Raw genomic sequence first — 55,320 nt, 5'->3', positions numbered from 1 at the left:
CATCTCCGGCCCGTTCATCCGCCGCCCGATCGGCACCGCGCTGCTGGCCATCGGCCTGTTCGTGGTCGGGTTGATGTGCTACCTGAAGCTGGGGGTGTCGGCGCTGCCGAACATCCAGATCCCGGTGATCTTCGTGCACGCCAGCCAGTCCGGCGCAGACGCCACCACCATGGCCTCCACGGTCACCGCGCCGCTGGAGCGCCACCTGGGCCAGCTGCCCGGCGTGGACCAGATGCGCTCGTCCAGCTCCGAAGGCAGCTCGCTGGTCTTCATGATCTTCCAGAGCGGGGTCGACATCGATTCGGCCGCGCTGGACGTGCAGACCGCGATCAACTCGGCCCAGGCCGACCTGCCCTCCGGGCTGGGTTCGCCGATGTTCCAGAAGGCCAACCCGAACGACGATCCGGTGATCGCCATTGCGTTGACCTCGCAGACGCAGTCGGCCGATGAGCTGTACAACGTGGCCGATTCGCTGCTGGCCCAGCGCATCCGCCAGATCAGCGGGGTGTCGTCGGTGGACATCGCCGGCGCCTCCACCCCGGCGGTGCGGGTGGACGTCAACCTGCGCCTGCTCAATGCGCTCAACCTCACCCCGGATGACCTGCGCAATGCGGTGCGCGCCGCCAATGTGACCTCGCCCACCGGCTTCCTGACCGACGGCAACACCACCACCGCGATCATCGCCAACGATTCGGTGGCGCGCGCGGCCGACTTCGCCAACCTGGTGATCAAGACCCAGGACGACGGCCGGGTGATCCGCCTGAAGGACGTGGCCAACGTCTACGACGGCCAGCAGGATGCCTACCAGGCGGCGTGGTTCGACCACAAACCGGCGGTGGTGATGTACGTGTTCACCCGCGCCGGGGCCAACATCGTGGAAACGGTGGACCGGGTCAAGGCGCAGATCCCGATGCTGCGCGACTACCTGCAGCCGGGCACCACGCTCACCCCATACTTCGACCGCACCCCGACCATCCGCTCGTCGCTGCACGAAGTGCAGATCACCCTGCTGATCAGCCTGGCGATGGTGATCCTGACCATGGCGCTGTTCCTGCGCCGGCTGGCACCGACCCTGATCGCGGCGATCACCGTGCCGCTGTCGCTGGCCGGTGCGGCACTGGTGATGTACGTGTTCGGGTTCACCCTGAACAACCTGAGCCTGCTGGCGCTGGTGATCGCGATCGGCTTCGTGGTCGATGACGCGATCGTGGTGATCGAAAACATCATGCGCCACCTCGACGAAGGCATGCCGCGCATGCAGGCGGCCCTGACCGGCGCCCGCGAGATCGGCTTCACCATCGTCTCCATCACCGCCTCGCTGGTGGCGGTGTTCATTCCGCTGCTGTTTGCCAGCGGCATGGTCGGTGCGTTCTTCCGCGAGTTCACCGTGACCCTGGTGGCCGCCATCGTGGTCTCGATGATCGTCTCGCTCACGCTCACCCCGGCGCTGTGCAGCCGCTTCCTCAGCGCCCACACGGAGCCGGACAAGCCCTCGCGGATCGGCCGCTTCCTGGATGCCACCCACGACCGCATGCTGCGCGTGTACACCGTCTGCCTGGACTTCTCGCTGCGCCACGCGCTGCTGCTGTCGCTGACCCCGATCCTGCTGATCGTGGCCACGGTGATGCTGGCGGGCGCGGTCAAGAAGGGCTCGTTCCCGCCGCAGGACACCGGCCTGATCTGGGGCCGCGCCAACTCCAGCGCGACGGTATCCTTCGAAGACATGGTCAACCGCCAGCGCCGCATCACCGACATGCTGATGGCCGACCCGGCGGTGAAAACCGTGGGCGTGCGCCTGGGTAGTGGCCGCCAGGGTTCCAGCGCGCAGTTCAACATCGAGCTGAAGACCCGCAAGGAAGGCCGCCGCGAAACCACCGCGCAGGCGCTGGCACGGCTGAGCGCCAAGGCCGACCGCTACCCCGACCTGGAGCTGCGCCTGCGCGCGATCCAGGATCTTCCCAGCGACGGGGGCGGCGGCAACAGCCAGGGCGCGCAGTACCGCGTGTCGCTGCAGGGCAACGACCTGGCCCAGCTGCAGGAATGGCTGCCCAAGGTGCAGGCCGCACTGAAGAAGAACCCCATGCTGCGCGACGTCGGCACCGACGTGGACACCGCCGGGCTGCGCCAGAACATCGAGATCGACCGGGCCAAGGCCGCGCGCCTGGGCGTGTCGGTCGGCGCGATCGATGGCGCGCTGTACGGCGCGTTCGGCCAGCGGCAGATTTCGACGATCTACTCGGACATCAACCAGTACAGCGTGGTGGTCAACGCGCTGCCGGAGCAGACCGCCACCCCGCGCGCGCTGGATGAGATCCACGTGCGCGCGGGCAACGGCGAGATGATCCCGATCACCGCCGTGGCGCGCCAGGTCCCCGGGCTGGCCCCGCCGCAGATCACCCACCAGAACCAGTACACCACGATGGACCTGAGCTACAACCTGGCACCAGGCGTGAGCACCGGCGAAGGCGAGGCGATCATCAAGGCCACCGTGGACGGGCTGCGCCTGCCCGGCGACATCCGCATCAGCGATGGCGGCGGCTTCAACGTGCAGCTCAACCCCAATTCGATGCTGATCCTGGTGCTGGCCGCCATCATCACCGTGTACCTGGTGCTGGGCATGCTGTACGAAAGCCTGGTGCACCCGGTGACGATCCTGTCCACCCTGCCGGCGGCGGGCGTGGGCGCGCTGCTGGCGCTGTTCGTGACCAATACCGAGTTGTCGGTGATCTCGATGATTGCGCTGGTGCTGCTGATCGGCATCGTCAAGAAGAACGCGATCATGATGATCGACTTCGCCGTGGTGGCCCAGCGTGAGCACGGCAAGAGCCCGCTGGAAGCGGTGCGCGAAGCCAGCATCGTGCGCTTCCGCCCGATCATGATGACCACCATGGTGGCAATCCTGGCGGCGGTGCCGCTGGCGATCGGCCTGGGCGAAGGGTCCGAGCTGCGTCGCCCGCTGGGCATCGCGATGATCGGCGGGTTGCTGTTCTCGCAGAGCCTGACCCTGCTGAGCACCCCGGCGCTGTATGTGATCTTCTCGTGCCTGCAGCAGCACTGGCGCGGCTGGCGCGCGCGCCGGCGCGAGAAGGCCTTGGTAAGGCGGGCAGCGCGCGCGTGACGCCCGTCGCTGCGCGGCGCCGCACGACCAACGGTCGTGCGCTACCGCGTTCATGACGATCATTTGACGCGCGGCACTCAAAAGAGAACAATCCGCATCAGCCACGGTCCTGCCGCGCCTCGCGCACCGCGCTGACTCCGCCTTCGCGGGCAGTGCCCCGACTCAGCCACGCCCTCTTCTTCCGCTTTCAACTGATCGCGGACGGTGTGCTGCTGTCCGCAGAGGACCCCCACTCGATGCCTGCTTCCGTACTTCCGCGCCACGCCCTGCGCCCGGCCCTGCTCGCCCTGTCGTTGTCCCTGGCCTGCGCGGCCCACGGCCAATCCCGCTCGGCCACCGAGCTGGACGCGGTGAAAGTCACCGCCGAACGCACCCACACCGAGACCGGCGCCCTGGGCGACCGCCCGGTACGCGATACCCCGTTCGCGATCTCCGTCATCGGCCGCGAGGACATCGAGAAGCGCCAGGTGGTCTCGCTGGGCGAGGCGTTCCTGACCGACCCGTCGGTGGTCACCCAGGTCAGCGCCTACGCCAGTGGCTGGAGCTCGCCGATCCGCAACCGCGGCATCGATCTCAGCTACGACAGCTACCGCGTCAACGGCCTGCAGGTGTCCTCGTGGGGTACCGAGTGGCCGCTGGAAGTGATGGAACAGGTGGAACTGCTCAAGGGCCCGGGCGGCTTCATGTACGGCTTCGGCCAGCCCGGCGGCATCATCAACTACGTCACGAAGAAGCCCACCGATGCCCCCACCTTCTCCGCGCAGCTCGGCTGGCGGGAACAGGGCATCGTCAGCGGCCAGGTCGATGTCGGCGGCCGCTTCGGCAACGAAGACATGTTCGGCTACCGCTTCAACGCCTACCAGGAGAAGGGCGAAACCTTCAACGGTGGCGAAGTGAACCGCAAGGTCGGTGCGCTGTCGCTGGATGCACGCCTGGGCGATGCGCTCACCTGGACCTTCGATGGCGTGTTCCAGGAGCGCGATCTCAGCGAGGAATCGCCGCAGTACTACTTCATCGGCCTGACCGAACTGCCGCGCCCGATCGCCGGCGATGTCAACAACGCCATTCCGGGCACCTTCTACGACACCCGCTCCAGCCTGCTCTCCACTGCACTGAACTGGCAGATCAACGACGACTGGAAGGCCAGCCTGAGCTATGGCTACACCTCGTCGTGGAACGACGTGAACAAGATCTTCGCCTACATCGACGATGTCAATGGCGACTACGACGTCAACGTCTACGAGCTCGGCGGCAAGAGCGAGTGGAAGCTGGCCCAGGCCATCGTGCAGGGCCGCTTCCAGACCGGCCCGCTGTCGCACCAGGTCGTCGCCGGCGTCTCGCACCAGACCGGGCTGGGCTGGGACCGCCCATACGAATGGAACACCATCGGCCGTGGCAACCTCTACCAGCGCCCCACCCTGCGCCATGACGCCGTCGGTTCGCAGGAGCTCACCCGCGGCAGCGAAACCGTACAGCAGGCGGTGTTCGTCAGCGATACGGTGGATTTCGGCCACGGCTGGTCGGTGCTGGCCGGTGCGCGCTACAACGACTTCGAGACCAAGGGCGCCTACCACACCTACCCGGTCACCCCGACCTACGCGGTGATGTTCAAGCCGGCCGATGCAGTCACGCTCTACACCAGCTACGTCGAATCGCTGGAAGCGGGCAGCCGGGTGGGCAGCGACTACATCAACGCCGGCGACGTGCTCGACCCGACCATCAGCAAGCAGTTCGAGATCGGCGCCAAGATCGAGTACCCACGCTGGAACGCCAACGCGGCTGCGTTCCGCCTGGAGCGCGGTGCCAACATCGACCGCCTGACCAGCGGCGGCAAACTGCTGGTGCAGGACGGCATCACCCTGTACGAAGGCGTGGAAGTCAGCGGCGACGTCCGCCTGACCGATGCCTTCACCCTCGGCGGCGGCGTGACCTGGCTGGACCCGACCTACGACAAGCTCTCGCCCGACAGCAGCACCCAGGAAGGCAACCGCACCGCCGGCGCAGCGCGCTGGAACGGCGTGGTGCACGCCGACTACAGCGTGCCGCAGGTGGAAGGCCTGGGCCTGTACGCGCTGGCCCGCTACTACGGCGACGTGTACTACGACGCCGACAATACCCTCAAGCTGCCCGACTACACCCTGGTCAACGCCGGCATCGGCTACCGCATGCAGGCCAACGGCCACCCGGTCACCTGGCGCGCCAGCGTCGAAAACCTCACCAACAGGAAGTACTGGTCCAACGCCGGCATCGGCCTGCCGCGCACGTTCACGGTCAGCGTCAGGTTTGATCTGTAAGCGAAGGGCGTAGCAGCCCGTCATTTCATTCGTTGCGAGCGGTGAGGCCGGCGGGGGTGGGTACCTACCAACCGGCTATGTCGGCTTCACCGCGATGACGCAATAATGAGGTGCCACCGCCCGACGAGTCCGCATGTCCGCCCGAGAATCCCGCCTGAGTCGCCTGTGGGCGCATGAGAAGGCCAGCTACGGGCTGCGGGTGTTCATTGCGTTGTCCGTGGCCATGGGCGTGTGCTGGCACCTGGACCAGCTGCCTGCGCTGCCCGGCGTATTCCTCGGCATCATCGCCAGCGCCATTGCCGAAACCGATGACAACTGGTGGGGCCGCACCAAATCCGTCGCCCTCTCCCTGCTGTGCTTCGTGGTGGCCGCCGCCGCCGTGGTCGAGCTGTTCGCCTGGCCGTGGCTGTTCATTGCGGCCCTGGCCCTGTCCACCTTCAGCCTGACCCTGCTCGGCGCGCTTGGCGAACGCTATGCCTCCATCGCCCAGGCCACGGTCACCCTGGCCATCTACACCATGATCGGCCTCGAACAGCACGGCGCCGACGACCGCGCCCAGGCCATCAGCGCCGTCAGCCACCTGCTGGCCGGCGCCCTCTGGTACGGCCTGCTGTCCATCCTGTGGACCGCCCTGTTCGCCAACCGCCCCGTGCGCGAACGCCTCGCCCGCCTCTACCTTGAACTCGGCCGTTACCTTCAGCTCAAGGCCGACCTGTTCGAACCGGTGCGCGATGCCGACGTGCAGAAGCGCCAGCTGGCCCTGGCCGAACAGAACCGCCGCGTCGTCGAAGCGCTCAACATCGCCAAGACCGCCATCCTGGCCCGGTTCGGCCGCTCCGGCCGCCCGGGCGTGCAATCCGGCCTGTACCTGCGCCTGTACTACATGGCCCAGGACTTCCACGAACGCGCCAGTTCCTCGCACTACCCCTATGGCGCGCTCACCGACGCCTTCTTCCACAGCGACGTGCTCTACCGCTGCCAGCGCCTGCTCGCCCTGCAGGGCGAAGCGTGTGCCAACCTGGGCACCGCCATCCGCATGCGCCGGCCGTTCCAGTACGGCGACCGGACCCGCCAGGCCACCGCCGACCTCACCGATTCCCTCGCCTGGCTGCGCGCCCAGCACAACCCCCAGTGGCAGCGCCTGCTCTCTTCGCTCGAACTGCTCGGCAACAACCTGCAGAGCATCGAACGCCGCCTGTCCGAAGCGGCCCAGTCCGAATCCACCCTGGACAACGTCGACACCCGCCTGCGCGACACCAACCCGCATACCCTGCGTGAGATGGGGGTGCGCATCCGCCAGCAGCTCACTCCCGGCTCGCTGCTGTTCCGCCACGGCCTACGCATGGCGCTGGCGCTGATCGTGGGCTTTGCCGCCATCCGCCTGTTCAATGCCCAGAACGGCTCCTGGGTGCTGCTCACCATCGTGTTCGTGTGCCGCCCCAACTTCGGCGCCACCCGCCAGCGGCTGGCCCAGCGCGTCGCCGGCACCCTGATCGGGCTGGTGCTCACCTGGGCGCTGATGCAGCTGTTCCAGGACCTGCGCATCGAATTGTTGATCGCCCTGCTTTCCGCGCTGCTGTTCTTCTTTACCCGCAGCGACCGCTACCTGGTCGCCTCGGCCGCGATCACCGTGATGGCACTGACCTGCTTCAACCTCATCGGCGATGGCTTCCTGCTGATCTGGCCGCGGCTGGTCGATACCCTGCTGGGCTGCGCGATCGCCGCCGCCGCCGCGTTCCTGATCCTGCCAGACTGGCAGGGCCGCCGCCTCGACCTTGTCATGGCGCGCGTGCTTGAACGCTGCGCCGGCTACCTGCAGGCGGTGCTGGGCCAGTACGGCAGCGGCATGCAGGACGACCTGGCCTACCGCATCGCCCGCCGCGACATGCACAACGCCGATGTCGCCCTGTCCACCGCGCTGTCCAACATGCTGCGCGAACCGGGCCACGTGCGCGGCAACCTGGACGCCGGCTTCCGCTTCCTGGCGCTGTCCAACACCCTGCTTGGCCACCTGTCCGCGCTCGGCGCCCACCGCGCGCAGCTGGACAGCTATGCGCAGGACCCCCTGGCCCGTTCCAGCGGCGAACGCGTGCAGCAGGCCATGCAGCAGATCGCCGGTGCGCTGGAACGGCGCGAACCGGTGGACGAGGCCGCCAACGAGGGCGACCGGGCCCTGGCCGAGCAGCTGGAGCAGCTCAATGATGAGATGCCGCCGAAGCTGCAGCTGATCCGCACCCAGATCGGCCTGATGCTGCGCCTGCTGCCCAAGCTGCGCGCCGCCGCGAACGAAATAGGGACCGGGACCGCGTGATAGGCTGCGCCGGTTCGCAAGGAGATTCCATGTCCGGCCACAGTCAGTTCGCCCTGCTCCGCCAGCGCCGCTTCCTGCCCTTCTTCATCGTGCAGTCGCTGGGGGCGTTCAACGACAACGTATACCGCCAGGCCATCATCGGCCTGCTGTTCTACCTCGGCGTGAGCCAGGCCGAGCAGTCGCTGTACACCACGCTGGCGCCGGCCATCTTCATCCTGCCCTACTTCCTGTTCTCCGCCCTGGCCGGGCAGATCGCCGAGAAGCTGGAGAAATCGCGGCTGATCGTGATCACCACCACGATGGAGATCGGGATCATGACCCTGGCCGCGGTCGGCTTCCTCACCCAGAGCATGCCGATCCTGCTCGTCGCCCTGTTCTGCACCGGCCTGCAGTCCACGCTGTTCGGCCCGGTGAAGTACTCGGTGCTGCCCTCGGTGCTCAAGCCCGAAGAGCTCACCGGCGGCAACGGCCTGGTCGAGATGGGCACCTCCATGTCGATCCTGACCGGCATGATCAGCGGCGGCATCATCTTCACCCTGGCCGGCAGTTTCGGCCCGATCGTGGCGGCAACGGCAGTGATCGCGCTGGCCATTGCCGGCAACATCACCGCGCGCATGATCCCGAAGGTCGATGCCGGCGCGCCCGACCTGAAGATCAACTGGAACCCCATCCCGGAATCGCTGGCAGTGCTGCGCCTGGCCAAGAAACAGAAGGCCGTGGCCAATGCCATCCTCGGCGTGTCGTGGTTCTGGTTCGTCGGCACCATGCTCACCTCGCAGCTGCCCACCTATGCGGTGGTCAACCTGGGCGGCGAACCGACCCTGTACATCTTCGCGCTGGCGCTGTTTTCGATCGGCACCGGCGTGGGCTCGCTGCTGTGCGAAAAGCTGTCCGGCCGCACCGTGGAAATCGGCCTGGTGCCGTTGGGCGCCTTCGGCATGACCGCCTTCATGCTGGACCTGTACTTCGCGCGCGCCGGCACCGCCACCACGGCGGGCCTGGGCGTGGCCGCCTTCGTGGCCGCGCCGGGCAGCGTGCGCATCATCGTCGACCTGGTAGGCATCGGTCTGTTTACCGGCTTCTTCGTGGTGCCGTTGTTCGCGTTGATCCAGAGCCGCACGCCCAAGTCGGAAATGTCGCGCGTGTTCGCCGCACTCAACATCCAGAATTCCGGCTTCATCGTCGCCGCGGCGATGATTGCGCTGGCCACGCAGAAATTCCTGCACTGGACGATCCCGCAGCTGTTCCTGGCGCTGGCGATCGCCAATGCGGTGGTGGCGGTCTACATCTTCACCATCGTGCCCGAATTCCTGATGCGGTTCCTCAGCTGGGTGATGGTGCGCTTCCTGTACCGCCTGCGCCTGCATGGCATTGAAGCCAACGTGCCGGATGAAGGCGCCGCGCTGATCGTCTGCAACCATGTCAGCTACATGGACGCGCTGATCCTCTCGGCGACGATCCCGCGCCCGGTGCGCTTCGTCATGTATTACAAGATCTTCAACATCCCGGTGATGCGCTGGATCTTCCGCACCGCCAAGGCCATTCCGATTGCCGGCGCGCGCGAGGACCCGGCGCTGATGCAGGCCGCGTTCGATGAGGTGGACAAGGCGCTGGCCGAAGGCGAGCTGGTCTGCATCTTCCCCGAAGGCGCGCTGACCCGCGATGGCGAAATGGCCGCCTTCAAATCCGGCGTGGAGAAGATCCTCGAGCGCCGGCCGGTGCCGGTGGTGCCGATGGCACTGCGCGGCATGTGGGCCAGCATGTGGAGCCGGCGCGATACGCGCCTGGGGCGCATGCGGGTGCCGCGCCGCCTGCGCGCCCACGTCGAGGTCATGGCCGGCCCGCCAGTCGACGGCGCAGCGGCTACCGCCGAGGGGCTGGAAGCGCAGGTCAGAACACTGCGCGGCGATCAAGGCTGAAAGCGACCAGATCAGGGTATTCCGCAAAGAAATCCATTGCGGCGCTCATGTAAACGCATACATCGGCGGGAACATCGGGTAGATTACCGCCCATAGGGGGTGTCACTTGGCGTTGGGAGATGCCAAGGGACAACCAATGGAATGGAGTCGTACTTGAATCATCTGCCGCCACCGACCCCGTCGGGCGTTGTCGTCCCCAACCATCTGGTCTGGGCGATCCTGACAACGTTGTTCTGCTGCCTGCCGTTGGGCGTGGTGTCGATCGTGTACGCGGCCCAGGTCGATGGCCGCCGCGCGGCCGGCGACCTGGCCGGTGCCTACGACGCATCGCGCAAGGCCGGTGGATGGGCATTGGCATCGGCGCTGGCCCTGCCGGTACTGCTGCTGTTGTGGTTTGGCCTGTTTGGCGGCATGGCCGCGCTGGGCGCTCTTTCCGACCTGTGAAACACCCTTCGTTCAACCCACCCAAGAAAATGGAGCTTCACTGATGAACGCCACTGCCCCGCAAGTCCCCAACCACCTGGTCTGGGCCATCCTGACCACCCTGTTCTGCTGCCTGCCGGCCGGCATCGTCTCGATCGTGTATGCCGCCCAGGTCAATGGCAAGCTGGCCTCGGGTGACATCGCCGGCGCGCAGGAATCGTCGAACAACGCCAAGAAGTGGGCCATGTGGTCGGCCATCATCGGCGTCGTGGCCATCGTGCTCTACATCATCCTGGTGGTGGTGATGGGCGTTGGCGGCGCAATGAGCGGCGGCAACTACTGATCGCCCCCTGGACGGCCCGGTCCGGCGCCCGCGCAGGGTGCCCGGCTCGGGCCGTTCTGCCGTCATGAGCCTGCCTTCCCGTTCCACCCTGTCGCGTTGGGCGCCGCTGGCCGTCACGGCCGGGCTGGCCGTGGGCGCGACGGCGGTGCTGCGTCATGTCAGCCCGTATGCCGGCAACAGTCCGCTGCCGGGTTGCCCGCTGTATGCGTTGACCGGGTTGTACTGTCCCGGCTGTGGTAGCACCCGCTGCCTGTATTCGCTGGTCCACTTCGACTGGTCCGGCGCGATGGCGATGAATCCACTGCTGGTGACCTCGCTGCCATTCCTGCTGTTGATGCTGCTCAACAACGCAGGCGTGCGCATGCGCGCACTGGACCCGCTGATGCGGGTGCTGGCCAATCCCACCTTCTGGCTGGTGCTGCTGGTCGGCTATGCAGTGCTGCGCAACCTGCCATGGATGCCGTTCGCGCTGTTGGCGCCCTAGGTCACCCAACCGGCGATGACCAGCAACGCAAGCGCTGCCATCCACAACAACAGCATGCGCCAGACCAGGCTCATCGCATCGCGCAGCTCCGGCAGGCGGCGCCACACCGGCACCATGCCCGCGTCGCTGTAATCGTGCGCGTCTTCGCGCAGTTCGGCACTGACACTGGCACGCGCCACGGCGCCCAGAAAATCGGTGGACGCGGCCCAACTATTGCCGTGCGCCTCGCGCCAGGCCTTGAAGGCCGTGTCGAAGTTGCCCACCAGCGCCATCGACAGCGACATCAGCTGCGCCACCGGCCACTCCAGCCACGACAGCACCTGGCGTGCGCCTACCACCGTCTCCACGTCGGCCAACGAGCGCATCGGCCCCACCGCCAGCAGCGCGAGCAGGCGGTACGCCAGCGCGCCTACAGGGCCCAGCAGCAGGAACCAGAACAGCACCGCGAACCAGCGCCGCAGTGCGTTGAGTACGGTGGCTTCCACCAGCGAGGGCACGTCCTCGTGCAGGCTGCCGCCGGCGGACTGCAGCTGGCCGATAGCCGAATGCCGGGCGTGCGCGTCATCGGCGTCGATCACCGCTTCCACGTCACGGTCCAGGTCGCGCGGACCCCAGCACATCACCAGCGTGGCGATGCCCAGCAGCAGCGACGGCAACCCGAACAGACGGTCATGCAGCGCCCATTGCAGCAGGGCCAGCACCAGCACGAACGGAACCAACGCCACCAGCCAGCCGTGGCGCCCACGCCAGAAGCCGGTTTCGGCCGCGTGAGCGTCCAGCCACTGCAGCCAGCGCCGGTACCAGCCGAATCGACGCAGCGCCACGGCCGCGGCAGGCGCGACATGACCCAGGGCCAAGGCGACCAGTACTGCGACCAGGGTGGTGAACATGGCGGCCTCCGTTCGGTTTCTGGGCGCTACTATGCCTTGGGACCCGGCAATTCCCCGGGTCACAGGTAATGTATGCCGCCCCGTGTTCAGGCAGCGGCAACGTGGTGCCCGGCTCAGCTCACCTGGCTGCGGTACCAGTGCTCGATCAGGCTGCGTGAAATCGAGATCGGCGGCGACAGGCGGATGCCCACCCCATCGTCCTCGATGTCACGGGCCAGCGCCGCGCCCACTTCTTCGGCAGTGAACCAGCGCGCGTCTTCCAGCTCGCCATCCACGGTGGGCACGTCGTCTTCGGCCGTAGCGCTGAAGCCGAGCATCAGCGCGCCCGGGAACGGCCACGGCTGGGTACCGAGGTAGCGACAGCTGCGCACCCGTACCTTGCTTTCCTCAAAGACCTCGCGGACCACGGTCTGTTCCAGCGATTCGCCGGGCTCCACGAACCCGGCCAGCACCGAATAACGGCGCGGGGCCCAGTTGGCCTGGCGGCCGAGCAGCAGGCGCCCGTTGCTTTCCACCGCCACGATCACCGCCGGGTCCACGCGCGGGTAGTGTTCGGTGCTGCACGCGACGCAGCGGCCGATGAAGCCCCCCCGGGTGAAGGCCACGGCGCCGCCGCACACGCCGCAGAAGCGGGTGCGGGACTGCCAGTACGACATGCCGCGGGCATAACAGAAGGCGCTGGCATCGGCGGCCGACCAGGTGGTGGCCGATTCGCGCAGGTCCACGCGCTGGGGCGCCGCGATATCGACGGCGGCCGATTCGACCGAGAACCACGCCTGCTCGCCGCGCAGGCCGAGGAAGATGGCCGTGCCGGGGCCGCCCCCGACCTGGGCGCCGGTCAGCGCCAGCGGCTGGCCGTCGTTACCGGCCAGCGCGCGGCCATCGGGATCCAGCACCAGCACGTGCGCCTGCGGCCACAGCCGCAACAACGCATCGGCGTCGTCGCGCAGGGTATCGGCGCGTTCAAGGGGGTCGGTGGTGAAAGCAAAACCGGCAAGCGGCAAAGAGACATTGGACATCCCTGAAGCCTGCCGCGATTCAACCGGAACAGCAAGCGGTGCCGTGCGGCACCGCGGTGGCGATCACATGCTGAAACTGCTGCCGCAGCCGCAGGTGGTCTTCGCATTCGGATTGCGGATCACGAACTGCGCGCCGGTCAGGCTTTCGGTGTAATCCACTTCGGCGCCCATCAGGTACTGCAGGCTGAGCGGATCGACCAGCAGGGTGACGCCGTTGGTGTCCACGGCCAGGTCATCCTCGGCGCGGTTCTCGTCGAACTCGAAGCCGTACTGGAAACCGGAACAGCCGCCGCCCTGGATGTAGACGCGCAGGGCCAATGCATCGCTGGCCTCGTCCTGGATCAGTTCCTTGACCTTGGCCGCAGCGGCTTCGGTGAAGTTCAGGGGACGGTCCAGCGACTGGTAATTCGGCGCAGCGGCGGGGGTGGGGGCGCCGGGCAGGGAAACTAGCGTGCTCATGCCCCCAGCATGGGGGTGCATGGGCACGCTTTCAAGCACCGGCCGTTCAGGCCATGGCTTCGGCCAGCTTCCTGCGCGCGTTGCCGTCCTTGCCGTCCTTGCGGTCGGCACTGTCGTCGGCCGGCGGCGGCAGAGCCATCTGGGCGCCACCATGGATGAGACGCCCGGTGAGCTGGGCACCTGCGTTCATTTCCACCACCTGGTAGTGGACATTGCCGGTGACCCGGGCGCTGGGGGTCAGCTCGACCCGCTCGCTGGCATGCACGTCGCCATCCAGGCGGCCACTGAGCACCACCACGTGGGCGCGGATCTCGCCTTCGATGCTGCCCTGCTCGGCCAGCGTGAGGGTGGCCGTGGTCGCGCCTTCCTGGGCGATCACCTTGCCCAGGATGGTGCCTTCCACATACAGGCCACCGCTGAATTCCACGTCTCCCCGGATCACCACCTGCGCGCCGATCAGCGCGTCCACGACCAGATGCCCGTCGCGGTTGGATTTGTTGCTGCCAAACATGGGCTTACTCCCCTTCTTTTGCCGTTGCTGCAGCCGGTGCTCCGGACTGCTTCCAGTCGAATACCTGGGTGGCGCCCCCTGCGCCGCTTCCCAGCGTGACCCGCACACGTTGCGGGGTGAAGTCCTTGGGCAACATGACGCTGCCGGTGAGCTGCTGGAAGTACCGGAAGGAATACTCCTGGCCCGGCACCTTGGTGCGCTGGTGCAGCTCGTCCCAGCTGACCGAGGTCAACTTGCCGTCCTTGACGCCTTCAACCGTAAACCGCATCTGGCCCTGGCTGATCGCGCCACGGTTGAGGTTCTGGGTCAGCACTACGGCGTACTGCCAGGTGCCCGCCGTTTCCGGCGAAAATTCAATGGAATGGGTGTTCAGGCCCTTGCGCTGGCTGGTGGACCCGACCAGGCGTTCGTAGAAGGCCACGTCGGCACGCAGGCCGGCGATTTCCTCGTCGCGCTCGCCCAGCGAGGTCTGCACCTCGTTGTTGGCCGCGCGGCTGATCCGGTCCGACGCCTGCAGGGTGGCCTGGGTCTGCTGCAGTTCCACCACCTGCTTCTGCAGCGTTTCGGCACGCGCTTGGGCGGCGTCCAGCTGGCGGCCGGCGTCACCGCCGGGGCCGGCGGTCCAGCGCCCCAGCAGCGCGGCCAGGACCAGGCTGGCCAGCCAGATGCCGGCCAGGATCAGCAGCCGGCGGCGATCGGGCGCCACCGGGGTTCCGGGGCGGCGGATCTGGATGCGGGAAGGTGTCGGGTTGTTCATGGCGAATACGGCGGCACCGCAGCTTGGGCGATACCGACACGGCCCCTGTCGGGAAGAGCGACTGCTTAGTGTAAGTCAGGGTTGGCACATTTTTCGCCCCTGACCCCCTGCGGGGCAGTAGCGTTCAGGGACGTCATCCCCGATAGTGTGGGCCTGTGCACACTTTCGCCGGAGCGCCTGCCATGACCGAGGCCCATCTGTTCGTGATCGGCATCCTGCTGGCCTGGCTGGCCGGCATCCGCGTGTACCTCACGGTGTTCGGGGTGGGCCTGGCCGGCATGCTGGGCTGGGTCGAGCTGCCGCCGGCGCTGCAGGCGACCGAGTCCTGGTGGGTGCTGGGCACCTCGGCCGCGCTGGCCATCACCGAATTCTTCGCCGACAAGATCCCCGGGGTGGACTCGGCCTGGGACCTGGTCCAGACCCTGGCCCGGGTACCGGCGGGTGCCTTCCTGGCTGCAGCCACGCTCTCGCCCACGGGCGAACTCAGCACCACGGCGCTGGCCGCAGGTGCCGGCGTGGCCCTGGCCAGCCATGGCCTGAAATCGGGTACCCGCGCCCTGCTCAATACCTCGCCCGAACCGGCCAGCAACTGGGTCGCCTCGGCCGCGGAAGACACGGTGGTGGTGGGCGGCCTGGCGTTGGCGCTGGCGCACCCGTGGCTGGCATTGATCGTCGTGGTGGCCTGCAGCCTGGTGGGCGCGCTGGTGGTCTGGCTGGTCTGGCGCACCCTCTGGAAGGGCATGCGCTGGCTGCTGCGGCAACCGGCGGGCAAGCCCGGGGCACTGGCCGACCGCGATGCCGCATAATCGCGCCGCAGACTGGGAGTACTGATGGCCGTCCAAGACAACGCTGTTGCATCCACCCGCGCCACCCGCGCCGAAACCCCGCCCGCCGATCATTGGCAGCGCTGGGCCAGCGCCGACGCGCCCGCCGTGGCGCCCGCGCCCAGCAACGTGGTGCCGCTCAACGCTGCCGCCGCCGCTGCCGTGTCCACCCCGCCGGTGCTGCCGCCATCGCAGTGGCAGCAGGACGATGCCACTACGCCGCCGCTGGGCAGCGAGGCGCCCTACCGTGTGCTGATCGTCGAAGACGACCGCTCGCAGGCCCTGTTCGCACAGAGCGTGCTGCATGGCGCCGGCATGGAAGCGATCGTGCACAGCGACGCCGAAGGCGTGCAGCAGGTGATCAACGAACAGCGCCCGGACCTGATCCTGATGGACCTGCACCTGCCGGGCCTGGATGGCATGCGCCTGACCGCGCTGATCCGCCAGCAGCCCGGCCAGCAGCTGCTGCCGATCGTATTCCTCAGCGGCGACCCGGACCCGGAGCGCCAGTTCGAAGTGCTCGACAGCGGCGCCGACGATTTCCTCAGCAAGCCGATCCGACCGCGCCACCTGATTGCCGCCGTCTCCAACCGCATCCGCCGCGCCCGCGCGCAGGCGGCGCTGCAGCCGGGTGCGCAGGGCGCGCCGGCCATGAACAACCCGGAGACCGGCCTGCCGACCCGCCACCACGTGATGCATCAGCTCGGCGCGGCGCTGGCGCACGGCGAGCATGGCGGCCTGTTCTTCATCGAAGTAGCCAGTGCCCTGGGCCTGCGCGAGCGCTATGGCTATGCCGCGTTCGAACGATTGATGGTGCAGGCCGCGCAGCGGCTGGCCGACAACGCGCACCCGCACCTGCTGGCGCGCCTGAACGACAACAGCTTCCTGGTCGTGGCGCGTGGCCTGGACGAAGAATCACTGGACGCGATGGCGCACCAGCTGCGCGATGAACTGTCCGCGCGCTCGTTCGTGATCCGCGATGAGGAATCGGTGCATCTGCGCGGCGTGGTCGGGCATGCCCAGCTCTCCGGTGGCTTTGGCGATGCCGGCACGGCGCTGGAAGCGGTGGAGCGCACCACGCTGCAGGCGCGGCTGCTGCCCTCCGGCGTGGCCGCGCACGTGCGCCGCGAGGACGTCGCCGCGCAGGAACACCTGGCCATGCTCGAAGGCCAGCTCGAACCAGCCTACCAGCCGATCGTGGCGGTGGCCGGTGGCAATACCGCCCAGTACCAGGTGCTGCTGCGCCTGCGCCAGGCCGATGGCAGCGTACTCAACGCGGGCCAGGTGATCCCCGCTGCGGAAGCGGCCGGGCGCATCGCCGACCTCGACCAGCAGGTGCTGGACCATGCGCTGGGCCTGCTCGATCTGTACCGGCACGCCACCCAGCCGCTGAGCCTGTTCGTGTCGCAGTCGCTGCGCACCCTGGCCCGCGATGCTTTCGCCGACTGGTTGCTGGAAACGCTGCAGCAGCGTGGGCTGCCCGGCAGCGCGCTGGTCATTGACGTGCGCCTGCCCGACGCACTGATCCACACCGTCACCCTGCAGCAGTTCTGCTCGCGCATGAGCGCGGCCGGGGTGCGCTTCTGCCTGAGCCAGTTCGAGCCCAGCGGTGAAGCCAATGCCCTGCTTGGCCAGCTGCCGCTGGCATTCGTGCGCATGGCCGCCCGTTTCTCCAGCAGCCATGCCAACCAGCAGACCCGCGATGAACTGCGTGGCGCGATCGACGCCGCGCACCGTGCCGGGGCACAGATCATCGGCCAGCAGATCGAAGACCCGCAGGCCGCAGCGGCGATGTGGATGGGCGGGGTCGATTTCATCCAGGGCAACATGGTGCAGTCGGCCGGGAGCGAGCTGAACTTCGACTTCCACACCGCGGTGCTCTGACCATGACGGCCCAAGGACGGGTTCCCTTCGCACTGTGGCTGGCGGCGATCGCGGCCGCCCTTGCCGCTACCGCCAGCGGCATGGCCGCCGCCGGCGCCAACGGCCCATGGCCGGTCATTGCCGCTGCCACCGCCGCAGTGGCGCTGATCGCCGCGCTGGTCGGCGTGAGCCGCTGGCGCGAGGTGCAGGCGCAGCTGGCCCTGGGGCAGCGCCGCCACGAGGCGCTGGCCGTTGAGCGCGACCACCTGCAGCGCGCCATGCAGCAGCAGGACATGCTGGAACAGGAGCTGCTGCAGGCCAAGCAGGCGGCCGAGGCCGCCGCGCTGGCCAAGGGCGAGTTCCTGGCCACCATGAGCCACGAGATCCGCACGCCGCTCAACGGCATCCTGCCGATGCTGGACCTGATCGCGCGCGGCCAGCTGGGCACCGACCAGCGGCAGATGCTGCAGACCGCCACGGTCAGTTCGCAGCAGCTGCTGCGCATCGTCGATGACATCCTGGATTACTCCCGGCTGGAGGCCAAAGGCCTGGACCTGGAGATCACCACGTTCAACCTGCGCGAGCTGCTGGAAGGCATCGTCCAGCTCATGCAGCGCAGCGCTGAAGCCAAGGGCCTGGCGGTGTCGCTGGAACTGGACCCCGCCGTGCGCCTGTCGGTGCGCGGCGACCCGGTGCGGCTGCGCCAGGTGCTGGGCAACCTGATGGTGAACGCCATCAAGTTCACCGAGCGCGGCCAGATCCGCCTGCGCGTGACCCGCCAGGGCGAGACCACCAGCCAGCACCAGCTGCGCTTCGAAGTCATCGACACCGGCATCGGCATCGACGGCACCCTGCAGGCGCGCCTGTTCCAGTCCTTCAGCCAGGCCGATGCCTCCACCACGCGCATCTACGGCGGCACCGGCCTGGGCCTGGCCATCTGCAAGCGCATCATCGACCTCATGCACGGCAACATCGGGGTGAGTTCGACCCCGCGCCACGGCGCCACGTTCTGGTTCGAGATTCCGCTGCTGAAGGTCGTCGGCGACCTGCCGGCCGCGCCGCTCACCACGCGCGCCCTGCTGGTCAGCGAAGACCCGCTGCTGGTGCAGCGCCTGCAGCGCGTGCTGCAGCACCACGACATCCGCCTGCACACGGTAGACAGCGCATCCGCCGCGCTGGACATCCTGCGCGCGCCGGTACGCCCGGGGATCGAGCCGGACCTTGCCTGGGTGATCGCCGACACCCATGCACTACGCCACGGCGCCACCGCCCTGCACCGCGCGGTGCTGCACGATGCCCGCACGCCCACTCCGCGCCTGCTCTGGCTGCAGGGCGACGAGCAGCTGGCCGCGCTGCTGCGCGAGAACACCTGCGTGTTACCGCGCGAGGCCGGTGACGTGGACCTGCATGCGGTGCTGCGCCCGGCAGTGGCCAGTGCGCGCCCGGCCCCCCTGCTGGCCAGCGTGGAGCCCTACAGCGGTCCGGTGGACGCGCCGCAGCTGGGCCTGCGCCTGCTGCTGGTGGAAGACAACAGCGTCAACCTGCTGGTCGCCCAGCGCCTGCTGCAGGTGCTGGGCTGCACCGTCACCACCGCCACCGATGGCGAACAGGGCCTGCTGCAGCTGCAGACCCGCGCCTTCGACCTGGTGCTGATGGACTGCCAGATGCCGGTCCTGGATGGCTACAGCGCCACCCGGCGCTGGCGTGAGCAGGAAGCGGCGGAAGGCCGCACCCGGCTGCCGATCGTGGCGATGACCGCCAACGCGATGGCCGGCGACCGCGAGCGCTGCCTGCAGGCGGGCATGGACGATTACCTGTCCAAGCCGGTCAACCGCGAGTCGCTGCAGGCCTGCCTGCTGCGCTGGCAGTTGACGATGGAAGACAACGCCGCCGACGCGCGCAATACCCCCGCGCCGGCGCGGGCTCCGGCACCCACCCCATTGCCCCCGCCGCTGCCGCCGCTGGTCGCAGACAACGGCAATGACGACGTCTCGCCCGGGGTGCTCGACACCGGTGTGCTGGATGAGCTGCAGGAGGTGATTGGTGCGGAGACCGCCACCATCATCGCCGTGTTCCTGGAAGACACCCCGCCCTTGATCCGGCAGCTGCAGGACGCGTCGGTGGCCGCCGACCTGGAAACGCTGCGCGCGCTGGCGCACAGCCTGAAGTCGGCCAGTGCGAACGTCGGGGCGATGGCGTTGTCGGTGGCGGCACGTCGGATTGAACACGACGCCCGCGCCGGCACGCTGGAGCGCCCGGCCGTGGCCGTGGCGCTGCTGATTGCCGAATACGCGCGTGCACGGCTGGCGCTGGCCGGCTACCAGGCCAGCATCCCCGCCACGGCCGCGCGCTGAATCAGTCTTCCAGTTTGGTGAGCAGGTAGTTCGGCTCGCCGATGCGCTCGATCAGTTCCAGCTGGGTTTCCAGCCAGTCGATATGCTCTTCCTCGTTGTCGAGGATCTTCACGAACAGCTGGCGGCTGACGTAATCGCCGACCGAATCGGCATAAGCCACTGCTTCGCGCAGGGTGACGGTGCCTTCGCGCTCCAGCGCCAGGTCGCACTGCAGGATCTCGGTGGGGTTCTCGCCGATGCGCAGCTTGCCCAGCGCCTGGAAGTTCGGCAGGCCTTCAAGGAACAGGATGCGATCGGAGAGCACGTCGGCGTGCTTCATCTCCTCGATCGATTCCTTGTATTCGTGGTCGGCCAGTTCCTTCAGACCCCAGTTCTTCAGCATCTTGGCATGCAGGAAGTACTGGTTGATCGCGGTCAGCTCGTTATAGAGGACCTTGTTGAGGAATTCGATGACCTTCGTGTCGCCTTTCATGACCGTGCTCCTGCAGCGTGAAAACGCCGGCACTGTAGCGCGTCCCTGCAGGCAATGAGGGAACGCGAATCATGATCGATCGGTTTACGCGACCTGCGCCAACCCCAGGACAGGCAACGGCAGGTCGTGGGTGTTGCGGGCCTTGGCCAGCAGGTCGGCCGCCATGTCCAGGCAGGAACCGCAGGTAGCGCCGCAGCCGGTGCGCATGGTCAGCTCGGACACGCTGGCGACACCGCTCTGGGCGGCTTCGCGGATCTGGTGGTCGGTTACCCCGTTACAGATGCAGACGTACACGTGCGGACTCGGCAGGCAGGCCCGGATCGGCCTGTGCGTATTCCAATCGAAACGAGAATGGTTGTCAATTTCGTAACTGAATCATTCTCGATACGGTTCAGCGTGCCCGTTCAGCCGGCCCGGCGCGGAGCAAAAAAAAAGACCGATCTTTCAATCGGTCTCTTTCGTATTTGGCTGCCCCGGATGGATTCGAACCACCGAATGCCTGAGTCAGAGTCAGGTGCCTTACCGCTTGGCGACGGGGCAAAACGTGCGTGCAATTGTTGCACTTTCTCACTGGAAAACCAAGCGGACTTGGTGGCTATGGGTGGACTCGAACCACCGACCCCAGCATTATGAGTGCTGTGCTCTAACCGGCTGAGCTACATAGCCTTAGTGAGCCGGCAATTCTGGACATGTAAACGGAATCTGTCAACACCTTTTCACCGCGCTTGTGAGTGGGCAGCGGGCGTGTCACAGTCCTGACCAGTAGATTTTTCTAGGAGTCCGCATCGTGATCGATCCGGACGGCTATCGACCGAACGTCGGCATCGTGCTGATGCGGCAGGACGGGCAGGTGTTCTGGGCACGACGTGTGCGCCGGGATGGCTGGCAGTTCCCGCAGGGTGGCATGAACACCGACGAGACGCCTGTCGAAGCCATGTATCGCGAGTTGCATGAAGAAACCGGGCTGTTGCCAGAGCACGTCGAAGTGCTGGGTGCGACACCGGGCTGGCTGCGCTATCGCCTGCCCGCCCGTGCCATCCGTCGCAACGAGAAGCAGGTCTGCATCGGACAGAAGCAGGTCTGGTTCCTGCTGCGCCTGTCGGGCGACGAATCGCACGTGAAGCTGGACCATACCGACAGCCCCGAGTTCGACCAGTGGCGCTGGGTGGATTTCTGGTATCCGGTCGAGCACGTGGTGATGTTCAAGCGCGGGGTCTATGCGCGGGCGCTGCGTCACTTGGCGCCGTTGGCCCGGGGCGTGGCCGGCACCGGCGTGGAGTCGATGCCCAAGTCCGCCCAGGAGGCCTGGATGCCGGGGCACGCGGCGGGCCATGACCGCCCGCGCAAGCGCGCGCCGGCACCCAAGCGCGGCGGCGGGTACTGGCCGCGCAGCAAGGCCAAGGGTGAGCCGGGGGCGGTGTAACCGTAACCTGCCCCGCTGAAACGACAAAAGCCCGGCCAAAGCCGGGCTTTTGCTTTCCTCCCAGCGGGATCCCGAAGGATCCCACGCCAGGCGCGATGGATCAGCGCTTGGAGAACTGGGTGGCGCGACGTGCCTTGTGCAGGCCGACCTTCTTACGCTCGACTTCACGGGCGTCACGGGTCATGAAGCCAGCCTTGCGCAGCTCGGACTTCAGGGTTTCGTCGTACTCGACCAGCGCGCGGGCGATGCCCAGGCGGATCGCACCGGCCTGGCCGGTGGTGCCGCCGCCAGCGGCGGTGACCATGATGTCGAACGATTCGGTGTTCTTGGTCAGTTCCAGCGGCTGACGCACGATCATGCGTGCGGTTTCACGGCCAAAGAACTCGTCCAGCGGACGGCCATTGACGGTGATGTTGCCGGCGCCCTTGCGCAGGAACACGCGGGCGGTGGAGGACTTGCGGCGGCCGGTGCCGTAGTTTTGAGTGATAGCCATGATTAGATATCCAGAACCTGGGGCTGCTGAGCGGCGTGCGGGTGCTCGGAACCCGAGTACACCTTGAGCTTGCGGTACATGGCGCGGCCCAGCGGGCCCTTCGGCAGCATGCCCTTGACGGCGGTTTCGATGACGCGCTCCGGGTGGCGCTCCAGCGCCTGGGCCAGAGTTTCGGTCTTCAGGTTGCCGATGTAGCCAGTGAAGCGGTGGTACAGCTTGTCCTGCAGCTTGTTGCCGGTGACGGCAATCTTTTCTGCATTGATGACAACCAGGTAATCACCGGTATCAACGTGAGGGGTGTAGACCGGCTTGTGCTTGCCGCGCAGACGGCGGGCCAGCTCGGTGGACAGACGGCCCAGCGTCTTGCCGGAGGCGTCGACGAGATACCAGTCGCGCTGGACGGTCTCGGACTTTGCAGTGAAAGTGCTCATGAAAGAACTCAGGTAGGTCGGGCTCATTGCGGCCATGGAGCGGCCGGAACTCTGCCACGCGTTGTGAAGAGGCGGGATTGTACTGGCCATTTGGCCCACATGCAAATCGACCGGCGGCATGGCTTGGCAGACCGGCGCTGGGGGGCGAGAATCGATGATCCCACGCCGCGATGCCCGACCGCATGACCGCGCTCCGCCAGATCACCCCGCTCGACCACCTGCTGACCGAGGCCCAGCGCGCCCTGGACACGGTGTTTGGCAACCCGCCGGCCAGCCGCCCGTACCCGGCCGAGGCGACCCCGGACGCACCGATGCCCGCCCCGGCCCGCCGCCACGCGGCCGGCCTGATGCGGATCAACCACGTCGGCGAGGTCTGCGCGCAGGGCCTGTACTTCGGCCAGGCCGCAGTGGCACGCGAACCGGAAACCCGCGCCCACCTGCTCGAGGCGGCCCAGGAAGAGACCGACCACCTGGCCTGGTGCGCCCAGCGCCTGCGCGAGCTGGACAGCCGGCCCAGCCTGTTCAACCCGATCTGGTACGCCGGCAGCTATACCATCGGCACCCTGGCCGGGCTGCGCGGGGATGGCTGGAACCTGGGCTTCGTGGTGGAAACCGAGCGCCAGGTGGAAGCCCACCTGGACGAGCACCTGGACACCCTGCCCCCGACCGACCAGCGCAGCCGCGAGATCCTCAAGGTGATGAAGATCGACGAGGCCCGCCACGCCGACCACGCCGAGCATGCCGGCGCGCGGAAGCTTCCGCCGCCAATTCCGGGCGTGATGGCGCTGGCCTCCAAGGTCATGAAGACCATCGCCTACCGGCTTTAAGGTCAGCCCGAAACGAGTTTGAGGCCGATCACCCCGGCCACGATCAGCCCGATGCAGGCCAGGCGCGGCGCCGAAGCGCTGTCGCCGAACAGGAAGATGCCCAGCGTGGCCACGCCCAGCGCGCCGATGCCGGTCCAGATCGCGTAGGCGGTGCCCACCGGGATGGATTTCATCGCCTGGCTCATCAGGTACAGGCTGACCAGTGCCGCGCCGACCGTGGCGAGCGTGGGCAGCGGCTTGCTGAAGCCGTCCGAATATTTCATTCCGATCGCAAAGCCGATTTCAAAGATGCCGGCCAGCAGCAGGTAGATCCAGGGCATGGGTGCCTCCTAAACAAAAACAAAACGGCCCGGTGTCTTCACACCGGACCGTCGTCGGTAGCTTGCCGTGGAACATTACTTCTGCGCAAAACAGATGTTCCACAGGGCGGGGCGTCCCGCCTTGTGCAGCACCACCCGGGCCATGGCCCGGGCGGGTGTTGCGTGGTGTTACTCGGACAGGTTGCGGCCGTGGAACAGCTCTTCGATCTCGCGCTTGAGCAGCGCTTCGATCTTCATGCGTTCCTTGAACGAGATGTTCTTGGCCTTTTCCTCGAACAGGTACTGGTCCAGGTCGAAGTCCTTCAGGTGCATCTTCGTGTGGAAGATGTTTTCCTGGTAGACGTTGACGTCGAACATCTCGTAACGCGACTTGATGTTCTTGGCCAGGAAGTTCTGGATCGAGTTGATCTTGTGATCGATGTAGTGCTTCTTGCCCTTCACGTCACGGGTGAAGCCACGGACGCGGTAGTCCATGATCACGATGTCCGATTCCAGGCTCTCGATCAGGTAGTTCAGCGCCTTCAGCGGCGAAATCACGCCACAGGTAGCCACATCGATGTCCGCGCGGAACGTCGCGATGCCTTCCTGCGGGTGGGTCTCGGGGTAGGTATGGACGGTGATGTGGCTCTTGTCCATGTGCGCTACCACGGCATCGGAGATCAACTCCTTGCCCGCCAGCTTCTTGTCGATCACCGGCTCTTCGGAGATCAGGATCGTCACCGACGCGCCCTGCGGATCGTAATCCTGGCGCGCGACATTGAGGATGTTGGCGCCGATGATCTCGGCGACATCGGTCAAGATTTGAGTCAGCCTATCGGCGTTGTACTCTTCATCAATGTATTCAATGTAACGCTGACGCTCCTCTTCGGTGCGGGCGTAACACACGTCATAGATGTTGAAGCTCAGCGCCTTGGTGAGGTTGTTGAAACCCTGCAACCTCAGGCGAGGCAACGGCTTGACCACGGCGGTCGATCCTGTGTGTGGTGGGAAAGGATCAATTATGGGGCAAAGTGATCGGGGGCGAAACTTGCATTGAAACAAGTTGCTGTGTTGGGGTTTGCCCTTCACAACCCTGATCGTTAAGCTCGCGGCACATAGCCGTGAATTGTTCATGAGCAAAGGGAGCGCCTCAACGTGTCATCTGTGCGCCTTGCCACAAGTCCATTGGCCCTGGACATCGCCACCATTGACCGCTTTCTGGCCCACAGCCACCGACGCCGCTACCCGGCCCGCACGGACGTTTTCCGCCCCGGTGACCCCGCCGGCACCCTGTATTACGTGATCAGCGGCTCCGTTTCCATAATTGCTGAAGAAGAAGACGACCGTGAACTGGTCCTGGGCTACTTCGGCTCCGGGGAGTTCGTCGGCGAGATGGGCCTGTTCGTGGAAACCGACCGCCGCGAGGTGATCCTGCGCACCCGGACCCCCTGCGAGCTGGCCGAGATCAGCTACGAGCGGCTGCACCAGCTGTTCCTGGGCCCGCTGTCCACCGATGCCCCGCGCCTGCTGTACGCACTGGGCCAGCAGGTCTCCAAGCGCCTGCTCGATACCAGCCGCAAGGCCAGCCGCCTGGCGTTCCTGGATGTCACCGACCGCATCGTGCGCACCCTGCATGACCTGTCCCGCGAACCGGAGGCCATGAGCCACCCGCAGGGCACCCAGCTGCGCGTGTCGCGCCAGGAGCTGGCCCGCCTGGTCGGCTGCTCGCGTGAAATGGCCGGCCGCGTGCTGAAGAAGCTGCAGAGCGATGGGCTGCTGCATGCGCGGGGCAAGACGGTCGTCCTGTACGGCACCCGATGACGCCGGATGCCGGCCACCGGCCGGCGCCAACGTCGGCATGACAGCGCCTTTCACGCGCTGCCGCTAGGCTGACGGCATGGCACCTGGCAGCGAATTCTACTGGTTCATCCTGATCGGGCTTGGCGCGCAGCTGGTGGACGGCGCGCTCGGCATGGCCTTCGGGCTCGTCTCATCGTCGGTCATGCTCAGCATGGGCCTGCCGCCGGCGGCGGTCAGCGCAAGCGTGCACACCGCAGAGGTGTTCACGACAGGCGCCTCGGGTGTTTCGCACCTGGTGGCCGGCAACGTGGACAAGCGGTTGTTCCTGCGCCTGGCCCTGCCGGGCGCGGTCGGCGGCGTGCTGGGCGCCTATGTGCTGACCCAGCTGCCCGGTGATGCGATCCGTCCCTTCATCTACGGCTACCTGCTGATCCTGGCGGTCTTCATCCTGCTGCGCGCAGCCGGAAAGCTGGTGCCGCGCCAGGAAGTGAAGCGGGTGCCGGTGCTGGGCTTCGTCGCCGGGCTTCTGGACGCCAGCGGCGGCGGCGGCTGGGGTCCGGTGGCCACCTCCACCCTGCTCGCCCGGGGCGGCCAGGCCCGGACCACCATCGGCACGGTCAACGCGGCCGAGTTCGTGGTGACCCTGGCAGTGTCGATCACCTTCCTGCTCTCGATGGGCCTGCAGTACCTGAACATCGTGGCCGGCCTGCTGATCGGCGGCATGATGGCCGCCCCGCTGGCCGCAGTGCTGGTGAAGCGGGTCAAGGAGCGCTGGGTGCTGGTGGCCGTCGGCGTGCTGGTGCTGTCGATCAGCATGTTCCAGATCAGCGGCGCGGTGCGCGGCTGGCTGGCGGGGTGAAGCGCGGCGCTGTGCGCCGCCGCCCTACCAACGGTAGGGCGCTACCGGCGTGTGGCGCGCCAACGGTAGGTATCGACCGTTGGTCGATACGCCTCAGCGGTCGCCGCCGCGATCCACGCAACCCCAGTTGAGGATCCGCGTGCCGGGCTTCAGCACCTGCCGGAAATACGCGACCTTGGACACCTTCGGGTTCACCACCACCGGCTCCTTGGCTGCCAGCAGCAACGGCAGGTCCGCGGTGCTGTCCGAATAGGCCACATCGATGTCGCCATAGCCGCGCTCGCGCAGCATGCGCATCTTTTCTTCGTTGTGGCAGTGGCGGGTTGCGCCCACCGCACCGAAGCGCGGGCCCACTTCACTGCCGATCACCGGCACGCCCTGATGGGCGACAAACGCCAGGATGGCGCGGGCCAGCTCCGGCGGCGCGCCGGTCGCCACCACTACCCGGTCGCCCTGCGCCCGGTGCGCGGCGAATACCGCCAGCGCCTCCGGCAGCAGCTTGGCGCGCAGTTGCGGCTCGTGCTTGATCACGTAGGCATCGATCACGCGGTTGAACTCGCGCGCGCGGTGCAACCCGAACGTGGCGATCCAGACATAGACCGAAATACCGGTACGCCGGGTCGGCAACATCGCCACCAGTGGCCCCGCTACCGGCGTCACCAGCAGCGCGGCCAGCAGCCGCAGCGGGTTGCGCTTGATCAGCGAGGCAAACAGGTGGCTGCCGGAATCGCCGTCATAAAGGGTGTGGTCGAAGTCGAAGACCACCAGCGGCGCGTCGTCACGCGGAGTCGGGTAGATCGCAGTCATGCGCTGAAGAATAGCTGACGCAGGCCCTCGCCGGGCTCTTCGACCCGCATGAAGGCCTCGCCCACCAGGAACGCATGCACGCCGGCGTTGCGCATCAGGCTCACGTCGTCAGCGCCCAGGATGCCGCTCTCGGTCACCAGCAGGCGGTCGCGCGGCACGGCCTGGCGCATGTCCAGGGTGGTCTGCAGCGACACCTCGAAGGTGCGCAGGTTGCGGTTGTTGATGCCGATCAGCGGCACCGGCACCTGGATGGCGCGTTCGAGTTCATCGATGTCGTGCACTTCCACCAGCACGTCCATGCCCAGCTGCATGGCCAGGTCGGACAGCTCGGCCAGCTGGCGGTCTTCCAGCGCGGCCACGATCAGCAGGATGCAGTCGGCACCCAGCACGCGGGCCTCGTAGACCTGGTACGCATCGATCACGAAGTCCTTGCGCAGCACCGGCAGCGTGCAGGCGTCGCGGGCCTGCTGCAGGTAGGCATCGTCGCCCTGGAAGAAATCCACGTCGGTCAGCACCGACAGGCAGCTCGCCCCCCCGAACTCGTAGCTCACCGCGATATCGGCCGGGTGGAAGTCCGGGCGGATCACGCCCTTGGACGGGCTGGCCTTCTTCACCTCGGCGATCACCGCCGGGTTGCCGGCGGCAATCGAGGCGCGCAGTGCATCGGCGAAGCCGCGCACCGGCGGGGCGCCGGCCAGGCGTGCCTGCAGCGCTTCCAGGGGGACCCGTGCACGGCGCTCGGCCACTTCAACGGCCTTGCGGGCCAGGATGGTCTCGAGGATGTCGCTCTTGTCGCTCATGTCGTTCAGGGTCCTTCAGGCCGGCCATTATCGGCCAGCCCACAGCAAAGCGTGAAATCGGGCTCAGCCCGCGCGGCGGATGCGCTGGGTCGCATCCACGTAATCCTGCATGCGCTGGCGTGCGCTGCCGTCGGCGATGGCCGCGCGGGCACGGGCCAGGCCGTCGGCGATGCTGCTGGCCACGCCGGCCACGTACAGCGCCGCGCCGGCATTGAGCGCCACGATGTCCAGCGCCGGCCCGGGCTGGTCATCGAGCACCCCACGCAGCATCGCGATGGATTCTTCCGGCCCGCTCACCTTGAGGTTGCGGCTGGCCGACATGGCAATGCCGAAGTCTTCGGGGTGGATCTCGTATTCGCGCACCTTGCCGTCGCGCAGCTCGCCGACCAGGGTACCGGCGCCGAGCGAGATCTCGTCCATGTTGTCGCGGCCCCACACCACCATGGCGCGCTCGGCGCCCAGCTCGCGCAGCACGCGTGCCTGGATGCCGACCAGGTCGGGATGGAACACGCCCATCAGCACGTTGGTGGCGCCCACCGGGTTGGTCAGCGGGCCAAGGATGTTGAAGATGGTGCGCACGCCCATTTCGCGCCGCACCGGGGCCACCACCTTCATGGCGGGGTGGTGCATCGGGGCGAACATGAAGCCGATGCCGGTTTCACTGATCGCGCGGGCCACCTCCTCCGGACGCAGCTCGATGATCGCGCCCAGCGCTTCGACCGCATCGGCACTGCCGGACTTGGACGAGACGCTGCGGTTGCCATGCTTGGCGACCTTCGCGCCCGCCGCCGCCACCACGAACATCGCGCAGGTGGAGATGTTGAAGGTATGCGAGCCGTCGCCCCCGGTACCGACGATGTCGATCAGGTGCGTGCGGTCTTCGACCGGCACGGACAGCGCCAACTCGCGCATCACCGTGGCCGCACCGGCGATCTCGCCCACGGTTTCCTTCTTGACCCGCAGGCCGGTGAGGATCGCAGCGGTCATCACCGGCGAGACTTCACCGCGCATCACCTGGCGCATCAGGTCGACCATCTCGTCGAAGAAGATTTCGCGGTGCTCGATGGTGCGTTGCAGGGCTTCCTGGGGGGAGAAGGTCATGCGGGGTTCCTTTGCAGGAAATTCTTCAGCAGGGCGTGGCCGTGCTCGGTGAGGATCGATTCGGGGTGGAACTGCACGCCTTCCACCGGGTGTTCGCGGTGGCGCAGGCCCATGATCTCTTCCATGGTGCCGTCCTCGTTCTCGGTCCAGGCGGTCACTTCCAGGCAGTCGGGCAGCGTGGTCTTGTCCACCACCAGCGAGTGGTAGCGGGTGGCCTGGTAGCGGTCCGGCAGGCCGGCGAACACGCCCTTGCCCAGGTGGCGGATCGGCGAGGTCTTGCCGTGCATGATGGTACCGGCGCGGATGACATCGCCGCCGTACACCTGGCCGATGCCCTGGTGGCCCAGGCACACGCCCAGGATCGGCGTGGTCGGCCCCAGCCGCCGGATCAGCTCCAGCGACACGCCCGCTTCGTTGGGCGTGCACGGGCCGGGTGAGATCACGATGCGCTCGGGCGCGAGCGCGGCGATCTCGTCAACGCTCAGGGCGTCGTTGCGCACCACCTTTACATCGGCACCCAGCGTCTGCAGGTACTGCACGAGGTTGTAGGTGAAGCTGTCGTAGTTGTCGAGCATCAACAACATGGCAAATTCCTGGAATCAAGGATGCAATACGGAATCGGTAGCGCCGGCCGTTGGCCGGCAACCGGGTGACTTACAGGCCCTTGGCGGCCTGGGCGACGGCGCGGAACAGCGCGCGACCTTTGTTCATGGTCTCGTCCCATTCCTTGCCCGGGTCCGAGTCGTAGACGATGCCCGCGCCGGCCTGCACGTGCAGGCGGCCGTCCTTGATCACCGCGGTGCGGATCGCAATGGCGGTGTCGGCATCGCCGTGCCAGCCGATGTAACCGATGCTGCCGGCGTAGACATTCCGCTTGATCGGCTCCAGCTCGCGGATCACTTCCAGCGCGCGGATCTTCGGCGCGCCGCTGACCGTGCCGGCCGGGAACGTGGCGCGCAGCACATCGGCGTAGCTCAGGCCCGGCTGCAGCTGCCCGGTCACTTCGCTGACAATGTGCATGACGTGGCTGTAGCGTTCGATCACGAACTGCTCGCCCACTTCCACCGTGCCGGCCTTGGAAACGCGGCCGGCGTCGTTGCGGCCCAGGTCGATCAGCATCAGGTGCTCGGCGCGTTCCTTCGGATCGGCCAGCAGTTCGGCTTCCAGTGCGTTGTCCTCTTCCACCGTGGCGCCGCGCGGGCGGGTACCGGCGATCGGGCGCACGGTCACTTCCCCGTCCTGCAGGCGCACCAGGATTTCCGGCGAGGAGCCGACCACCTGCACATCGCCGGTGTCGAGGAAGTACATGTACGGCGACGGATTCAGCGCGCGCAGCGCACGGTACACATCCACCGGGCGCGCCTTGAACGGCACGCTCAGGCGCTGGCTGAGCACCACCTGGAAGATGTCGCCGGCGCGGATGTATTCCTTGGATTTGTCCACGGCGGCAATGAAGCCTTCGCGGGTGAAGCCGGAAACGAAGTCGTTCTCGTCCAGCACGTCGCGGGTGATCGGCACCGGGTAGCCCGCGCCGGGGGCGCGCAGCTTGGCCACCAGGCCGTCCAGCCGCGCCTGCGCCTCGTCCCACGCACCGGGCTGGCCGGGGTCGGCGTGCACGATCAGGTACAGGCGGCCCTTGAGGTTGTCGAACACCGCCAGTTCTTCGGAGTGCAGCAGCAGGATGTCCGGGGTGCCGAGCTCGTCGCGGCCGCGCGGCGGGGCCAGGCGCGGTTCGATGTAGCCGATGCACTCGAACCCGAACCAGCCCACCAGGCCGCCGGTGAAGCCCGGCAGGCCGGCCAGCTTGGGCACCGAATGGGCGCTGCGCAGCGCCTCCACTTCGGTGAACGGGTCGGCCACCTCACGGGTTTCCACCACCTGGCCAGCTTCGCTGACGGTCAGGGTATGGCCGTGGAAGGCGTACACGCGGCGGGCCGGCAGGCCGATGATGGAATAGCGCCCGAAGCGCTCGCCGCCTTCGACCGATTCGAACAGGTAGGTATGCGGGCCGTCGGCGAGCTTCAGATAGACCGAAAGCGGCGTGTCCAGGTCGGACAGCACTTCACGGACGACGGGGATGCGTGTGTGGCCTTCAGCGGCCTGCTGCTGGAACTGCTCGAGCGTGATCAAGACGACTTTCCTTCCGGGAAACGGCGGTGGCGGGACGGACGACGGCAACAGGCCACCATCGCCACCAACGGCGAGCGGAAGAAAGGGTATGCGGGGTCGTCAGAATGGACACCCGGGGACTGTACCGCATTGGCGGCACCGGATGGAACCCGGGCCGTGGCGCGGCCGGATGGACAAAGGCCTCAGGCGGAGGTGGCGGAGGTAGCGCCGACTGTTAGTCGGCTGCCCGGTCAAGCAGCCGACTAACAGTCGGCGCTACCCTCGTTCCAGCAGTTCCAGCAGTTCCAGCAGTTCCAGCCGTTCCAGCCGTTCCAGCCGGTCCAGCAGTTCCAGCCGGTCCATCCGTTCCAGCCGGTCCAGCCGGTCCGGCCGTTGCGGCCGTTCCAGTCGTTCCAGCCGTTCAGGCGTTCCCGCCGGTCCCGCCGTTCCAACCAATCCCGCCGGCCCCGCCGTTCCAGCGGCCGCCGCCGGTTCCAGCACCCACCCGTCCCGCCTCATCCCATCCGCCGGGCGGCCTGCTGCTCCTGCTCGCGCTGCTGTTCGGCGCCCAGGTCAGCCACCAGCGCCGGGGCAGCAGCGGCACGTTCCTGCTGGCGGTTGACCCCGGCCACCTGCTCGGTGCTCACGCTGAGCGGCTGCTGCCGGCCGGCCACCACGTCCACCTGGGCCAGGTGGCGGTGCACGGAGGTGAGGTCCTGGGTATCGACCGCGAACACGCGGGTGCGGTCCTCGCTGAGCACGACCCGCTCGATGCGTTCCAGACCCTCCTGCGTGGCCTTGGCCGCCAGCGCACCGGCCAGCTGGTCACTCTGCAGGTCGGGCACGCGGTTGTGGGCAGCATCAATGCCGTGCACCCCGGCTTGGGCGCCTTGGAACATGTGGTACTGCCTGTGGCCGGGATCATTGATGCCGACCACCAGCGTGGAGGGCTCGGGGGCGACGGCGGCGTGCTTCTCCGCCGGGTGCTGGATGCGTTCGTGCTGTTCCAGCAGCGCGCGGGCCTGCGCTTCCTGCTTGATGAGCTCGGCATCCAGGCTGGGAATGACCGTTTCCTTCATCCCGTGGCGCTGCACAGCCTCGCCAAATGCCGGGCCGATGTTTTCGACCAGGCGCTTGGTCTCGATGATGTTGCCGACGTTCTGCGGCGTCAGCGCCGTGGGTACGTAGGTAGCGGCCGCGCCGCGAAGGCCCGCCACTGCCCCGCCAACCGAGGCAAACACCGCCGGCGCCTGCGCCGTGGTGTTCTTGATTTGGTGCGCCGCAAAGTCATAGCCCTGGTCGACATAGGCGCCGGCCGTGGCATACCCATTCTGAAGCTTACCGGCCACCCATTGGCCGTCACGGTCGATGCTCTCGGCGGTGCGCTGGCCGGCGGTGCGGGCCGCATCGGCGTCCTCCCGGGCATCGCGAGTTGCGGCAGTGGCGCGCGCTTGGCCGGCGGCGTGTACAGCATCGGCGCGGCTGTCGAGATCCCTGGCGACGTTGTCGAACCCCAGCTTGCCGGCGCCCCATGAGGCCACCGACAGAATCCCGGACTGCGCGCGCGATTCCACGCGATGCGCCGTGGACTCGATCATCCCGGTCAGTTCGCGGCCCTGGGCGTACACGGTGGTGGTGGCTTTGGCGCTCACCTGCAGCGTGGCCGATCCCATGTCGACTACCTTGCCCACCACCATGCCCTGCACGCGGGCGACCTGCTCGACGGCGTCGCCGGTGCGGTCAAGGACGTGGGCGGCGGTTGCCCCGCCCTTCTCCACCACTTCGCCCACTACCCGGCCGTTGTGCATGCCATGCGCGGCCGAGTGCAGCACCTTGGACAACGGTCCGGCCAGCTCGGCTACCTGGCTGGGGGCATCGGTACGCGCGCGATCCACCAGCCGCTCCTGCGCATCGCGGGTCTTGGGATCGAGCACCAATTCCATGCGCCCCGCCGCGACCGGGATATCGCGAAGGGCCTCGTAGCCCGGTTTGGTGGCCAACTGTTCGACGAATTGCGCGGCTGCAGTCTGCGCACCGGGCGGCAGCATCTCGCGCATCTTCTCGGCCACCTTGGCCTGCATCAGCGGCTCGCGCATCAGCATGCTGGCTTCGTTGGCCAGCAGCCCGTAGGCGTGTCGCTGTTGTTCGTTGAGGCGCTGCATCCCGTTCTGCACATCGTTGAGCACCTCACCGCTGGTCTGGTAGGTGTGTACGGTCTGCTGCGGGTTGAAGGTGGGCAGGCCGTTGTCTTTGGCATAGCGCGCCGGCGTATCCGGGTGCAGACCGGCGGCGTTGAAAGTAGTGGCGCGGGCGCCGGTGACGGCAGAGGCGGCGGACGCCATGCCGCCGCCGAGGGAGTGGCCGGCGATTTCGAAGTTGCCGCCGACCCGGTCATTCATCTGGGTCGCAAGATCCATGGCGCGATCATAGTAATCGCTGCGCATGCCAATGCCCTGCTGACCATTGTTGAGGAAGTCTTCCCCGCCCGACTCGCGCCACCCGCCCGGTGCGAATGGATCGATGATCTTGCCGGTTGACCCCTTGTATACGACCACAGGTTTGGCGTCGTCACCGAACACACGCTTGTCGGGAATATAGATCTCGGCACGGAAGCCAGACTGGGGCGGCTGAAGGAAGTCCCTCACCTGGTCGTCGGTCATGTCTATACCTGCAGCGCGGAGGGCGGCAGGGTTGCTCGTCGCTCGGGTCCAACCGGTGGGTGGCGATCCATCCCGCTTCGCAGAAAGGTAGACATCCGCGGCAAGACCAGACATCTCCCGCGCATGATAGGTTTCCTGCAGACGATTCGCTTCGTTATCGTTGCCGCTTTCACGCAACTGTTGAACAAGAAGGTTTTGTTCCTGGATAGCGCGGGCGCGCGCCTCAATATCGGGACCGCTCATGGCAAGCTCCATTGCACAGTGAAGGTGCGCGATCCCCCCCGAGCCGCGCTTCTTATCGAATAGCAGAACAGTTTGCTAATGTCACCCCTTCAGGGGTTCAACATCAGGACGATCATGCGCATCAGTCTTCACAACTTGATGACAAAAACCATCATAAGTGCGGCATGGCTCACACTTTTCCTGGTAAATGGATGCGCTGCATCGTCTACACATGGCGCCGGCGACTACTTCGATGGAAAGGCATTGGAGTTGGCTACAGCGACCGAAACCGGCGATATGCAAACCATTCGCCGCCTGATCAAAAATGAAGGGGTCGATCCCGACAGTGTCTTCGCCAGGCGCGACGGCATTCCTTTGGTGGCATGGCCCCTCCGCGCAGGGAATCTTGACGGACTGCGCGCACTTCTGGACAACGGCGCCGACCCGAACGCGCGTGAGGTGAAGCAAGTGGAGGGTCGCGAACTCCGCTTCAACAACGCGATGGTCTACGCCGCCAAGATGGACGATCCACGCTTCCTTGAGCTGCTGCTCAGGCATGGCGGGGATCCCAACACTCGGAATTCTGCCAACGAGACCTTGTTGTTCCAGGCCTTCATTTCTGGCAATCAGTGGAAGAACATCAAACTCCTGGTCGAGAATGGCGCGAACATCAATGAGGCGAATCGGGGAAGCGCCGATACGGTGTTGAGCTGGTATACCACTCGCGGCGCCTTCGAACATGCGTACTGGTTGATGGAGCATGGTGCGGATCCGACGATCATGTTTACCCCGCCCAAAACATCGGGCAAGCCCAGTCGAATGATCATGGCGGAGCACATCTATTGGGGTGTGACCACGCCAGATCTCCTGCCCTGGCAGAAGAAGTGTCAGCAGTGGCTCGTCGCTCGGGATATTCCACGGCCGCCCATGCCGGATGGCATCCGGCAGAAGCGTGAAGCCTTTGGTTTCCCAACGAAAGAAGAGGACGTCCCTCTTCTCTGAATATCTGCCCAACCTGCACCCTTTCGAGCACCAGAGTTGAGACTACTTCCGCCCCCTGCAACGACCGTTGTCGAGAAGATTGCACTCGCCGTCATGGCGTTCCTGGCTGTGCTTATGGTCAGTGGTTGTGCAGCATCATCTCCGCACGGCGCAGCACAGTATTTCGAAGGCAACGCACTGGCTTTGGCCAATGCCAGTGAACGCGGTGATGCCAACGAAGTGCGACGCTTGATCAAGGACAAGGGGGTCGACCCGGACGTCGAGTTTGCCAAGCGTGACGGAATTCCACTGTTGGCATGGCCGCTTCGCACCCGCAGCGTGGAAGGATTGCGCGCGATGCTCGACAACGGAGCTGATCCGAATGCGCGACAAGTGCAGGAGATCGACGGCAAACCTTCAGGTTCAACAACGCCATGATATATGCCGTCCGGTTGGAGGATCCCGCTTTTCTGCCTCTGCTTCTGAAGCATGGCGGCGACCCCAACACGCGGAGCAGTGGCGGGGAATCGCTGCTGTTCCAGGCGTTCATCAACGGCAACCAATGGAAGAACGTCCAACAGTTGGTGGAAGCGGGCGCGAAGGTCAACGAGAACAACCTGGGCAAGGCTGATACGGTGTTGAGCTGGTATACCGCCCGCGGTGGTTTCGACGCGGCGTACTGGCTGCTGGAGCACGGCGCGGACCCGACCATTTCTGCTCCCGCTGCGTCGGGATCAAGCAGTCCCGCGCGCCAGATGATGGTGGAAGACATCTATTGGGAAATCACCACGCCCGATCTTCTGCCGTGGCAGAAGAAATGTCAGCAATGGCTGATCGCGCGCAACATCCCGCGTCCGCCGATGCCTGAGCACATTCGCAAGAAGCGGGAGGCGTTTGGCTTCCCGACCAGGGAAGAGGATATTCCGCTGCTCTGAGCAGCCGGGCAGCGCCCGACTCTACCGCGAGCGGTGCGGCAGCCGCCTACTGCAGCAGCGCGCTGTCGAGCGGGAGGTGCATGCGCACGCGTGCTGCCACGCAGTCGACGCGGAAGCGGCGCGCGCGAACCGGCTCGCCGTCCAGGTTGAGGGTCATCGGTTCGTCGGCGTCTATTTCCACCCACGGCGCGCGGGTGCGCTCGGCCACCTGCTCCAGCGCGCCCTGCTTGCCGCCACGGATCAATGCGCCCAGCGTCGAGGCGACTTCGCCACTCAGCTCCGGGATCACGGTGAGATCGAGCAGGCCGTCATTGACCAGCGCTTCGGGGCACAGCACCTGGCCACCGCCGGCCTGGCGGCCGTTGCCGATGCCCAGCGCGATGAACCCGCCCTCCCAGTTGAAGTCCGGGGTGCGCAGCCGGGCCTGGATGGGTTCGATCCGGCCCAGCCGGGAGATGCCCGTCACCAGATAGGCCAGCCCGCCGAGCACTTTCTTCAGGCCCTCGTCGGTCTCCACCGTCACTTCGGTGCCGAAACCGCCGCTGGCCACGTTTGCGCACCACCACAGGTCACCGTCGGCGTCGATGCGCAGCAGGTCCAGCGGGCATGCCGGCTGGGCCAGGATCATCCGCAGCGCCTGGATCGGCTCCTCGGGAATGCCGGCGGCCGTCGCGAAATCATTGGCGGTACCCAGCGGCACCAGCCCCAGGGTCGGCAGCGCATCCGCCGCCTCGTCGCGGTGGGCCAGGGTTTCCGCCACTTCGCTCAGGGTGCCGTCGCCACCGGCGGCGATGATGGTGTCCACGCCGTGCTCGATGGCTTCGGCCACGTAACGCTCGGCGTCGCCGTCTTCCCAGGTGACCCGGGCCTCGATCGTCACCCCCTGCTCGCGAAGCGCATGCACCGCCTCGCGCAGCTCGACGTTGCCCGTGGACTTGCCATTGAGGATCAGACGCCAGCGAGGACCACGCATACCGCACTTCCATGGGAGGGGGAGGCGCAGGCTATCAGCCCGGTGGCTCAGGGGCAGTGAACGTCATCAAACGGTCACTGATCGCCCGGAGAATGGAAGTCCATAGCAGGGACGATGGATGGAGGCAGGATCAGCCTCCCGCTATTCCCAGGGCCGCATTCGCAAGAGTGCGGTCTTTTTTTTTCCGCTTGCAGTTCCGTATCGACCAACGGTCGATACCTACCGGGATTGCGCGAACGCCTTCAGGGCTTCTCCCTCGAGGCGGTACACCGTCCACTCGCTCTGTGGCTTGGCGCCGGCCGCCTCATAGAACCGGATCGCCGGTTCGTTCCAGTCCAGCACCGACCACTCGAAGCGGCCGCAGCCTTCGGCCACTGCGATGCGGGCGATGTGCTGCAACAGGGCCTTGCCGGCGCCACTCCCGCGACTGGCCGGGCTCACGTACAGGTCTTCCAGGTAAATGCCGTTGCGGCCCAGCCAGGTAGAGTAGTTGTAGAAATACACCGCGTAGCCGATCGCCTCGCCACCGGCTTCGCAGATCAGCGCGCGCGCCTTGGCGCCCTCGCCGAACAGGCTGGCGACGATGCCCGCCTCGTCGGTCTGCACCGACGATTCGGCCTTTTCGTAGATCGCCAGCTCGCGGATGAAGCGCAGGATCAGCGCGGCATCGGCAGCGGTGGCCTCGCGGATCTGCAGCGCCGGCGCACCCATGTTCAGCCCCGCGCCTTGGCTACGTTATGACGCATCTGGTCAATCACGTCCTTGTAGCTGATCGGTGCGTTGAAGATCGCCGAGCCGGCCACGAAGGCGTCGGCGCCGGCCGCGGCAATCGCACCAATGTTGTCGGCCTTCACCCCGCCGTCGATCTCCAGGCGCACGTCGCGACCGCTGGCATCGATCTTCTGGCGGACCACGCGCAGCTTGTCCAGCGCAGAGGGAATGAAGGCCTGGCCGCCGAAACCGGGGTTGACCGACATCAGCAGCACGAGGTCCAGGTCGTCCAGCACCCAGTCCAGGATGTCCACCGGGGTGCCCGGGTTGAGCACCAGGCCCGGCTTGCAGCCCAGCGAGCGGATCAGCTGGATGGTGCGGTGCACGTGGCGGCTGGCCTCGGGGTGGAAGCTGATGTACGTCGCGCCGGCCTCGGCGAAGTCCGGAATGATGCGGTCCACCGGTTCCACCATCAGGTGCACGTCGATCGGGGCGGTCACGCCATGCTTGCGCAGCGCCTGGCAGACCATCGGGCCGATGGTCAGGTTCGGCACGTAATGGTTGTCCATCACGTCGAAATGCACCCAGTCGGCACCGGCGGCGAGCACGTTGTCCACCTCTTCGCCGAGGCGGGCGAAGTTGGCGGACAGGATGGAGGGGGCGATGATGCAGTTGGACATGGCCGGGGCCTTCAGGACGTAGAGAGGGGGCCGCGCGCGCTCAGCGCTTGCGCAGGGTCTTGATGCGGTCGTAGGCGGCGTTGAGCTGGCGCGACTTGCGCTCGGCCTGCTGGCGCAGCTCGGGGGCGGCGCCGACGACCTTGTCGGGGTGGTACTGGGACATCAGCCGCCGGTAGGCCAGGTCGATCTCGGCATCGGTGGCCTCGGAGGTCAGCCCCAGCTCCCGGTACGGGTTCTCCCTGTTCAGCCGGAACCAGTCGGCATCGAAGGCATGGCCGATCAGCAGGCCGACCACGGCACCAAACAGCGGATTGGGCCTGAAAAGCAGGGCGCCGGCGATGAATCCAAGCAGTTTTCCGTACCAGCGCATGGTCGTCGGGGCGGCCGGGGCAACAAAGGAACCTCATTTTACGTCACAGCGGCCCCAACCCGCTTTACACTAGGCCGCCCGCTGTCCCTGCGGGCCCTCCGGGTGCCCTGGACAGCCGTCTCGACGAAGCCCCAGGAGTGCCCGTGCCGACCACGTTGTTGCAATCCGATCTCCCCGGCCTGCCCTTGCGCCATCGCGGCAAGGTGCGTGATGTTTTCGACATTCCGCGCGAACGGCTGCCCGCCGGCACGCCGCCGGGGGACTACCTGCTGATGGTCGCGACCGACCGTCTGTCGGCCTTCGACGTGGTGCTTCCCGATCCGATTCCCGGCAAGGGCGAAATGCTCTGCCAGGTGTCCAACTTCTGGTTCGCCAAGACCGCGCACCTGATGCCCAACCACCTCACCGGCATCGACGTGGCCAGCGTGCTGCCCGAGGGCGTGGACCCGGCGCTGTACGCCAAGCGCGCGGTCGTGACCCGCAAGCTCAAGCCGGTACCGGTGGAAGCCATCGCCCGCGGGTATCTCATCGGCAGCGGCTGGAAGGACTACCAGCGCACCGGCAAGGTCAGCGGCATTGAACTGCCCGATGGCCTGCGCCAGGCCGAGCAGCTGCCCGAGCCGATCTTCACCCCCTCGACCAAGGCCGCCGTGGGCGACCATGACGAGAACATCGATTTCGATGCGATGGTCAAGGCGGTCGGCGCGGACCTGGCCGAGCGCGTGCGCGATGCCACCCTGCGCATCTACAAGTTCGCCGCCGATTACGCCCGCGAGCACGGCATCATCCTGGCCGACACCAAGTTCGAGTTCGGTACCGATGCCGATGGCCGCCTGTACATCATGGACGAGATGCTGACGCCGGATTCCTCGCGTTACTGGCCGGCCGACGAGTACGAAGTGGGCACCAGCCCGCCGAGCTACGACAAGCAGTTCGTCCGCGATTACCTGGAGACGCTGGACTGGGGCAAGACCGCCCCGGGCCCGAACATCCCGGCGGACATCATCGAGCGCACCCGCGCCAAGTACGCCGAGGCGCTGCAGCGCCTGGCCGGTATCTCGGTGGATTGATGCCGCCGGTAGAGTCCGGCTTGGGCGGTAGAGCCGACTGTTAGTCGGCTTGGGCGGTAGAGCCGACTGTTAGTCGGCTGCGGTGGAGCAGCGGACTAACAGTCCGCTCTACCGCTCCGCTCTACCACCCCGCCCTACCCGTCCGCTGTCGGGAGTATTCTGTGGTCACTCCGGAGGCTCAATGTCCACGACGACCCAGCTTGTGCGGCCCATCGACCGCTATTTCGCCAGCTATTCAGACGATCACCGCAATACGCTGAACCAGCGCATCCATGTGGTGGCGGTGCCGGCAATCCTGTGGTCGGTCATTGCCCTGCTCTGGTGCCTGCCGCCGCTGATCACCTGGTTCCAGTACGGGGTCTGGGCCGGCCTGGCGATGTTTACCGCGTGGTGCTTCTATAACCGCCTGTCGCGCCGGTTGGGTCTGGGCATGCTCGCTTTCTTCTTTGTATGCGGCTGCACCTGCCGGCTGCTGGAAGCCGAGATCGGGCTGGCCAACCTGGCCTGGCTGGGGCTGGGCGTGTTCGTGGTGGCCTGGGTCGCGCAGTTCATCGGCCACAAGTTCGAGGGGCGCAAGCCCAGCTTCCTGACCGACCTGACCTATCTTCTGATCGGGCCTGCCTGGGTGATGGCCAAGGCGTACCGGAAGTTCGACCTGGCGTATTGACCGGCCCAACCTGAACGAAATGGATGCTCACTCCTGCTGCACGGCAGCGGGTCCAGCATGGCGGTGGACGAGACCCGGGGAGGGTGGTTCGTTCATCTGCGCGGTGGCTGACGCGCGGGCGGAGGCCCTGTCGTTGCTGGGCTGAACGCTAGCGAGATCACTCATGGCGCAAAGTGCCGGCAACGTTTCCATACGGCGCTGAACAACCCCGAATGGACCACCCTGTTGACAGCAAAAAGATGAATCACGCACGTTGCCTGCAGTTGGTGGCGTAATCGGGTATATCGGCGACAAATCCCCGCCTGTTAGACTGAAAGGCCTGCTCGTGAATCCCGCATTCCCTGCATGAATCCCAGCCTTCTCCTGCTGCTCGCCCTGCCCTTCCTGCTGGCGGTGGCGGTCATTGTGTTCCGCCACAGTTCCCGTGCCATGGCCGCCTGGCTGGCCGCGGCCGCCCCCGTGGGCGGGCTGGCGCTGCTCGCGACGATGACCCCCGCGATCCTTGATGGCGGGGTGGTGCGCAGTTTCGGGGACTGGCTGCCGCAGATCGGGCTGGCCTTCTCGGTACGGCTGGATGGGCTGGCCTGGATGTTCGCCGGCATGGTGCTGGCCATCGGCGCGCTGGTGGTGATGTACGCGCACTACTACCTGAGCGCCAAGGACAACGCGCACCGCTTCTACTGCTACCTGCTGCTGTTCATGGGCGCCATGCTGGGCATGGTGCTGTCAGGCAACCTGTTGCTGCTGATGGTGTTCTGGGAAATGACCAGCATCAGCTCGTTCCTGCTGATCGGCTTCTGGTCGCACCGCCAGGATGCCCGCGAGGGCGCGCGGATGGCGCTGGTGGTCACCGGCGGCGGCGGCCTGGCCCTGCTGGGTGGCGTGCTGCTGATCGGCCGCATCGTCGGCAGTTTTGAACTGGATGCGGTGCTGGCCGCCGGCGATGTGATCCGTGCCAGCCCGCTGTACCCGTGGGCCCTGTTCCTGGTGCTGGCGGGCATCTTCACCAAGAGCGCGCAGTTCCCGTTCCACTTCTGGCTGCCGCATGCCATGGCCGCGCCGACCCCGGTGTCGGCCTACCTGCATTCGGCCACCATGGTGAAGGCCGGCGTGTTCCTGCTGGCCCGGCTGCACCCGGCGCTGGCCGGTACCGACCTGTTCTTCTATACGGTCAGCGGGATCGGCGCGCTGACCCTGCTGATCGGCGCCTGGAACGCGATCTTCCAGCACGACCTGAAAGGGCTGCTGGCCTATTCGACGATCTCCCACCTGGGCCTGATCACCCTGCTGTTCGGCCTGTCCACGCCGATGGCGGTGGTGGCCGGCGTGTTCCACATCCTCAACCACGCCACCTTCAAAGCCTCGCTGTTCATGGCCGCCGGCATCATCGACCATGAAACCGGCACGCGCGACATGCGCAAGCTGGGTGGCCTGCGCCGGTTGATGCCGTTCACCAGCGCGCTGGCGATCATCGCCTCGCTGGCCATGGCCGGCATTCCGCTGCTCAACGGCTTCCTGTCCAAGGAAATGCTGTTCGCCGAGGCCATCACCGCGCAGGGACCGGAACCCATGCGCATCGCCGTGTCGATCGCCGCGCTGCTGGCCGGCGTGCTGGGCGTAGCCTACAGCCTGCGCTTCGTGCATGACACCTTCTTCGGCAAAGGCCCGCATGACCTGGACCGGGTGCCGCACGAGCCGCCGCGCTTCATGAAGGTGCCGGTGGAGGTCCTGGTGGTGCTGTGCGTGGCGGTCGGCGTGGCCCCGGCGATCACCGTGGCCCCGATCCTGCACGCGGCAGCCTCCTCGATCCTGGGCCCGGCCATGCCGGCCTACAGCCTGTCCGTCTGGCACGGCTTCAACATGCCGCTGATGATGAGCATCGCCGGTGTGCTGGGCGGCATCGCCCTGTACTTCGGCCTGCGCCGGCTGATCAACCTGCATGCGGTGGTCAGCCATGCCATCGGGCGCAACCTGTTCCACAAGCAGCTGGACCTGGTGTTCGGCTTCGCCCACCGGCTCACCCAGGGCCTGGCCAACGGCAGTCTGCAGCGCATGCTGATGGCGCTGGTGGTGGTGGCGATCATCGTGGCCGCCGCCCCGTTCGTGGCCAATCCGGTGTCGCCCAACTGGCCTTCGCCGCAGCCCATTCCGTTGCTGGGCTGGGCGCTGTGGGCGGTGATGATGGCCTGCGCGCTGGGCGCGCTGTTCGTCTATCGGCAGCGCCTGCTGGCAGTGCTGGTCGCCGGTGGCGTAGGGCTGATGGTATCGCTGACCTTCGTGTTCCTGTCCGCGCCGGACCTGGCGTTGACCCAGCTGCTGGTGGAGATGGTGACGCTGGTGCTGATGCTGCTGGGCATGAACTACCTGCCGGCGCAGTCGCCGCCGGAGAAGTCGCGCTGGCGCAAGCGCCGCGATGCACTGATCGCGGTGATCGGTGGCGGCGGCCTGGCCGCCCTGGCCTACAGCGCGATGACCCTGCCGCCCAACACCATGGCCGGCGAACTGCTGGCGCGTGCGCTGCCCGAAGCGTACGGCGAGAACGTGGTCAACGTGATCCTGGTGGACTTCCGTGGCTTCGATACCTTCGGTGAAATCACCGTGTTCGGTATCGCCGCACTGGTGGTGCACGCCATGCTGCGGCGTTCGCGGATGGCGCCGGAGCAGATCATGCCGGGCCCGCCGATCAAGCTGCCGGTACCGGCCGACCTGGCCCAGGTGATGTTCCCGCTGACGCTGACGGTATCGATCTTCCTGTTCCTGCGCGGCCACAACGCGCCCGGCGGCGGTTTCATCGCCGGCCTGGTGCTGGCGGTGCCGCTGCTGATCCAGTACGTCATCCAGGGCACCACCTCGGTGGAATCGCGCTTCGGCTTCGATTACATCCGTTGCATCGGCGCGGGCCTGCTCATCGCCATCGTCAGCGGCTGTGCCTCGATGCTGTTCGGGGTGCCGTTCCTGACCAGCGGGCACCTGGACCTGGAGCTGCCGCTGATCGGCACGGTGCCGTTGGCCAGCGCGGTCGGCTTCGATACCGGCGTCTACCTGGTGGTGTTCGGCGGGGCGATGCTGATCCTGTCGATGATGGGCACGGTGAAACCGTCGCGCACCCGCAACTCGCGCAAGGGCGAGATCGATCCCAACAACCGTTCGGCACGCACCGGGGAGACCCACTGATGGAACTGGCCCTGGCAAGCGCGATCGGCGTACTGGCTGCGATCGGCATCTACCTGCTGCTGCGCGCGCGCAGCTTCGACGTCATCCTCGGCATGACCTTCCTGTCCTACGCGACCAACCTGCTGATCTTCTCCGGCGGCCGCCTGGTCACCGGCAAGGCGCCGGTGCTGAAGGAAGGCGTGGACAGCACGCTGGGCAACTACACCGATCCGCTGCCGCAGGCACTGGTGCTGACCGCGATCGTCATCGCCTTTGCGATGACCGCCGTGAGCATCGTGCTGGCCATGCGCAGCCGCAGCGACAACCACAGCGACCACGTCGACGCGCACGAGGATGAGGCCGCAGAGCTGGCCGATACCGCGCCCGGCCGGGAGGGTGGCCCGTGAACCATGCGGTGATCCTGCCCATCCTGATTCCACTGTTCGGTGCGGCCTGTTCGCTGTTCGTCGAACACCGCCGCTACGGCCCCAAGGTGCAGCGCACGGTGGCCTGGACCACGTTGGCCGCGCTGGCGGCGTCGGTGGCCCTGCTGTTCGCGCAGACCGCCGATGGGACCATCGCGGTGTACCTGCTGGGCGACTGGCCCTCGCGGCTGGGCATCGCGCTGGTGGCCGACCGCCTGTCCAGCTGGATGCTGCTGACCACGCTGCTGCTGGCCATCCCGTGCCTGCTGCACGCCTGCTCGGGCTGGGACCGGCGCGCACCGCATTTCCATGCGCTGTTCCAGTTCCAGCTGGTGGGCCTCAACGGTGCCTTCCTCACCGGCGACATCTTCAACCTGTTCGTGTTCTTCGAGGTGATGCTGATCGCCTCCTACGGCCTGCTGCTCAGTGGCGGACGCGGGCTGCGCATGCGCATCGGCCTGCACTACGTGGTGTTCAACGTCACCGCGTCCACCCTGTTCCTGATCGCGCTGGGGCTGCTGTACGCCTCCCTGGGCTCGCTCAACATGGCCGAGTTGTCCCAGCGCATCGCCGAGGTGCCGCCCACCCACCTGACCCTGGTGAAGGCAACGCTCGGCCTGCTGCTGCTGGTGTTCTGCAGCAAGGCCGCACTGATGCCGCTGTACCTGTGGCTGCCCGAAGCCTACGCACGCGCACCGGCAGCGGTGGCGGCGCTGTTTGCCATCATGACCAAGGTCGGGCTGTACGCGATGCTGCGGGTAAGCTCGCTGTGGTTCGGCGAAGACGCAGGCGCCATGGCCGGCTATGGCTCCCAGTGGCTGTTCTGGGCCGGCGTGGCCACGCTGATCCTGGGTGGGCTGGGCGTGCTTGCCGCCGCGCGCCTGCGCGTGCTGATCTCCTACCTGGTGGTGGTCTCCGCGGCCACGCTGTTCATCGCCTTCTCCGTCCGCACCCCGGAAGTACTGTCGGCCGGGCTGTACTACCTGCCGCACAGTACGTTCGTGGCTGCCGCCCTGTTCCTCATTGCCGACCTGATCCGCCGCCGCCGCGGTGGCGCCAGTGATCGCAAGGAAATCATCGCGCCGATGCCCGGCAAGGAAACCCCGGCGGTGCTGTTCCTGATCGCCGCGGTGTCGGTGGCCGGCCTGCCGCCGCTGTCCGGCTTCCTGGCCAAGGCGGCGCTGCTGGCCGGCATGCCGGCCGCCTACACGGGCGTGGTCTGGGCGGCGGTGCTGGGCAGCAGCCTGATGGTGATCGTGGGCATCACCCGCGGCGGCATCCGCCTGTTCTGGCGGGTGCCGGTGCTGGAGGAGGGCGTACCCCCGCCGCGCAAGGCGCCCACCCGCACCGTGGAGCTGTTCGCCGCCGCGCTGCTGCTCTGCTACGGCATCGGCATGAGCGTGTTCGCCAACCCGTTGATGCAGTACACCGACGCCATGGCCGCCCAGCTGCTCACGCCGCAGGATTACGTGGGCGGACTGCGTGCGACCACGCCGGAGATCCGCCAGCCATGAGCCGCCGCCCGTTCCTTCGCCGCCTGTTCCCCTCGACCTCGCTGAGCGTGATGGTCACCGGCTTCTGGGTGCTGATGTCCGACAGCTTCACCCTGGGCCAGATTCTGCTCGGCATGCTGCTGGGCGTGGTGGTGCCGCTGTTCGCCGCGCGGCTGGACCGCGAGTTCGCGCGCATCGGCTCGCTGCGACCGTTGCCCAAGCTGATCTGCGTGACGCTGTGGGACATCCTGGTCTCCAACATCCGCGTGGCGGTGCAGGTACTGGGCCCGGAGCGCCGCATCCACCCGGGCTTCATCTGGCTGCCGCTGGACATCGCCAACATCCACGGCATCGCCGCGCTCACCAGCATGATCACCCTGACGCCGGGTACGGTGTCGGCCGCGTTGTCCGATGATCGCCGCTACCTGCTGGTGCATGTGCTGCACCTGGACGATCCCGACGAACTGATCCGGCAGATCAAGCACCGTTACGAAGCCCCGCTGATGGAGATTTTCCCATGACCGGTTTCACCTTCATCCAGACCACCATGGCGGTGTGCATGCACGTGGTCGGGCTGGCCATGCTGCTGGCCACCTGGCGCCTGCTGCGCGGGCCGACCGTGCCCGACCGCATCCTGGCGTTGGACACGCTGTCGGTCACGGCCATCGCCGAGCTGATGCTGTTCGGCATGTACCTCAATTCGGCGGTGTATTTCGAAGCGGCGCTGGTGATCGCGATGCTGGGCTTTGGCAGCACCGTGGTGCTCAGCAAGTTCGTGCTGCGCCGGGACATCGTCGAATGATCACCTTCATCCAGGTCGCGCTGTCGCTGCTGCTGCTGTTTGGCTGCTTCTTCATCCTGGTCGGCGCGCTGGGACTGGTGAAGCTGTCCACGTTCTTCAAGCGCCTGCATGCGCCGACCAAGGCCAGCACGCTGGGCGTGGGCTGCGTGCTGGCCGGTTCGGTGCTGTACCACATCTTCCTGGGCGAGGATCCGCAGCCGCGCGAGCTGCTGATCACCGTGTTCCTGTTCATCACCGCACCGATCAGCGCGCACATGATGGCCAAGGCGGCGCTGTCGCTGATGATGGAAAAGCGGCCGAGCCTGCCCGGGCACGAGACCGCGAAGGAAGAGCAGTTGCCGCCGCCGTTGCCGCGCGACGTGACAGAGGGGCGCGATGACGACGAACGCGTCGCCACGCGGACGGATCCTAGCGCGCCCCCGGAGTCGTAGGGGCACGCCATGCGTGTCCTTACCCGATCAGCGCAAGCTCCAGCGCGATCCACGCCACGAACGCCACCAGCAGGATCCCGCCCTCGCGACGGCTGATGGTCAGGTCGCCCTTGAGCATCGGGTACAGCACCAGCACGAAGGCGATCGCTGCCGGCAACTCCAGCTTCACGAACGATTCGGGCAGTGCCAGCGGGCGCAGCGCGGCCATGCCGCCGACCACGACCAGCAGGTTGAACAGGCTGGAGCCGATCACGTGGCCCAGCACCATGTCACCCTGGCCACGGCGCGCGGCGATGATCGCGGCAGCGACTTCCGGCAGCGCGGTACCGATGGCCACCGGCAACAGGCCCACCAGCAGCGGCGACCAGCCCAGGCTGGCGCCCATCACCGGCGCGGCACCCACGACCCAGCGCGCGCCGTAGTAGAGGCACACGGCGGCGAACACCACCCGCAGCACATTGAGGAACAGGCCGGTGCGGGTCATCGCATAGCCGGCAATCGCTTCGCGTACCGGCTCGGATTCGCGCCGACCGTACCGCAGCACGAAGGCCAGCAGCCCAACGAAGCCCAGCAGCAGCAAGCCGCCTTCCCAGCGCGCGATCACCCCGTCCAACCCGAATACGATCAACGCCAGGCTGGCTACCGCCAGCAGCACCAGCAACGGCGAGAGCAGGCGTGCCCGCACCAGCAGCGGCGCGGCGAGTGCCGCCAGCGCCAGGGTCAGGCCCACGTTGACGATGTTGCTGCCGACCGCGTTGCCCAGCGCCAGCTCCTCGGCGCCGACCACGAACGCGCGGGCGTTGACCACCAGCTCGGGCAGGGAGGTACCGAAGGTCACCAGCAGCAACCCCGCCACGAAAGGTGAAGCGCCGAAGCGCTGGGCCAGCCCGGAGGCGGCCTTGACGATGGAGTCGCCCCCGAGTGCAAGCAGCAGCAGGCCCAACAGGAACCAGGCAGTGGCAGCGATCATCAGTGGATCCCCAGGTGGCGTGGCCCGATTCTAGGGCCAGTCATGGCGCGGCGTACAACCCGGCCCGTGCCGTGGCTCAGGAGCAGCCTTCCACGTAATCCACCTGCGGGGTCTTGCCGACCCGCCAGGCGGTGACGTTGCCATCGCCGTTGATCTCGAAGTTGACGATCGCCCCGCCCTCGGCGGCCGGGCGCACGCGCAGGTTGTGGCCCTTCTCGTCGTACTTGTGCGGGGTCAGGTCGCCGCGATCGGGGTACAGCGTCTGCAGCTGGCCCAGCGACATGCCGACCTTGCCACCGCCCGGCGCCACGATGCGGTCGTTGCGCACGTCGTAACGCACCAGCCGCTTGCCCTCGATCATCAGGACCACGTCATCGGCCTGGCCGCCCTGCGGGCGCAGCGCGTGGCAATAGTCATCGGGAACGTCGCCCTGCAGGGGCTCCTTCCAGGCGGTGCGGACCTCATCCAGGGTGGCACCCAGGGTCAGCGGGCCATACCCATCCAGGCGCGCAGGACCCTGCGCCGCGGCATCTGCGGCGGGTGCAGTGGCCGTGGTTGCGGATGCCGCAGGTGCCATCGCGTCTGCGGCCGGCTCCACCACCGCTGCGTCGGCGTCGGCCGACGGGGGCTCTGGATGGCGGTCGCAGCCCGCCAATGCGATTGCGATACCGAATGCCAACACGCTTGCCAGCTGCTTCATATGCACGCCCTCCTGTCAGTGGCACGCAGGCTAGCGTGGAGCGCGTGCAGCCGGTGCATGCATATCGTGCTTGTCATCACAGTTACACCTGCGGCGTTCAGGCTCGGCCTGCACCGCTTCGACCCACGCCCATGCAACCGCGCAAGACCGACCTCGCCCGTGACGCCCTGCAGGCCCACCGCGCGCCCCTGGACATGCGCCAGCGGCGCCTGCTGATCCTGTGCGATGGCCAGCGCGACCTGTCCCAGCTCACCGCGGTGATCGGCCCGGAAGCATCGGCCATGGTGATCCAGCTGATCCAGGCAGGCTACCTGATGTCCTCAGCGCCGCCCGAGCCCATGCCAGCGCCGGCGCCGGTTGCACCGACCGCTGCGGGCCCGGCCCCGGCCAGTGCTGCGCACGCCACCGAGCGCCGCCGCTCGCTGGTGGCCGCGCGCATCTACCTGCTGGGCATTCTCGAACTGCAGCGGCACCCACAGGCCGCCGCGTTGTTGCACACCCTGCAGCAGGCGCGCAGCGACGAGCAGGTGGTGGCCGCGCTGGGCAGTGCCCTCGACGCGCTGCCCGGGCTGACCTCCGCAGGCTATTGCGAGCGCGTACGCCAGCGCCTGTTCGAGGTGCTGCCGGAGACACATCTGGCACAGCTGGAGCAGGCCGGCGCGGTCGCCGGCTGATCGCCGCGGTCGCGTGCGTGGTTACGCCTGGAAGTTCTTCTTCAGGCCCTGCCAGCAGTGCTGATAGCCACGCTGGCGGTGCGCCGCGTCCATGGCCTGCGCGGTGGGGCGAATCACGCCACGCGTTTCGAACATGAAGGCCATGGTGTCCTTGATCACGTCGGGCCGGCTCAGGTCGGCAGCGGACGCCCTCTCGAACGTGGCAGCATCCGGGCCGTGGCCGCTCATGCTGTTATGCAGGGAGGCGCCACCGGGCACGAAACCTTCAGCCTTCGCGTCGTAGGCGCCGTGGATCAGCCCCATGAACTCGCTGGCGATGTTGCGATGGAACCACGGCGGCCGGAAGGTGTCCTGGGCCACCAGCCAGCGCGGCGGGAAGATCGCGAAATCCATGTTGCTGGTGCCCGGGGTATCGCTGGGCGAATGCAGCACCAGGAAGATCGACGGGTCCGGGTGGTCGTGGCTGATCGAGCCGATGGTGTTGAAGCGGCGCAGGTCATAGCGGTAGGGCGCGTAGTTGCCGTGCCAGGCCACCACGTCCAGCGGTGAGTGATCGATGTCCGCACGCCACAGCTGGCCCTGGAACTTGGCGATCAACTCGAAGGCGCCCTCGACGTCTTCGTACGCCGCGTGCGGCGTTTCGAAATCGCGCGGGTTGGCCAGTCCGTTCGACCCGATCGGGCCGAGGTCCGGCAGTTTCAGCAGCGCACCGAAGTTTTCGCAGACGTAACCGCGCGCCTGCCCATCCGGCAGTTCCACGCGGAAGCGCACCCCGCGCGGGATCACCGCGATCTGCTGCGGTTCGATCTCGATCACGCCGAGCTCGGTCAGCAATCGCAGGCGTCCCAGTTCCGGCACGATCAGCAGTTCACCATCGGCGTCGTAGAAGTAGCGCCCCTGCATGTCCGCAGTGGCGGCATACAGGTGGATGCCGACGCCGCCATGCGCGTCGGGCGAACCATTGCCGCCCATGGTGTACAGGCCGTCGACGAAGTCGGTCGGCGCGGTGGGCAGCGGCAGCGGATCCCAGCGCAGCTGGTTGGGCGACACCGCCCCCTGCGCGAAATCGCCATGCAGGCGCGGCTGCGCATAGGGCTGGAATTCCCCATGCGTGACCGCCGGGCGGATCCGGTACACCCAGCTGCGCCGGTTGCTGCCGCGCGGCGCGGTGAACGCCGTGCCCGACAGCTGTTCGGCGTACAGGCCATGCGCCACCCGCTGCGGCGAGTTGCGGCCCACCGGCAGCGCGCCGGGAACCGCTTCACTGGCGAATTCGTTGCCGAAACCGGTCTGGTAGCCGCGCGATTCGAGGGAGGTGGGCATGGTCGGAGGTCCGTTTTCGTGGATTACAGCACGCCGCGCTTGATCTGGTCGCGCTCGATGCTTTCGAACAGCGCGGTGAAGTTGCCTTCGCCAAACCCTTCATTGCCCTTGCGCTGGATGATCTCGAAGAAGATCGGGCCGATGCAGTTGGTGGTGAAGATCTGCAGCAGTTTGCGCTGCTTGGTCTCCGGATCCGCATCGATCAGGATCTTGTTCTTCGCCAGCCGCGCCACGTCTTCACCATGGCCGGGCACGCGCATGTCGATGACCTCGAAATACGTTTCCGGCGTATCCAGGAACGCCACGCCCTGCGCACGCATCGCCTCGACGGTGTCGTAGATGTTTTCGGTGAAGCAGGCGATGTGCTGGATGCCCTCGCCCTTGTAGGCGTCCAGGTATTCGTTGATCTGGCTCTTCGGGTCGGACGATTCATTAAGCGGAATGCGCACGATGCCATCCGGTGCGGTCATCGCCTTGGACACCAGGCCGGTCTTGAGGCCCTTGATGTCGAAGTAGCGGATCTCGCGGAAGTTGAACAGGCGCTCGTAGTAGTCCGACCACTGCTGCATGTTGCCGAAGTACAGGTTGTGGGTCAGGTGGTCGATGAAGGTCAGGCCGAAACCGACCGGATTCTGGTCCACGCCGTCGATCGGTGCGTAGTCGGTATCGAACATGCTGCCGGCGGCGCCATAACGGTCCACCAGGTACAGCATGCAGTCGCCGATGCCCTTGATGACCGGGGCCGGCACCGCCTTGGTGTCCGGCTTGAAGTCGATCGCTTCGGCACCGTTGCCGAGCGCCATCTGGAACACCTCATCGCCCGGCTTCTGGAAGCGGATGGCGAAGCCACAGGCGCACGGGCCGTGCTTCTCGGCGAAGTCCGAGGCGAACGAATCGGGCTCTTCGTTGACCAGGAAGTTCACCCCGCCCTGGCGGTACACGGTGATGGCGCGCTGCTTGTGGCGCAGCACGGCAGTGAAGCCCATCTTGCGGAAGTATTCGTGGAGCTCGGCGCCACGACCGGCCGGCGCGGCGAATTCAACGAATTCGAACCCGTCGATGCCCATCGGGTTCTCGAAGGTGGTGACCTGCATGCCCGGGTTGGGGGCGTGCGACGCGGTTGCGGGCTGGCTGCTCATGACGTGGCTCCAAAGCGGCCCACCCCCGGAAAAAAACCAGGTGCGGGCGGAAGGCAGACCCGCGAGAATGCGGAGTCCGGAAAGAAGGTTATAGTTTCACATGAAACCACCATCAAGGTGCACCGCAGCATGAGCCCACCCGATCCCAGCAGCCAGACCATCCGTGCCACGCACGCCCTGCTCGACCTGGAGCAGTTCCTGCCGTACCGGCTGAGCGTTTTGTCCAACCGGGTCAGCGGCAACATCGCCAAGCTGTATGGGGATCGTTACGGCCTGGCGATTCCCGAATGGCGGGTGATCACCATCCTGGCGCTGTACCCGGGCTCATCGGCGAGCGAGGTCTCCGACCGCACCGCGATGGACAAGGTGGCGGTCAGCCGGGCCGTGGCCAGACTGCTCGAACGCGGCTTCATCAAGCGTGAAACCCACGGTGATGACCGCCGTCGTTCGGTGCTGGCGCTGTCGGCGGCCGGGTTCGAGGTCTACGAGACCATCGCCCCGCTGGTGATCGAGATCACCCGCAAGCTGATGTCGGTGCTGAGCGAAGACGAGGAGCAGATGCTGGAGAAGCTGATCCTGCGCCTGGCCGGCGAAGGCCTGCAGCGGATGGATGAAGGCTGACGGATGCGCGTACCGACCAACGGTCGGTACCTACCGAGGGCTTGCCGACGGCGGTCATGCCGTTCGGTAGGTGACGACCGTTGGTCGTCACGCCGTCAGCTGAGGTGCTTGCGCCTGGCGTGTACCCAAGGGGCGGCCAACGCGCCGATGGCGCCGGCGGCCAGGCCCAGTGATGCCGCCACCGCAGCGGCTTCCAGCGCGCCCGGAAGGGCCAACGCGGCGATCACCAGCAGCGCGGCCGGCAGCGCGATGAAGGTGGCCAGGAAATAGCGCCAGCGCGGCGCCCAGGTCCCGACCTGGAGCAGGCTGACCGGCATCCAGGTTTCGCCGGAGGCATCTTCGGCGATCTTGGCGACCACCTTGGGCAGGTCCACTTCCACCGGGCCCTTGCCGGTGCGCGCGGTGGCCAGCGCGCGCGCCACCTCGTCGACCGACGGATACGACGTCGGCCACGCCACCGGCGCAGCGACCCCATAGGCGGTCAGCAGCGGCACGCTCAACCACGGCGCCAGCAGCGGCCGCAGCTTGCGCCGGTCCAGCACGCACCAGACCTGGGCGATGCCATTGGCCACCACGCTGTACAGGGCCAACTGGCCCGGCTCCGGGTACGGCAGCACGTGTACCCGCGCCGCCATGCTGGTGTAGCCCATATCCCGCAGGAAGCCGGGCCGGGTGCGGCCCTCGTGCGCCCAGGCCAGGCCCAGCGGCGCGACCAGGTAGGCCTCCGCCGGGTCCTTCACGCCTGCCGTGGCGCGGTCGTCGCTGGCCAGGAAGAATGCCAGCGATTTCGGTTCGGCCACATCGGCCTGGCTCCAGCGCCCGCTGTCGCCCAGCACGTGTTTTAGCGGCAGCCGCGCGGGCGCGGTTTCGGCCTTGGTGGCGTTGTGCAGGTAGGGCAGCACCGAGAGCACGAAGCTCTGCAGGTCCACCCCGCGCGTGCCGGTGCCCTGCCATTCGCTGGGCAGCAGGCCCAGCAGCGCCGGGTTGCGGGCCAGCTGGTCGAGTTGGGTCTTCTGTTCGACCAGCTTCTGCACTGCCGCCTTGAGCAGCACGTTGTCGGGAACCGACACCTGCGGCAGGCGGTACAGGGTGGCGGCAACGTCCGGGATGTCGGTTTCGCCAGCATGGGCCGACGCGTCGTCCAGCAGCACCTCCGCTGGCGGCAGGCTTACGCCGGTCGGTGCGTCCAGGGTGCTATCGGAAGTTCCAGGCTGCATGCGCTTCGATCCATGAGGTCCTTGGAAATAGCGGCAGGAAACCGGGCAACTGTAGAGCGGACCGGTGGTCCGCTGGCGTTGATTCATCCGTTGCGCCAAGAGCAGCGGACTGACAGTCCGCTCTACCGGCGTGGTCTGCAGGGTGCGTTTTTTCAGGGCGCCTTCGGCGGCGCCCATTCCTTCATGAAGGCGAAGAAGCGTTCGCGGTCGTAGCCCTTCGGCTGGCCCTTGTCGGCCTCCAGCTCGCCGGTGAACTGCGAATGCAGCAGCGTGCCCTGCGCATCCAGCACGAACAGGTGCGGGTAGCCCTTGATCTGCGGGAACTGCGACAGGAACGCGGCGTTCTCGTTGTCTTCGCTGTAGTTGACCTTCATCCAGACGTAGTTGGCATCGCGGAAGCTGCGGATCTCCGCATCACCCTCGATGAACGCATCCAGCAGGTGGCACCACGAGCACCACTCCCCACCCACGTCCAGCACGATCCGCTTGCCGCCGCGCTGGGCCTCGACCTTGGCCGTGGCCAGGTCGGCGACCGGGTCGCGGGCCGGATCGAACTGCGCGTTGAGCCCGGCAACCGCGGCGACATCCGCCGCGGCCGGGGTGTTGCCCGACGCCACCGGTTGGCTGGGATCGGCCACCGGTGCTTTCTGTTCGGTGGTGTCCACCGGCTGCGCAGGCGCGGCGGTGGGTGCCGACGGCGAGCAGGCGGCCAGCAGGCCGGCCATGATCATCGGGGACCACCACGTGTTCCTGCGCATGGCGGGCCTCACTTGACGCCGTGCATCAGCTTGTTGATCAGCGGGGCGATCAGGAACAGCACCGCGCCCGAACCAATCAACGCCCAGAAGCCGAAGGTGTAGCCCTTCAGCGCGGAATCGACGGTCATGCCGCCTTCGCCGCTCACCGCGCCGGCAAAGATGCCCGACAGGTTGTTGCCGATGCCGGTGGACAGGAACCAGCCGCCCATGCCGAAGCCGACCAGGCGCACCGGTGCCAGCTTGGTCACCATCGACAGGCCGATCGGCGACAGGCACAGCTCACCGACCGACTGGATGACGTAGACCATGAACAACGTCCAGAACGGGATCTTGCCGTCCACGACCATCGACGACAGTGCCAGCATCAGCAGCGCGAAGGCCGCGCCGTTGAACAGCAGGCCCAGGCCGAACTTGCGCGGAATGGACGGATTGGCACGACCCAGCTTGATCCAGGTCCAGGCCACGATCGGGGCCAGGGTGATGATCGCCACCGAGTTGACCGACTGGAACCACGCCGTCGGGAAGGTCCAGCCACCCAGGTTGCGGTTGACGATGTTGTCGGCCAGGAAGGTGAAGGAGCTGCCGGCCTGTTCGAAGAACATCCAGAACATGACGTTGAAGGCGAAGATGATCAGCATCGCGATCACACGGTCGCGCTGCACCTTGCCCTCGCGGATGCCTTCCACCAGCAGCAGCACCGCCAGCGCCACGAACAGCACCCCGAGGATCCAGGCCAGCGCGGTGGCGCCGGTGGACAGCAGGAAGTAGGCGACCGGAATGGCGACCAGCGAACCGACGAACACCATCACCACGCGGCCCATGCCTTCGGCACCGACCGGCGGCGCACCGATCCCCTTCAGGCCGGCGCGGCCGACGTAGAACCACACCAGGCTGAGCAGCATGCCGATGCCCGAGGCGATGAACACCATCTTGTAGGACGGCATCGCTTCGGTACCGAAGACCTTCTCGGCAAGGAACTGGGTAAGCACCGGGGCGATCATCGCGCCGACGTTGATGCCCATGTAGAAGATGGTGAAGCCCGAATCGCGGCGCTCATCCTTCAGGCCGTACAGCTTGCCGACCATGGTGGAGATGTTCGGCTTGAACAGGCCGTTGCCGATGATGATCGTGGCCAGGCCGAACTCGAACACTTCCTTGTTGGGCATGGCCACCATGAACAGGCCGGCGGCCATGATCACCGCGCCGGTCAGGATCGAGCGCTGGTACCCCAGCACCCGGTCGGCCACGTAGCCACCGAAGATGGCCGCCGCATAGACCAGGGCCAGGTAGGCACCGTAGGTACGGCTGGCCGCAGCCTGCCCGGCCGCGTCGCCGTCGAAGAACTGGGCCACGAT

At 66.8% G+C, this 55,320-nt stretch carries 56 protein-coding genes and 2 tRNA genes (2 of these 58 running past the window's edge); 27 read left to right on the top strand and 31 right to left on the bottom strand.

From position 1 onward, the window contains the following. From SOM39_RS06310 to SOM39_RS06280, 7 genes are all read left to right on the top strand, one after another. Nucleotides 1-3,118 carry the 3' portion of an efflux RND transporter permease subunit gene (locus tag SOM39_RS06310; RefSeq protein ID WP_184125902.1) on the top strand. Its footprint begins 5 nt before the window's first position, so 3,118 of the gene's 3,123 nt are visible here — the last part of the coding sequence; its start codon lies beyond the left edge, outside the window; its stop codon occupies nt 3,116-3,118. Nucleotides 3,119-3,354: 236 nt separating this feature from the next. After that, nucleotides 3,355-5,412, top strand: coding sequence for a TonB-dependent receptor (locus SOM39_RS06305; protein ID WP_320457827.1), 2,058 nt, complete (start codon nt 3,355-3,357; stop codon nt 5,410-5,412). Between the two features lie 133 nt (nt 5,413-5,545). After that, complete coding sequence (gene yccS / locus SOM39_RS06300) at nt 5,546-7,723, top strand: YccS family putative transporter (RefSeq protein WP_320457826.1); 2,178 nt, start codon at nt 5,546-5,548, stop codon at nt 7,721-7,723. Between the two features lie 29 nt (nt 7,724-7,752). Further along, nucleotides 7,753-9,642 (top strand): MFS transporter, encoded by a 1,890-nt coding sequence (locus tag SOM39_RS06295; protein WP_320457825.1) that lies wholly within the window; start codon nt 7,753-7,755, stop codon nt 9,640-9,642. Between the two features lie 153 nt (nt 9,643-9,795). Further along, the gene (locus SOM39_RS06290) at nt 9,796-10,086 is read left to right on the top strand and encodes a CD225/dispanin family protein (RefSeq protein WP_414715859.1); all 291 of its coding nucleotides are present in this window, start codon (nt 9,796-9,798) and stop codon (nt 10,084-10,086) included. A gap of 43 nt (nt 10,087-10,129) precedes the next feature. After that, a complete protein-coding gene (locus tag SOM39_RS06285) occupies nt 10,130-10,408 on the top strand; it encodes a CD225/dispanin family protein (protein WP_068854269.1) in 279 nt (92 codons plus the stop codon). Nucleotides 10,409-10,472: 64 nt separating this feature from the next. Further along, nucleotides 10,473-10,892 (top strand): DUF2752 domain-containing protein, encoded by a 420-nt coding sequence (locus SOM39_RS06280; protein WP_095363138.1) that lies wholly within the window; start codon nt 10,473-10,475, stop codon nt 10,890-10,892. Here SOM39_RS06280 and ampE read toward each other — a convergent pair. The 5 genes from ampE to SOM39_RS06255 all read right to left on the bottom strand — a co-directional run bounded on the left by ampE (nt 10,889) and on the right by SOM39_RS06255 (nt 14,528). Next, nucleotides 10,889-11,782 (bottom strand): regulatory signaling modulator protein AmpE, encoded by an 894-nt coding sequence (gene ampE / locus SOM39_RS06275; protein ID WP_320457824.1) that lies wholly within the window; start codon nt 11,780-11,782, stop codon nt 10,889-10,891. The genes SOM39_RS06280 and ampE overlap by 4 nt on opposite strands. Nucleotides 11,783-11,895: 113 nt before the next feature. Next, nucleotides 11,896-12,801: an NAD(+) diphosphatase gene (gene nudC, locus SOM39_RS06270; protein WP_320457823.1), complete on the bottom strand. Its 906-nt coding sequence runs from the start codon at nt 12,799-12,801 to the stop codon at nt 11,896-11,898. 63 nt (nt 12,802-12,864) lie between these two features. Beyond that, nucleotides 12,865-13,260, bottom strand: a complete 396-nt coding sequence (erpA, locus tag SOM39_RS06265) for an iron-sulfur cluster insertion protein ErpA (RefSeq protein WP_068854273.1) — start codon at nt 13,258-13,260, stop codon at nt 12,865-12,867. 46 nt (nt 13,261-13,306) lie between these two features. Beyond that, entirely contained in the window at nt 13,307-13,771 is a 465-nt protein-coding gene (locus SOM39_RS06260) for a bactofilin family protein (protein ID WP_093534912.1), read from the bottom strand. Between the two features lie 4 nt (nt 13,772-13,775). After that, nucleotides 13,776-14,528, bottom strand: coding sequence for a DUF6776 family protein (locus SOM39_RS06255; RefSeq protein WP_068854275.1), 753 nt, complete (start codon nt 14,526-14,528; stop codon nt 13,776-13,778). Nucleotides 14,529-14,710: 182 nt separating this feature from the next. Between SOM39_RS06255 and SOM39_RS06250 the strand changes: the two genes are divergently transcribed. Genes SOM39_RS06250 through SOM39_RS06240 form a run of 3 tightly spaced genes read left to right on the top strand, consistent with a single transcriptional unit; the run spans nt 14,711 to nt 19,569 of the window. Beyond that, nucleotides 14,711-15,334 carry a DUF4126 domain-containing protein gene (locus SOM39_RS06250; protein WP_068854276.1) on the top strand — a complete coding sequence of 208 codons (624 nt, stop codon included), beginning with the start codon at nt 14,711-14,713 and terminating at the stop codon, nt 15,332-15,334. Nucleotides 15,335-15,358: 24 nt separating this feature from the next. Continuing rightward, on the top strand, nt 15,359-17,236 hold the full coding sequence (locus tag SOM39_RS06245; protein ID WP_217537779.1) for an EAL domain-containing protein: 1,878 nt from the start codon (nt 15,359-15,361) through the stop codon (nt 17,234-17,236). A 38-nt stretch (nt 17,237-17,274) separates the two neighbouring features. Further along, on the top strand, nt 17,275-19,569 hold the full coding sequence (locus SOM39_RS06240) for a hybrid sensor histidine kinase/response regulator (RefSeq protein ID WP_320458066.1): 2,295 nt from the start codon (nt 17,275-17,277) through the stop codon (nt 19,567-19,569). Between the two features lies 1 nt (nt 19,570). On the opposite strand, the gene bfr is transcribed toward SOM39_RS06240, so the two are convergent. The 4 genes from bfr to SOM39_RS06220 form a co-directional block, all read right to left on the bottom strand. Continuing rightward, a complete protein-coding gene (gene bfr / locus SOM39_RS06235) occupies nt 19,571-20,041 on the bottom strand; it encodes a bacterioferritin (RefSeq protein WP_068854278.1) in 471 nt (156 codons plus the stop codon). Nucleotides 20,042-20,125: 84 nt separating this feature from the next. Further along, nucleotides 20,126-20,335: a (2Fe-2S)-binding protein gene (locus SOM39_RS06230; protein WP_068854279.1), complete on the bottom strand. Its 210-nt coding sequence runs from the start codon at nt 20,333-20,335 to the stop codon at nt 20,126-20,128. A 171-nt stretch (nt 20,336-20,506) separates the two neighbouring features. Beyond that, nucleotides 20,507-20,581, bottom strand: a tRNA-Gln gene (locus SOM39_RS06225). A 49-nt stretch (nt 20,582-20,630) separates the two neighbouring features. Further along, a tRNA-Met gene (locus tag SOM39_RS06220) sits at nt 20,631-20,707 on the bottom strand. Between the two features lie 121 nt (nt 20,708-20,828). Between SOM39_RS06220 and SOM39_RS06215 the strand changes: the two genes are divergently transcribed. After that, nucleotides 20,829-21,464 carry an RNA pyrophosphohydrolase gene (locus SOM39_RS06215; RefSeq protein ID WP_068854280.1) on the top strand — a complete coding sequence of 212 codons (636 nt, stop codon included), beginning with the start codon at nt 20,829-20,831 and terminating at the stop codon, nt 21,462-21,464. A 100-nt stretch (nt 21,465-21,564) separates the two neighbouring features. Here the strand turns inward: SOM39_RS06215 and rpsI are convergent, their stop codons facing one another. Beyond that, nucleotides 21,565-21,957 (bottom strand): 30S ribosomal protein S9, encoded by a 393-nt coding sequence (rpsI, locus tag SOM39_RS06210; protein ID WP_017354549.1) that lies wholly within the window; start codon nt 21,955-21,957, stop codon nt 21,565-21,567. A 2-nt stretch (nt 21,958-21,959) separates the two neighbouring features. Beyond that, a complete protein-coding gene (rplM, locus tag SOM39_RS06205) occupies nt 21,960-22,388 on the bottom strand; it encodes a 50S ribosomal protein L13 (RefSeq protein WP_017354548.1) in 429 nt (142 codons plus the stop codon). Nucleotides 22,389-22,570: 182 nt separating this feature from the next. Here rplM and coq7 point away from each other — a divergent pair, with 182 nt between their 5' ends. Beyond that, nucleotides 22,571-23,215 carry a 2-polyprenyl-3-methyl-6-methoxy-1,4-benzoquinone monooxygenase gene (coq7, locus tag SOM39_RS06200; protein ID WP_093534963.1) on the top strand — a complete coding sequence of 215 codons (645 nt, stop codon included), beginning with the start codon at nt 22,571-22,573 and terminating at the stop codon, nt 23,213-23,215. A 2-nt stretch (nt 23,216-23,217) separates the two neighbouring features. On the opposite strand, the gene SOM39_RS06195 is transcribed toward coq7, so the two are convergent. Together SOM39_RS06195 and speD are read right to left on the bottom strand one after the other, a co-directional pair. Continuing rightward, entirely contained in the window at nt 23,218-23,535 is a 318-nt protein-coding gene (locus SOM39_RS06195; RefSeq protein WP_068854281.1) for a DMT family transporter, read from the bottom strand. 168 nt (nt 23,536-23,703) lie between these two features. Continuing rightward, the gene (speD, locus tag SOM39_RS06190; RefSeq protein ID WP_017354544.1) at nt 23,704-24,498 is read right to left on the bottom strand and encodes an adenosylmethionine decarboxylase; all 795 of its coding nucleotides are present in this window, start codon (nt 24,496-24,498) and stop codon (nt 23,704-23,706) included. A gap of 171 nt (nt 24,499-24,669) precedes the next feature. Here speD and crp point away from each other — a divergent pair, with 171 nt between their 5' ends. Together crp and SOM39_RS06180 are read left to right on the top strand one after the other, a co-directional pair. Further along, the gene (gene crp / locus SOM39_RS06185) at nt 24,670-25,335 is read left to right on the top strand and encodes a cAMP-activated global transcriptional regulator CRP (RefSeq protein WP_068854282.1); all 666 of its coding nucleotides are present in this window, start codon (nt 24,670-24,672) and stop codon (nt 25,333-25,335) included. A gap of 76 nt (nt 25,336-25,411) precedes the next feature. Further along, a complete protein-coding gene (locus SOM39_RS06180; RefSeq protein WP_320457822.1) occupies nt 25,412-26,173 on the top strand; it encodes a sulfite exporter TauE/SafE family protein in 762 nt (253 codons plus the stop codon). Nucleotides 26,174-26,266: 93 nt separating this feature from the next. Here the strand turns inward: SOM39_RS06180 and SOM39_RS06175 are convergent, their stop codons facing one another. The 7 genes from SOM39_RS06175 to SOM39_RS06145 all read right to left on the bottom strand — a co-directional run bounded on the left by SOM39_RS06175 (nt 26,267) and on the right by SOM39_RS06145 (nt 33,893). Next, entirely contained in the window at nt 26,267-26,980 is a 714-nt protein-coding gene (locus tag SOM39_RS06175; RefSeq protein WP_320457821.1) for a haloacid dehalogenase-like hydrolase, read from the bottom strand. After that, a complete protein-coding gene (gene trpC, locus SOM39_RS06170) occupies nt 26,977-27,780 on the bottom strand; it encodes an indole-3-glycerol phosphate synthase TrpC (protein ID WP_068854285.1) in 804 nt (267 codons plus the stop codon). Before trpC ends, SOM39_RS06175 begins: the two co-directional genes overlap by 4 nt. 63 nt (nt 27,781-27,843) lie before the next feature. Beyond that, nucleotides 27,844-28,881, bottom strand: coding sequence for an anthranilate phosphoribosyltransferase (gene trpD / locus SOM39_RS06165; RefSeq protein ID WP_307105797.1), 1,038 nt, complete (start codon nt 28,879-28,881; stop codon nt 27,844-27,846). Further along, the gene (locus SOM39_RS06160; protein ID WP_068854287.1) at nt 28,878-29,465 is read right to left on the bottom strand and encodes an anthranilate synthase component II; all 588 of its coding nucleotides are present in this window, start codon (nt 29,463-29,465) and stop codon (nt 28,878-28,880) included. The genes trpD and SOM39_RS06160 overlap by 4 nt, the downstream gene beginning before the upstream one ends. A gap of 70 nt (nt 29,466-29,535) precedes the next feature. Continuing rightward, complete coding sequence (gene trpE, locus SOM39_RS06155) at nt 29,536-31,011, bottom strand: anthranilate synthase component I (RefSeq protein WP_093534930.1); 1,476 nt, start codon at nt 31,009-31,011, stop codon at nt 29,536-29,538. 255 nt (nt 31,012-31,266) lie between these two features. Next, the gene (locus SOM39_RS06150) at nt 31,267-31,509 is read right to left on the bottom strand and encodes a hypothetical protein (protein WP_320457820.1); all 243 of its coding nucleotides are present in this window, start codon (nt 31,507-31,509) and stop codon (nt 31,267-31,269) included. Next, nucleotides 31,506-33,893 carry an XVIPCD domain-containing protein gene (locus SOM39_RS06145; RefSeq protein WP_320457819.1) on the bottom strand — a complete coding sequence of 796 codons (2,388 nt, stop codon included), beginning with the start codon at nt 33,891-33,893 and terminating at the stop codon, nt 31,506-31,508. Before SOM39_RS06145 ends, SOM39_RS06150 begins: the two co-directional genes overlap by 4 nt. Nucleotides 33,894-34,007: 114 nt before the next feature. On the opposite strand from SOM39_RS06145, the gene SOM39_RS06140 reads away from it, so the two are divergent. The 3 genes from SOM39_RS06140 to SOM39_RS06130 all read left to right on the top strand — a co-directional run bounded on the left by SOM39_RS06140 (nt 34,008) and on the right by SOM39_RS06130 (nt 35,788). Further along, nucleotides 34,008-34,874, top strand: coding sequence for an ankyrin repeat domain-containing protein (locus SOM39_RS06140; protein WP_320457818.1), 867 nt, complete (start codon nt 34,008-34,010; stop codon nt 34,872-34,874). Between the two features lie 93 nt (nt 34,875-34,967). Beyond that, complete coding sequence (locus SOM39_RS06135) at nt 34,968-35,291, top strand: hypothetical protein (protein WP_320457817.1); 324 nt, start codon at nt 34,968-34,970, stop codon at nt 35,289-35,291. Further along, a complete protein-coding gene (locus tag SOM39_RS06130) occupies nt 35,288-35,788 on the top strand; it encodes an ankyrin repeat domain-containing protein (RefSeq protein WP_320457816.1) in 501 nt (166 codons plus the stop codon). Before SOM39_RS06135 ends, SOM39_RS06130 begins: the two co-directional genes overlap by 4 nt. Before the next feature lie 46 nt (nt 35,789-35,834). On the opposite strand, the gene yegS is transcribed toward SOM39_RS06130, so the two are convergent. The 4 genes from yegS to SOM39_RS06110 form a co-directional block, all read right to left on the bottom strand. Continuing rightward, nucleotides 35,835-36,761, bottom strand: a complete 927-nt coding sequence (gene yegS / locus SOM39_RS06125; protein ID WP_320457815.1) for a lipid kinase YegS — start codon at nt 36,759-36,761, stop codon at nt 35,835-35,837. Nucleotides 36,762-36,980: 219 nt separating this feature from the next. Then, on the bottom strand, nt 36,981-37,472 hold the full coding sequence (locus tag SOM39_RS06120) for a GNAT family N-acetyltransferase (protein ID WP_320457814.1): 492 nt from the start codon (nt 37,470-37,472) through the stop codon (nt 36,981-36,983). 2 nt (nt 37,473-37,474) lie between these two features. Beyond that, a complete protein-coding gene (gene rpe / locus SOM39_RS06115; RefSeq protein ID WP_068854293.1) occupies nt 37,475-38,152 on the bottom strand; it encodes a ribulose-phosphate 3-epimerase in 678 nt (225 codons plus the stop codon). A 40-nt stretch (nt 38,153-38,192) separates the two neighbouring features. Then, nucleotides 38,193-38,522: a J domain-containing protein gene (locus SOM39_RS06110; RefSeq protein WP_095363151.1), complete on the bottom strand. Its 330-nt coding sequence runs from the start codon at nt 38,520-38,522 to the stop codon at nt 38,193-38,195. 143 nt (nt 38,523-38,665) lie between these two features. On the opposite strand from SOM39_RS06110, the gene SOM39_RS06105 reads away from it, so the two are divergent. The 8 genes from SOM39_RS06105 (at nt 38,666) to SOM39_RS06070 (ending at nt 46,563) form a co-directional block, all read left to right on the top strand. Beyond that, the gene (locus SOM39_RS06105) at nt 38,666-39,592 is read left to right on the top strand and encodes a phosphoribosylaminoimidazolesuccinocarboxamide synthase (RefSeq protein ID WP_184125913.1); all 927 of its coding nucleotides are present in this window, start codon (nt 38,666-38,668) and stop codon (nt 39,590-39,592) included. A 181-nt stretch (nt 39,593-39,773) separates the two neighbouring features. Next, nucleotides 39,774-40,259 carry a DUF962 domain-containing protein gene (locus SOM39_RS06100; protein WP_095363152.1) on the top strand — a complete coding sequence of 162 codons (486 nt, stop codon included), beginning with the start codon at nt 39,774-39,776 and terminating at the stop codon, nt 40,257-40,259. A gap of 345 nt (nt 40,260-40,604) precedes the next feature. After that, entirely contained in the window at nt 40,605-43,433 is a 2,829-nt protein-coding gene (locus SOM39_RS06095) for a monovalent cation/H+ antiporter subunit A (protein ID WP_320457813.1), read from the top strand. After that, on the top strand, nt 43,433-43,819 hold the full coding sequence (locus tag SOM39_RS06090) for a Na+/H+ antiporter subunit C (protein ID WP_068854297.1): 387 nt from the start codon (nt 43,433-43,435) through the stop codon (nt 43,817-43,819). The genes SOM39_RS06095 and SOM39_RS06090 overlap by 1 nt, the downstream gene beginning before the upstream one ends. After that, nucleotides 43,816-45,351, top strand: a complete 1,536-nt coding sequence (locus SOM39_RS06085) for a monovalent cation/H+ antiporter subunit D (RefSeq protein WP_320457812.1) — start codon at nt 43,816-43,818, stop codon at nt 45,349-45,351. Before SOM39_RS06090 ends, SOM39_RS06085 begins: the two co-directional genes overlap by 4 nt. Next, complete coding sequence (locus SOM39_RS06080; RefSeq protein WP_068854299.1) at nt 45,348-45,851, top strand: Na+/H+ antiporter subunit E; 504 nt, start codon at nt 45,348-45,350, stop codon at nt 45,849-45,851. The genes SOM39_RS06085 and SOM39_RS06080 overlap by 4 nt, the downstream gene beginning before the upstream one ends. Then, a complete protein-coding gene (locus SOM39_RS06075; RefSeq protein ID WP_068854300.1) occupies nt 45,848-46,132 on the top strand; it encodes a K+/H+ antiporter subunit F in 285 nt (94 codons plus the stop codon). The genes SOM39_RS06080 and SOM39_RS06075 overlap by 4 nt, the downstream gene beginning before the upstream one ends. Further along, nucleotides 46,129-46,563 (top strand): Na+/H+ antiporter subunit G, encoded by a 435-nt coding sequence (locus tag SOM39_RS06070; RefSeq protein ID WP_320457811.1) that lies wholly within the window; start codon nt 46,129-46,131, stop codon nt 46,561-46,563. Before SOM39_RS06075 ends, SOM39_RS06070 begins: the two co-directional genes overlap by 4 nt. Nucleotides 46,564-46,582: 19 nt before the next feature. On the opposite strand, the gene SOM39_RS06065 is transcribed toward SOM39_RS06070, so the two are convergent. Together SOM39_RS06065 and SOM39_RS06060 are read right to left on the bottom strand one after the other, a co-directional pair. Further along, nucleotides 46,583-47,533: a sodium:calcium antiporter gene (locus tag SOM39_RS06065; protein WP_217538307.1), complete on the bottom strand. Its 951-nt coding sequence runs from the start codon at nt 47,531-47,533 to the stop codon at nt 46,583-46,585. A gap of 76 nt (nt 47,534-47,609) precedes the next feature. Next, nucleotides 47,610-48,233, bottom strand: coding sequence for a hypothetical protein (locus SOM39_RS06060; protein WP_320457810.1), 624 nt, complete (start codon nt 48,231-48,233; stop codon nt 47,610-47,612). 131 nt (nt 48,234-48,364) lie between these two features. Here SOM39_RS06060 and SOM39_RS06055 point away from each other — a divergent pair, with 131 nt between their 5' ends. Further along, nucleotides 48,365-48,907: a hypothetical protein gene (locus SOM39_RS06055; RefSeq protein ID WP_320457809.1), complete on the top strand. Its 543-nt coding sequence runs from the start codon at nt 48,365-48,367 to the stop codon at nt 48,905-48,907. Nucleotides 48,908-48,928: 21 nt separating this feature from the next. Here SOM39_RS06055 and hmgA read toward each other — a convergent pair whose 3' ends face one another. Together hmgA and hppD are read right to left on the bottom strand one after the other, a co-directional pair. Continuing rightward, nucleotides 48,929-50,230 (bottom strand): homogentisate 1,2-dioxygenase, encoded by a 1,302-nt coding sequence (gene hmgA / locus SOM39_RS06050; protein ID WP_320457808.1) that lies wholly within the window; start codon nt 50,228-50,230, stop codon nt 48,929-48,931. 23 nt (nt 50,231-50,253) lie between these two features. Continuing rightward, nucleotides 50,254-51,369: a 4-hydroxyphenylpyruvate dioxygenase gene (hppD, locus tag SOM39_RS06045; protein WP_176472606.1), complete on the bottom strand. Its 1,116-nt coding sequence runs from the start codon at nt 51,367-51,369 to the stop codon at nt 50,254-50,256. Nucleotides 51,370-51,498: 129 nt separating this feature from the next. Between hppD and SOM39_RS06040 the strand changes: the two genes are divergently transcribed. Further along, nucleotides 51,499-51,990 carry a MarR family winged helix-turn-helix transcriptional regulator gene (locus SOM39_RS06040; RefSeq protein WP_068854306.1) on the top strand — a complete coding sequence of 164 codons (492 nt, stop codon included), beginning with the start codon at nt 51,499-51,501 and terminating at the stop codon, nt 51,988-51,990. A gap of 95 nt (nt 51,991-52,085) precedes the next feature. Here SOM39_RS06040 and SOM39_RS06035 read toward each other — a convergent pair whose 3' ends face one another. The 3 genes from SOM39_RS06035 to SOM39_RS06025 all read right to left on the bottom strand — a co-directional run. Then, entirely contained in the window at nt 52,086-53,207 is a 1,122-nt protein-coding gene (locus tag SOM39_RS06035) for a hypothetical protein (RefSeq protein WP_320457807.1), read from the bottom strand. Nucleotides 53,208-53,359: 152 nt separating this feature from the next. Further along, nucleotides 53,360-53,965, bottom strand: a complete 606-nt coding sequence (locus SOM39_RS06030) for a thioredoxin family protein (protein ID WP_414715858.1) — start codon at nt 53,963-53,965, stop codon at nt 53,360-53,362. Nucleotides 53,966-53,973: 8 nt separating this feature from the next. Further along, on the bottom strand, nt 53,974-55,320 hold the 3' portion of the coding sequence (locus SOM39_RS06025; protein WP_320457806.1) for an oligopeptide:H+ symporter. It continues 156 nt past the right edge of the window; the window shows 1,347 of its 1,503 coding nt (coding positions 157-1,503); its start codon lies off the right edge, out of view — the gene reads right to left on this strand; its stop codon occupies nt 53,974-53,976.

The sequence above is a fragment of the Stenotrophomonas sp. CFBP8994 genome (genome assembly GCF_034044835.1).
In the GTDB taxonomy this organism is placed as follows: domain Bacteria; phylum Pseudomonadota; class Gammaproteobacteria; order Xanthomonadales; family Xanthomonadaceae; genus Stenotrophomonas; species Stenotrophomonas rhizophila_A.
The sequence above is the reverse complement of the archived record's forward strand: the minus strand, read 5'-3'. Positions and strand labels throughout refer to the sequence as shown.

What these genes read in the sequence shown, in the direction of transcription:
- SOM39_RS06195 (WP_068854281.1), bottom strand. Translation starts at nt 23,535, where the DNA reads ATGCCCTGGATCTACCTGCTGCTGGCCGGCATCTTTGAAATCGGCTTT.
- SOM39_RS06095 (WP_320457813.1), top strand. Translation starts at nt 40,605, where the DNA reads ATGAATCCCAGCCTTCTCCTGCTGCTCGCCCTGCCCTTCCTGCTGGCG.
- rpe (WP_068854293.1), bottom strand. Translation starts at nt 38,152, where the DNA reads ATGTCCAACTGCATCATCGCCCCCTCCATCCTGTCCGCCAACTTCGCC.
- SOM39_RS06245 (WP_217537779.1), top strand. Translation starts at nt 15,359, where the DNA reads ATGGCCGTCCAAGACAACGCTGTTGCATCCACCCGCGCCACCCGCGCC.
- SOM39_RS06065 (WP_217538307.1), bottom strand. Translation starts at nt 47,533, where the DNA reads ATGATCGCTGCCACTGCCTGGTTCCTGTTGGGCCTGCTGCTGCTTGCA.
- hppD (WP_176472606.1), bottom strand. Translation starts at nt 51,369, where the DNA reads ATGAGCAGCCAGCCCGCAACCGCGTCGCACGCCCCCAACCCGGGCATG.
- yegS (WP_320457815.1), bottom strand. Translation starts at nt 36,761, where the DNA reads ATGCGTGGTCCTCGCTGGCGTCTGATCCTCAATGGCAAGTCCACGGGC.
- SOM39_RS06080 (WP_068854299.1), top strand. Translation starts at nt 45,348, where the DNA reads ATGAGCCGCCGCCCGTTCCTTCGCCGCCTGTTCCCCTCGACCTCGCTG.
- coq7 (WP_093534963.1), top strand. Translation starts at nt 22,571, where the DNA reads ATGACCGCGCTCCGCCAGATCACCCCGCTCGACCACCTGCTGACCGAG.
- SOM39_RS06040 (WP_068854306.1), top strand. Translation starts at nt 51,499, where the DNA reads ATGAGCCCACCCGATCCCAGCAGCCAGACCATCCGTGCCACGCACGCC.
- SOM39_RS06120 (WP_320457814.1), bottom strand. Translation starts at nt 37,472, where the DNA reads ATGGGTGCGCCGGCGCTGCAGATCCGCGAGGCCACCGCTGCCGATGCC.
- ampE (WP_320457824.1), bottom strand. Translation starts at nt 11,782, where the DNA reads ATGTTCACCACCCTGGTCGCAGTACTGGTCGCCTTGGCCCTGGGTCAT.
- SOM39_RS06135 (WP_320457817.1), top strand. Translation starts at nt 34,968, where the DNA reads ATGGCGTTCCTGGCTGTGCTTATGGTCAGTGGTTGTGCAGCATCATCT.
- SOM39_RS06130 (WP_320457816.1), top strand. Translation starts at nt 35,288, where the DNA reads ATGATATATGCCGTCCGGTTGGAGGATCCCGCTTTTCTGCCTCTGCTT.
- SOM39_RS06060 (WP_320457810.1), bottom strand. Translation starts at nt 48,233, where the DNA reads ATGAAGCAGCTGGCAAGCGTGTTGGCATTCGGTATCGCAATCGCATTG.
- yccS (WP_320457826.1), top strand. Translation starts at nt 5,546, where the DNA reads ATGTCCGCCCGAGAATCCCGCCTGAGTCGCCTGTGGGCGCATGAGAAG.
- SOM39_RS06180 (WP_320457822.1), top strand. Translation starts at nt 25,412, where the DNA reads ATGGCACCTGGCAGCGAATTCTACTGGTTCATCCTGATCGGGCTTGGC.
- SOM39_RS06250 (WP_068854276.1), top strand. Translation starts at nt 14,711, where the DNA reads ATGACCGAGGCCCATCTGTTCGTGATCGGCATCCTGCTGGCCTGGCTG.
- SOM39_RS06150 (WP_320457820.1), bottom strand. Translation starts at nt 31,509, where the DNA reads ATGAGGCGGGACGGGTGGGTGCTGGAACCGGCGGCGGCCGCTGGAACG.
- bfr (WP_068854278.1), bottom strand. Translation starts at nt 20,041, where the DNA reads ATGAAAGGCGACACGAAGGTCATCGAATTCCTCAACAAGGTCCTCTAT.
- SOM39_RS06075 (WP_068854300.1), top strand. Translation starts at nt 45,848, where the DNA reads ATGACCGGTTTCACCTTCATCCAGACCACCATGGCGGTGTGCATGCAC.
- rplM (WP_017354548.1), bottom strand. Translation starts at nt 22,388, where the DNA reads ATGAGCACTTTCACTGCAAAGTCCGAGACCGTCCAGCGCGACTGGTAT.
- SOM39_RS06280 (WP_095363138.1), top strand. Translation starts at nt 10,473, where the DNA reads ATGAGCCTGCCTTCCCGTTCCACCCTGTCGCGTTGGGCGCCGCTGGCC.
- SOM39_RS06295 (WP_320457825.1), top strand. Translation starts at nt 7,753, where the DNA reads ATGTCCGGCCACAGTCAGTTCGCCCTGCTCCGCCAGCGCCGCTTCCTG.
- SOM39_RS06090 (WP_068854297.1), top strand. Translation starts at nt 43,433, where the DNA reads ATGGAACTGGCCCTGGCAAGCGCGATCGGCGTACTGGCTGCGATCGGC.
- SOM39_RS06140 (WP_320457818.1), top strand. Translation starts at nt 34,008, where the DNA reads ATGCGCATCAGTCTTCACAACTTGATGACAAAAACCATCATAAGTGCG.
- SOM39_RS06055 (WP_320457809.1), top strand. Translation starts at nt 48,365, where the DNA reads ATGCAACCGCGCAAGACCGACCTCGCCCGTGACGCCCTGCAGGCCCAC.
- SOM39_RS06260 (WP_093534912.1), bottom strand. Translation starts at nt 13,771, where the DNA reads ATGTTTGGCAGCAACAAATCCAACCGCGACGGGCATCTGGTCGTGGAC.
- SOM39_RS06160 (WP_068854287.1), bottom strand. Translation starts at nt 29,465, where the DNA reads ATGTTGTTGATGCTCGACAACTACGACAGCTTCACCTACAACCTCGTG.
- rpsI (WP_017354549.1), bottom strand. Translation starts at nt 21,957, where the DNA reads ATGGCTATCACTCAAAACTACGGCACCGGCCGCCGCAAGTCCTCCACC.
- SOM39_RS06100 (WP_095363152.1), top strand. Translation starts at nt 39,774, where the DNA reads ATGTCCACGACGACCCAGCTTGTGCGGCCCATCGACCGCTATTTCGCC.
- SOM39_RS06285 (WP_068854269.1), top strand. Translation starts at nt 10,130, where the DNA reads ATGAACGCCACTGCCCCGCAAGTCCCCAACCACCTGGTCTGGGCCATC.
- SOM39_RS06030 (WP_414715858.1), bottom strand. Translation starts at nt 53,965, where the DNA reads ATGCGCAGGAACACGTGGTGGTCCCCGATGATCATGGCCGGCCTGCTG.
- nudC (WP_320457823.1), bottom strand. Translation starts at nt 12,801, where the DNA reads ATGTCCAATGTCTCTTTGCCGCTTGCCGGTTTTGCTTTCACCACCGAC.
- SOM39_RS06035 (WP_320457807.1), bottom strand. Translation starts at nt 53,207, where the DNA reads ATGCAGCCTGGAACTTCCGATAGCACCCTGGACGCACCGACCGGCGTA.
- SOM39_RS06175 (WP_320457821.1), bottom strand. Translation starts at nt 26,980, where the DNA reads ATGACTGCGATCTACCCGACTCCGCGTGACGACGCGCCGCTGGTGGTC.
- SOM39_RS06255 (WP_068854275.1), bottom strand. Translation starts at nt 14,528, where the DNA reads ATGAACAACCCGACACCTTCCCGCATCCAGATCCGCCGCCCCGGAACC.
- hmgA (WP_320457808.1), bottom strand. Translation starts at nt 50,230, where the DNA reads ATGCCCACCTCCCTCGAATCGCGCGGCTACCAGACCGGTTTCGGCAAC.
- trpC (WP_068854285.1), bottom strand. Translation starts at nt 27,780, where the DNA reads ATGAGCGACAAGAGCGACATCCTCGAGACCATCCTGGCCCGCAAGGCC.
- trpD (WP_307105797.1), bottom strand. Translation starts at nt 28,881, where the DNA reads ATGACCTTCTCCCCCCAGGAAGCCCTGCAACGCACCATCGAGCACCGC.
- SOM39_RS06145 (WP_320457819.1), bottom strand. Translation starts at nt 33,893, where the DNA reads ATGAGCGGTCCCGATATTGAGGCGCGCGCCCGCGCTATCCAGGAACAA.
- SOM39_RS06110 (WP_095363151.1), bottom strand. Translation starts at nt 38,522, where the DNA reads ATGCGCTGGTACGGAAAACTGCTTGGATTCATCGCCGGCGCCCTGCTT.
- SOM39_RS06305 (WP_320457827.1), top strand. Translation starts at nt 3,355, where the DNA reads ATGCCTGCTTCCGTACTTCCGCGCCACGCCCTGCGCCCGGCCCTGCTC.
- erpA (WP_068854273.1), bottom strand. Translation starts at nt 13,260, where the DNA reads ATGAGCACGCTAGTTTCCCTGCCCGGCGCCCCCACCCCCGCCGCTGCG.
- SOM39_RS06070 (WP_320457811.1), top strand. Translation starts at nt 46,129, where the DNA reads ATGATCACCTTCATCCAGGTCGCGCTGTCGCTGCTGCTGCTGTTTGGC.